This window comes from Roseomonas sp. KE2513 (genome assembly GCF_016107305.1).
In the GTDB taxonomy this organism is placed as follows: Bacteria; Pseudomonadota; Alphaproteobacteria; order Acetobacterales; family Acetobacteraceae; genus Roseomonas.
In genome coordinates, this window is record NZ_RCVR01000035.1 from 1 (window position 1) to 48,503 (window position 48,503).

44 protein-coding genes and 1 pseudogene are annotated in these 48,503 nt (G+C 70.0%); 22 read left to right on the forward strand and 23 right to left on the reverse strand.

Features of this window, described 5'->3' with window-relative positions:
• Together pcaB and D9599_RS23885 are read left to right on the forward strand one after the other, a co-directional pair.
• Positions 1–1,347 (forward strand): 3-carboxy-cis,cis-muconate cycloisomerase (gene pcaB, locus D9599_RS23880; RefSeq protein ID WP_232480840.1); only part of this gene is annotated, 1,347 nt, incomplete at its 5' end.
• The gene (locus D9599_RS23885) at positions 1,344–2,591 is read left to right on the forward strand and encodes an alpha-hydroxy acid oxidase (RefSeq protein WP_198383808.1); all 1,248 of its coding nucleotides are present in this window, start codon (positions 1,344–1,346) and stop codon (positions 2,589–2,591) included. The genes pcaB and D9599_RS23885, both read left to right, overlap by 4 nt.
• 22 nt (positions 2,592–2,613) lie before the next feature.
• Here D9599_RS23885 and D9599_RS23890 read toward each other — a convergent pair whose 3' ends face one another.
• Positions 2,614–3,801, reverse strand: a complete 1,188-nt coding sequence (locus tag D9599_RS23890) for a DNA recombination protein RmuC (protein WP_198383809.1) — start codon at positions 3,799–3,801, stop codon at positions 2,614–2,616.
• Positions 3,802–3,875: 74 nt separating this feature from the next.
• Here D9599_RS23890 and D9599_RS23895 point away from each other — a divergent pair, with 74 nt between their 5' ends.
• From D9599_RS23895 to D9599_RS23910, 4 genes are read left to right on the forward strand one after another with little or no spacing between them, the layout of a single operon-like run.
• Positions 3,876–6,437: a ligase-associated DNA damage response DEXH box helicase gene (locus D9599_RS23895; protein WP_198383810.1), complete on the forward strand. Its 2,562-nt coding sequence runs from the start codon at positions 3,876–3,878 to the stop codon at positions 6,435–6,437.
• Positions 6,434–7,129, forward strand: coding sequence for a ligase-associated DNA damage response endonuclease PdeM (gene pdeM, locus D9599_RS23900; RefSeq protein ID WP_198383811.1), 696 nt, complete (start codon positions 6,434–6,436; stop codon positions 7,127–7,129). The genes D9599_RS23895 and pdeM overlap by 4 nt, the downstream gene beginning before the upstream one ends.
• The gene (locus D9599_RS23905) at positions 7,126–7,929 is read left to right on the forward strand and encodes an FAD-binding domain-containing protein (RefSeq protein ID WP_198383812.1); all 804 of its coding nucleotides are present in this window, start codon (positions 7,126–7,128) and stop codon (positions 7,927–7,929) included. Before pdeM ends, D9599_RS23905 begins: the two co-directional genes overlap by 4 nt.
• Positions 7,926–8,639, forward strand: coding sequence for a metallophosphoesterase (locus D9599_RS23910; RefSeq protein WP_198383813.1), 714 nt, complete (start codon positions 7,926–7,928; stop codon positions 8,637–8,639). The genes D9599_RS23905 and D9599_RS23910 overlap by 4 nt, the downstream gene beginning before the upstream one ends.
• Positions 8,640–8,648: 9 nt before the next feature.
• Here the strand turns inward: D9599_RS23910 and D9599_RS23915 are convergent, their stop codons facing one another.
• Positions 8,649–9,665, reverse strand: coding sequence for an ABC transporter substrate-binding protein (locus tag D9599_RS23915; protein WP_198383814.1), 1,017 nt, complete (start codon positions 9,663–9,665; stop codon positions 8,649–8,651).
• 191 nt (positions 9,666–9,856) lie between these two features.
• Here D9599_RS23915 and D9599_RS23920 point away from each other — a divergent pair, with 191 nt between their 5' ends.
• The 4 genes from D9599_RS23920 (at position 9,857) to D9599_RS23935 (ending at position 15,109) form a co-directional block, all read left to right on the forward strand.
• Positions 9,857–10,693 carry a transglutaminase family protein gene (locus D9599_RS23920; RefSeq protein ID WP_198383815.1) on the forward strand — a complete coding sequence of 279 codons (837 nt, stop codon included), beginning with the start codon at positions 9,857–9,859 and terminating at the stop codon, positions 10,691–10,693.
• Positions 10,690–13,119 (forward strand): circularly permuted type 2 ATP-grasp protein, encoded by a 2,430-nt coding sequence (locus tag D9599_RS23925; protein ID WP_198383816.1) that lies wholly within the window; start codon positions 10,690–10,692, stop codon positions 13,117–13,119. The genes D9599_RS23920 and D9599_RS23925 overlap by 4 nt, the downstream gene beginning before the upstream one ends.
• Entirely contained in the window at positions 13,116–13,988 is an 873-nt protein-coding gene (locus D9599_RS23930) for a transglutaminase family protein (protein ID WP_198383817.1), read from the forward strand. Before D9599_RS23925 ends, D9599_RS23930 begins: the two co-directional genes overlap by 4 nt.
• 95 nt (positions 13,989–14,083) lie before the next feature.
• On the forward strand, positions 14,084–15,109 hold the full coding sequence (locus tag D9599_RS23935) for an ABC transporter substrate-binding protein (protein ID WP_198383818.1): 1,026 nt from the start codon (positions 14,084–14,086) through the stop codon (positions 15,107–15,109).
• 37 nt (positions 15,110–15,146) lie between these two features.
• Here the strand turns inward: D9599_RS23935 and D9599_RS23940 are convergent, their stop codons facing one another.
• From D9599_RS23940 to D9599_RS23975, 8 genes are all read right to left on the reverse strand, one after another.
• Complete coding sequence (locus D9599_RS23940) at positions 15,147–15,890, reverse strand: endonuclease/exonuclease/phosphatase family protein (protein ID WP_198383819.1); 744 nt, start codon at positions 15,888–15,890, stop codon at positions 15,147–15,149.
• Positions 15,887–16,447, reverse strand: a complete 561-nt coding sequence (locus D9599_RS23945) for a hypothetical protein (protein WP_198383820.1) — start codon at positions 16,445–16,447, stop codon at positions 15,887–15,889. Before D9599_RS23945 ends, D9599_RS23940 begins: the two co-directional genes overlap by 4 nt.
• Positions 16,448–16,608: 161 nt before the next feature.
• The gene (gene paoC, locus D9599_RS23950) at positions 16,609–18,828 is read right to left on the reverse strand and encodes an aldehyde oxidoreductase molybdenum-binding subunit PaoC (RefSeq protein WP_198383821.1); all 2,220 of its coding nucleotides are present in this window, start codon (positions 18,826–18,828) and stop codon (positions 16,609–16,611) included.
• Between the two features lie 4 nt (positions 18,829–18,832).
• Positions 18,833–19,783 (reverse strand): xanthine dehydrogenase family protein subunit M, encoded by a 951-nt coding sequence (locus D9599_RS23955; RefSeq protein ID WP_198383822.1) that lies wholly within the window; start codon positions 19,781–19,783, stop codon positions 18,833–18,835.
• Entirely contained in the window at positions 19,780–20,430 is a 651-nt protein-coding gene (gene paoA, locus D9599_RS23960) for an aldehyde dehydrogenase iron-sulfur subunit PaoA (protein WP_198383823.1), read from the reverse strand. Before paoA ends, D9599_RS23955 begins: the two co-directional genes overlap by 4 nt.
• 379 nt (positions 20,431–20,809) lie before the next feature.
• On the reverse strand, positions 20,810–21,583 hold the full coding sequence (locus D9599_RS23965) for an MBL fold metallo-hydrolase (RefSeq protein ID WP_198383824.1): 774 nt from the start codon (positions 21,581–21,583) through the stop codon (positions 20,810–20,812).
• A gap of 31 nt (positions 21,584–21,614) precedes the next feature.
• On the reverse strand, positions 21,615–22,640 hold the full coding sequence (locus tag D9599_RS23970; RefSeq protein WP_198383825.1) for an Ldh family oxidoreductase: 1,026 nt from the start codon (positions 22,638–22,640) through the stop codon (positions 21,615–21,617).
• A 29-nt stretch (positions 22,641–22,669) separates the two neighbouring features.
• The gene (locus D9599_RS23975) at positions 22,670–23,650 is read right to left on the reverse strand and encodes a tripartite tricarboxylate transporter substrate binding protein (protein WP_198383826.1); all 981 of its coding nucleotides are present in this window, start codon (positions 23,648–23,650) and stop codon (positions 22,670–22,672) included.
• A 105-nt stretch (positions 23,651–23,755) separates the two neighbouring features.
• On the opposite strand from D9599_RS23975, the gene D9599_RS23980 reads away from it, so the two are divergent.
• Positions 23,756–24,664: a GntR family transcriptional regulator gene (locus tag D9599_RS23980; protein WP_232480841.1), complete on the forward strand. Its 909-nt coding sequence runs from the start codon at positions 23,756–23,758 to the stop codon at positions 24,662–24,664.
• A gap of 16 nt (positions 24,665–24,680) precedes the next feature.
• Here D9599_RS23980 and D9599_RS23985 read toward each other — a convergent pair whose 3' ends face one another.
• The 9 genes from D9599_RS23985 to D9599_RS24025 are packed head-to-tail and all read right to left on the reverse strand — an operon-like array spanning position 24,681 to position 33,493.
• Entirely contained in the window at positions 24,681–26,225 is a 1,545-nt protein-coding gene (locus D9599_RS23985; RefSeq protein ID WP_198383828.1) for a class I adenylate-forming enzyme family protein, read from the reverse strand.
• Positions 26,226–26,239: 14 nt separating this feature from the next.
• A complete protein-coding gene (locus D9599_RS23990; RefSeq protein ID WP_198383829.1) occupies positions 26,240–27,298 on the reverse strand; it encodes an enolase C-terminal domain-like protein in 1,059 nt (352 codons plus the stop codon).
• A gap of 1 nt (position 27,299) precedes the next feature.
• The gene (locus tag D9599_RS23995; protein WP_198383830.1) at positions 27,300–28,277 is read right to left on the reverse strand and encodes a tripartite tricarboxylate transporter substrate binding protein; all 978 of its coding nucleotides are present in this window, start codon (positions 28,275–28,277) and stop codon (positions 27,300–27,302) included.
• Entirely contained in the window at positions 28,267–29,424 is a 1,158-nt protein-coding gene (locus D9599_RS24000; RefSeq protein WP_198383831.1) for an acyl-CoA dehydrogenase family protein, read from the reverse strand. Before D9599_RS24000 ends, D9599_RS23995 begins: the two co-directional genes overlap by 11 nt.
• A gap of 18 nt (positions 29,425–29,442) precedes the next feature.
• Positions 29,443–30,417 carry a tripartite tricarboxylate transporter substrate binding protein gene (locus D9599_RS24005; RefSeq protein WP_198383832.1) on the reverse strand — a complete coding sequence of 325 codons (975 nt, stop codon included), beginning with the start codon at positions 30,415–30,417 and terminating at the stop codon, positions 29,443–29,445.
• Complete coding sequence (locus D9599_RS24010) at positions 30,410–31,201, reverse strand: citryl-CoA lyase (RefSeq protein WP_198383833.1); 792 nt, start codon at positions 31,199–31,201, stop codon at positions 30,410–30,412. Before D9599_RS24010 ends, D9599_RS24005 begins: the two co-directional genes overlap by 8 nt.
• Positions 31,198–32,022, reverse strand: a complete 825-nt coding sequence (locus D9599_RS24015; RefSeq protein ID WP_198383834.1) for a p-hydroxycinnamoyl CoA hydratase/lyase — start codon at positions 32,020–32,022, stop codon at positions 31,198–31,200. Before D9599_RS24015 ends, D9599_RS24010 begins: the two co-directional genes overlap by 4 nt.
• Positions 32,023–32,033: 11 nt before the next feature.
• Positions 32,034–32,492: a MaoC family dehydratase gene (locus D9599_RS24020; protein WP_198383835.1), complete on the reverse strand. Its 459-nt coding sequence runs from the start codon at positions 32,490–32,492 to the stop codon at positions 32,034–32,036.
• 5 nt (positions 32,493–32,497) lie between these two features.
• A complete protein-coding gene (locus tag D9599_RS24025; RefSeq protein ID WP_198383836.1) occupies positions 32,498–33,493 on the reverse strand; it encodes a tripartite tricarboxylate transporter substrate binding protein in 996 nt (331 codons plus the stop codon).
• 44 nt (positions 33,494–33,537) lie between these two features.
• Between D9599_RS24025 and D9599_RS24030 the strand changes: the two genes are divergently transcribed.
• Together D9599_RS24030 and D9599_RS24035 are read left to right on the forward strand one after the other, a co-directional pair.
• On the forward strand, positions 33,538–34,527 hold the full coding sequence (locus D9599_RS24030; protein WP_198383837.1) for a LysR family transcriptional regulator: 990 nt from the start codon (positions 33,538–33,540) through the stop codon (positions 34,525–34,527).
• Positions 34,528–34,615: 88 nt separating this feature from the next.
• A complete protein-coding gene (locus D9599_RS24035; RefSeq protein WP_198383838.1) occupies positions 34,616–35,818 on the forward strand; it encodes a CaiB/BaiF CoA-transferase family protein in 1,203 nt (400 codons plus the stop codon).
• Between the two features lie 6 nt (positions 35,819–35,824).
• Here D9599_RS24035 and D9599_RS24040 read toward each other — a convergent pair whose 3' ends face one another.
• A complete protein-coding gene (locus D9599_RS24040) occupies positions 35,825–36,973 on the reverse strand; it encodes an acyl-CoA dehydrogenase family protein (protein ID WP_198383839.1) in 1,149 nt (382 codons plus the stop codon).
• Positions 36,974–37,246: 273 nt separating this feature from the next.
• On the opposite strand from D9599_RS24040, the gene D9599_RS24045 reads away from it, so the two are divergent.
• A complete protein-coding gene (locus D9599_RS24045; RefSeq protein WP_198383840.1) occupies positions 37,247–38,467 on the forward strand; it encodes a glycosyltransferase family 4 protein in 1,221 nt (406 codons plus the stop codon).
• 82 nt (positions 38,468–38,549) lie between these two features.
• Here D9599_RS24045 and D9599_RS24050 read toward each other — a convergent pair whose 3' ends face one another.
• Positions 38,550–39,449 carry a DUF305 domain-containing protein gene (locus tag D9599_RS24050; protein ID WP_198383841.1) on the reverse strand — a complete coding sequence of 300 codons (900 nt, stop codon included), beginning with the start codon at positions 39,447–39,449 and terminating at the stop codon, positions 38,550–38,552.
• 127 nt (positions 39,450–39,576) lie between these two features.
• Positions 39,577–40,062 (reverse strand): MarR family winged helix-turn-helix transcriptional regulator, encoded by a 486-nt coding sequence (locus D9599_RS24055; RefSeq protein ID WP_198383842.1) that lies wholly within the window; start codon positions 40,060–40,062, stop codon positions 39,577–39,579.
• A gap of 134 nt (positions 40,063–40,196) precedes the next feature.
• Here D9599_RS24055 and D9599_RS24060 point away from each other — a divergent pair, with 134 nt between their 5' ends.
• The 6 genes from D9599_RS24060 to D9599_RS24085 all read left to right on the forward strand — a co-directional run bounded on the left by D9599_RS24060 (position 40,197) and on the right by D9599_RS24085 (position 46,568).
• Positions 40,197–41,732, forward strand: coding sequence for a bifunctional 3-(3-hydroxy-phenyl)propionate/3-hydroxycinnamic acid hydroxylase (locus D9599_RS24060; RefSeq protein ID WP_198383843.1), 1,536 nt, complete (start codon positions 40,197–40,199; stop codon positions 41,730–41,732).
• A 57-nt stretch (positions 41,733–41,789) separates the two neighbouring features.
• Positions 41,790–42,803: an amidohydrolase family protein gene (locus D9599_RS24065; protein ID WP_198383844.1), complete on the forward strand. Its 1,014-nt coding sequence runs from the start codon at positions 41,790–41,792 to the stop codon at positions 42,801–42,803.
• Positions 42,804–42,847: 44 nt separating this feature from the next.
• Complete coding sequence (locus tag D9599_RS24070; protein WP_198383845.1) at positions 42,848–43,846, forward strand: tripartite tricarboxylate transporter substrate binding protein; 999 nt, start codon at positions 42,848–42,850, stop codon at positions 43,844–43,846.
• A 327-nt stretch (positions 43,847–44,173) separates the two neighbouring features.
• Positions 44,174–44,314, forward strand: coding sequence for a hypothetical protein (locus D9599_RS24075; RefSeq protein ID WP_198383846.1), 141 nt, complete (start codon positions 44,174–44,176; stop codon positions 44,312–44,314).
• A 416-nt stretch (positions 44,315–44,730) separates the two neighbouring features.
• Positions 44,731–45,360: a GntR family transcriptional regulator gene (locus tag D9599_RS24080; RefSeq protein WP_198383847.1), complete on the forward strand. Its 630-nt coding sequence runs from the start codon at positions 44,731–44,733 to the stop codon at positions 45,358–45,360.
• A 50-nt stretch (positions 45,361–45,410) separates the two neighbouring features.
• Positions 45,411–46,568 carry an NADH:flavin oxidoreductase/NADH oxidase gene (locus D9599_RS24085; protein WP_198383848.1) on the forward strand — a complete coding sequence of 386 codons (1,158 nt, stop codon included), beginning with the start codon at positions 45,411–45,413 and terminating at the stop codon, positions 46,566–46,568.
• A gap of 5 nt (positions 46,569–46,573) precedes the next feature.
• Here the strand turns inward: D9599_RS24085 and D9599_RS24090 are convergent.
• Positions 46,574–47,172, reverse strand: a pseudogene (locus D9599_RS24090) (IS5 family transposase); the annotation flags it as partial.
• 11 nt (positions 47,173–47,183) lie between these two features.
• Here D9599_RS24090 and D9599_RS31560 point away from each other — a divergent pair.
• Both D9599_RS31560 and D9599_RS32490 read left to right on the forward strand, forming a co-directional pair.
• A complete protein-coding gene (locus tag D9599_RS31560) occupies positions 47,184–47,765 on the forward strand; it encodes a hypothetical protein (protein WP_232480842.1) in 582 nt (193 codons plus the stop codon).
• Positions 47,729–48,034 carry a hypothetical protein gene (locus D9599_RS32490; RefSeq protein WP_375373067.1) on the forward strand — a complete coding sequence of 102 codons (306 nt, stop codon included), beginning with the start codon at positions 47,729–47,731 and terminating at the stop codon, positions 48,032–48,034. The genes D9599_RS31560 and D9599_RS32490 overlap by 37 nt, the downstream gene beginning before the upstream one ends.
• Positions 48,035–48,503: the final 469 nt, after the last annotated feature.

The following is a 48,503-nucleotide window of genomic DNA, read 5'->3' on the forward strand; positions in this document are numbered from 1 at the left end:
GTGGCGGTCAATCCGGCGGACAGCACGGTCTGGGGCACGCTCTACGGCACCGATGCCATGCGCGGCGCCGTGGGGGAGATGGCGCTTCTCCAACGGATGCTGGACGTGGAGGCGGCGCTGGCCCGCGCCGAGGCCGGGCTGGGGATCGTGCCGGCGGAGGCGGCGCGGGCGATCACCGCCGCGGCCACCGCCGACAGGCTGGACCTTGCGAAGCTCGCCGCCGCCACACGCAACACCGGCTATCCAGTAGTCGGGCTCGTAAAGCAACTCGGCGCGCTGGCCGGGGAGGAGGCGGCGCGCTGGACCCACTGGGGCGCCACCACGCAGGACATCCTCGACACCGCGCTCGTGCTCGCGCTGCGGGAGGCGTTTGCCCTTATCCGCACCGATCTTGACGCCACCGTTGCGGCGCTCGCGGCCCGAGCGCGCGAGCACCGCAACACGGTGATGGCCGGGCGCACCCACCTGCAGCACGCTCTGCCCGTGACCTTCGGCTATAAATGCGCCGTCTGGCTATCGCCGCTGATCAACGCCCGGGAGACGCTCGATGCGCTGCTGCCCCGCCTGCTGCGCGTGCAGTTCGGCGGCGCGGTGGGCACCCTCGCCTCCCTTGGGGAGAAGGGGCCGGCCGTGGCGGAGGCGCTGGCGCGGGAGCTCGACCTTGCGGTGCCGGAGATCCCCTGGCACGTCGCGCGCGATACGCTGGCCGAGGCGATCTCCTGGTGCGGCATCCTCTGCGGATCGCTCTCGAAGATGGCGACGGACGTGATGCTGCTCATGCAGACCGAAGTGGCCGAGGTCTTCGAACCGCACGAGGCCGGGCGCGGAGGTTCCTCCACCATGCCGCAGAAGCGCAACCCGATCGCCTGCGAATACGTGCTTGCCCAGGGGCGCGGCGTGCACGCGCTGGTGCCGCAGGTGATGTCTGCCATGGCGCTCGACCACGAGCGCGGCACCGGCCCGTGGCAGGCGGAGCCTCTGGCCATCCCGCAGGCACTGCTGCTTACCCATGGAGCGCTGGACCAGGCGCGGCAGATCGCCCAGGGCATGACGGTGGACGCGGCGCGGATGCGGCGGAACCTTGAGGCGACGGGCGGTGCGATCATGGCGGAGGCGGTGATGATGGGACTAGCGCCGATGCTCGGCCGTGGCGCTGCGCACGACGCCGTGCACCATGCATGCGACGTGGCGCTCGCCGAGCGCGTGCCGCTGGCCGAGGCACTGGGGCGGGACGCGGCCGTTTCCTCGCGACTGGACGCGGCAGCGATCGAGCGCATTACGGATCCCTCCACCTATCTCGGCAGCGCGGGCCTGTTCGTGGACCGCGTGCTGGCGCGCCTCGCATGAGCCCGCCCGACGGCAACGGGGCCGCGCCCGTTCCGCCGCCCGCGAAATCGGTTTACCGCACCGTCTCGAAGGATCTCCCGCGCGTCCTGCGCCCGATCCTGGCGCTGGACGACTTCGAGCCGGCGGCGCGGCGAAAGCTTCCGCGCCCGCTCTTCGGGTACATCGCGGGCGCCGCGGAGACGAATGCCTCCCTGAAGGATAACCGCGGCGTCTTTGCGGACTGGGCCTTCCGCCCGCGCTACCTCATCGACGTCTCCCGCCGGAGCATGGCGACGGAGCTTTTCGGCACCACATATAAGGCACCCTTCGGCATCGCGCCCATGGGCATCAGCGCGATGATGGCTTATCGCGGCGACCTCGTCCTCGCCCACGCGGCGCGCGACGCTGGCATTCCGATGATCATGAGTGGATCGTCCCTTATCCCGCTCGAGGAGATCGCGCGGGAAGCGCCGGGGAGCTGGTTCCAAGCCTATCTGCCCGGCGAGGAGGCGCGCATCCTCGGGCTTGTGGATCGCGTGGCCGCCGCCGGCTTTGGCACGCTGCTGCTGACGGTGGACACCACCACCATGGGCAACCGCGAGAACAACGTGCGCAGCGGGTTCTCGACGCCGCTCAAGCCGACGCTTCGCCTTGCCTGGGACGGCGCCATCCGTCCGCGCTGGCTGCTGGATACCATGCTGCCGACATTGCGGCGCCACGGCATGCCGCATTTCGAGAACTCCTACGCGACACGTGGCGCCCCCATCATCGCGCGCAACGTTGAACGCGACTTCGGCGCGCGGGACCACCTCAACTGGTCGCATCTCGCGCTCATCAGGCGCCGCTGGAAAGGCAAGCTGGTGGTGAAGGGCGTGCTGCACGGGGAGGACGCGCGGCGCGCGGCGGAGGAGGGCGCGGACGGCGTCATCGTCTCCAACCACGGCGGGAGGCAGCTCGATGGCGCTATCTCCGCCTTCCGCGCCCTGCCGGAGGTGCGCGCCGCGGCGGGCGCGATGACGGTGATGATGGATGGCGGCATCCGCCGCGGCTCGGACGTGCTGAAGGCGCTCGCCATGGGCGCGGACTTCGTCTTCGTCGGCCGGCCCTTCCTCTACGCCGCAGCGGTCGGCGGAGAGGCAGGGGTGCGCCACGGCATCTCCATCCTCTCCTCAGAAATCGACCGGAACCTGGCGCTTCTCGGCTGCCAATCTCCGACAGAGGTCGGGATGCAGCACCTGATGCGGGTGGGCGGCGCCCCGGCCTGATTGGTCGGGCGCCGCCCACGCGTCAGTCCGGGGCCGGCGAGAGCGCGGCGACGGGCGCCCCAATCGCCGGCAGGTCGCTCAGCTCCAGCGCCTCGATCGCGACACCGCGGCGGGTGATCTTGCCTGTGGTGATCTCGATCTGCTGCACATCCGTCTGCATGTCGAGGAAGTGCTTGCGCAGCCGCGTCACGCGCTCCTCCAGGCGGGACACGTCCTTCATCAGCTCGGCCACCTGGTTCTTGATCTGGCCGGCCTCCGCCCGCATCCGCACGTCCTGCATGAGGGCGCGCATGGTGCCGAGCACGGCCCAGAGCGTGCTGGGGGAGACGATGTAGACGCCCCGCCGCGCCGCCGCGTCCACCACGGGCGCGTGGGCGGCGTGCAGGTCGGCGTAGATGGCTTCGGAGGGGACGAAGATGAGCGCGCCCTCCGCCGTCTCGCCGGGGCAGATATACTTGCCGGCCACGTCATCCACGTGGCGCGTCACGTCGGCGGCGAAGCGCTTCGTGGCGGCGATGCGCGCGGCGTCGTCCGCGGCATCGCGGGCGGCGAGCCAGGCTTCGAGTGGGAACTTGCTGTCCACCGCGATGGGGCCGGGCGGATAGGGCAAGCGGATGAGCACGTCGCAGCGCGTGCGGTTGGCGAGGGTGTGCTGCCAGGAGAAGCCGTCCGGCGGCAGGCGGTCCTCCACCAGTTGCCGGAGTTGCACCTCCCCGAAGGCGCCGCGAGACTGCTTGTTGCCCAGGATCTGCGTCAGGCTTCCCACCTGCACCCCCAGCGCCTCCATATTTGCGCGGGCCGCGTCGATCACGGCCAGTCGCTCATGAATCTTCCCCGCGGTCTCCTCGGCGCGCAGGGCATTGTCGCTCAGCACCTTGCCCAGTCGCTCGTTCTGCCCGGCCAGGCGGTCCGCCAGCGCGCGTTCCTGCGCGGCCAAGCGCTCGTTCTGACGGGCGAGCGCGCTCGTCAGCGTCTCGGTCAGGCTGGCGGTCGTGGCGGAGAGGCGGTCGGCCAGGGCGCGCTCGGTCGCGGCCATGCGCTCGGCAACGGCCATGCCCTGACGGTCCTGCGCGGCGCCCAGGGCGTCGAGCTTGCCGGCCAGCGCCCCCAGCGCCTCGTCCCCGCCGGTCCGGCGCAGCAGGAGGACTGCCACCCCGAGCAGCGCCAGCCCGGCGAGGATGAGGGGAAGAAGCGTCGCCAGGTCAGCCATGCGGGTCTTTCAGCACTCGTCACGCGGGGCGGGGCCTCGCCGTTATCCGGATCCATGCCATATACGGGGGGCCCATGGGAACATTGCCGGAACCCTTCGCGGGCTGGTTCGCCGCGCGCGGCTGGACACCGCGCCCTCATCAGTTAGCCCTCTGGCGCGCCGCGCGCGCGGGTGAGAGCGCGCTGCTGATCGCGCCGACGGGCGGCGGCAAAACGCTCGCGGGCTTCCTGCCCACGCTGCTTGACCTGCACGGGAACCCGCGGGAAGGGCTGCACACCCTCTATGTCTCCCCCCTCAAAGCGCTGGCCGTGGACATCGCCCGCAACCTGATGGATCCGGTCGAGGAGATGGGCCTCGGCATCCGCATCGAAACCCGGACGGGCGACACGCCGCAGAACCGCCGCGCCAGACAGCGCCAGACCCCGCCGCAGATCCTGCTGACGACGCCGGAGAGCCTGGCCGTCCTTCTCTCCTCCCCCGAGGCGTCGGAACTGTTCGGCGGGCTTCGCGCGGTGGTGGTGGACGAGGCCCATGCCATGGCCGGCACGAAGCGGGGAGACCAGCTCTCGCTTCTCATGGCGCGGCTCGATCTGCTGGCGCCGGGGCTGCGGCGCGTGGGGCTTTCGGCCACCGTCGCGCATCCGGATGCCCTCCGCGCGTGGCTTTCCCCCACCGCGCGAGCGGAGGACGTACGCCTCGTGGTCGGCCGCGGCGGCGCGGAGCCGGTGATGGACCTCATGCTGCCGGCGGGGCACCTGCCCTGGGGCGGGCATATGGGCATCGCCTCCGCGCCACGAGTGCTGGAGCGGATCGAGGGCGCCGGCGTCACCATCGTCTTCGTCAACACCCGCGCCCAGGCGGAGCTGATCTTCGCCGCCCTCTGGCGCCTGAACGAGGGCAACCTGCCGATCGGTCTGCACCACGGATCGCTTCAGATCGAGCAGCGGCGGAAGGTGGAGGCCGCCATGTCCGCGGGGAAGCTGCGGGCGGTGGTCGCCACCGCCTCGCTCGACCTCGGTATCGACTGGGGCGCGGTGGACCAGGTGATCCAGGTCGGCGCACCCAAGGGCGTGGCGCGGCTGCTCCAGCGGATCGGGCGGGCGAACCACCGGATGGACGAGCCCTCTCGCGCCGTGCTGGTACCGGCCAACCGCTTCGAGGTGATCGAGTGCGTCGCCGCCACCGAGGCCGTGCGGGCCCACGAGCTGGACGGCGAGCCGCCGCGGCCGGGCGGGCTCGACGTCCTGGCGCAGCACGTCCTCGCCATGGCCTGCCAGGCGCCGTTCCACCCGGACGACCTATACGCCGAGGTCACGCGCGCCGGGGCCTACGCGACCCTCACTCGCCGGGATTTCGACGACGTGCTCCGCTTCGTGGAGGACGGCGGCTACGCGCTGCGGGCCTATGAGCGGTTCCGGCGCCTGTTCCGGGATGCCGAGGGCCTGGTGCACGTGCGCGACATCCGCGTGGCCCGCCAGGCACGAATGAACCTTGGCACGATCGTCGACACGCCGATGCTGAAGGTGCGTATCCGCGGCGGCCCGGTTCTGGGGGAGGTGGAGGAGTGGTTCGCCTCCACCCTCGAGCCCGGGCACTGCTTCATTTTCGCGGGCCAGACGCTGCGCTACGAGGGGATCGACGCCCTCACCATGGTCGTCACCCGCGGCGGAGAGGGTGAGCCGCGCGTGCCCGCCTATGCCGGCGCGCGGCTGCCGCTCTCGACCAACCTTTCGCTCCGGGTGCGTTCCATCCTCGCCGATCCCCGACGCTGGCGTGCCATGCCCGAGCCGGTGCGGGACTGGCTGCGGCTTCAGCAGCGGCGTTCCGAGCTGCCCCAGCGGGACGGGATGCTGATCGAGGTTTTTCCGCGCGGCGGGCGTTGGTTCATGGTCGCCTACTGCTTCGAGGGGCGTCTCGCGCACCAGACCCTGGGGATGCTGGTGACGAAGCGGATGGAGCGCCTGGGCTACGGTCCCATGGGCTATCTCGGCACCGACTACGTGCTCGCCACCTGGAGTGCCTTCGAGCCCGCCGATCCCGAGCGCCTCTTCGAGGAGGACATCCTCGGCGAGGAGCTGGAGGAGTGGATAGCGGAGAGCTCCATGCTCCGCCGCACCTTCCGGAACATCGCGACCATTGCGGGCCTGATCGAGAAGAACCACCCCGGCGCCGAGAAGTCCGGGCGGCAGATGAGCATGAACTCCGACCTGATCTACGACGTGCTGCGGCGGCACGAGCCCGACCATATTCTCCTCCGCGCGACCCGCGCCGAGGCCGCGACGGGGCTTACCGATGTCGGGCGCATCGCGACCCTGCTGGCGCGCATCAGAGGCGCCATCCGGATCCGGCGCCTTGACCGCGTCTCGCCGCTCGCGGTCCCCGCCCTTATCGAGGAGGGGCGCGAATGGGTGGCGGGCGGCGCCGAGGACGCGCTGCTGGCCGAGGCCGCCGCCCTGGTGGACGACGCGACCGGGGGCGCCGACCATTTCGCCGATGTGCTCTCGGAGGTGACGGAAGGGCTGCGCGTGCGTTCCGGGGTGGTGGACCGACCCAGACGACAGGACAGAAAGCGCCGTCCCCCGCCGCGCCGCTTCGTGCGATCAGCCAAACTGCCGGACGGGAGGCCCGCGACGTGACCGCCGCCCCCCTTCACCTCGCGGGGGAGCGGCTGATGCTCGACCCCGCCGGCGTCGTCTCCTGGCCGGCGCGGCGCACGCTGGTGGTCTCGGACCTGCACCTCGAAAAGGGCAGCCATTTCGCCGCACGCGGCTTCTTCGTGCCGCCCTACGACACGCGGGAGACGCTCTCGAAGCTCGCGCTCGCCGTGCGTCGCTACGGGCCGGCGCGTCTGGTCCTGCTGGGCGACAGCTTTCACGACGCGCTGGGCTGCCAGCGCATGGCGCCGGCAGACTGCGCCACCCTCGTCCGCATCCTCGGTGCGGTGGAGGAGGTCGTTTGGGTGCTCGGCAACCATGACCCGGTGGCGCCGGAGGGGCTGCCGGGTATTGCGGTGGAGGCGATGACGGATGGTCCGCTCACCTTCCGCCACGAGGCCGATCCGCGCGCCATGGGCGAGCTGAGCGGGCACTTCCATCCTAAGGCCACGCTCGCGACCCGCGCCGGGCCCGTGAGCCGCCCATGCTTCGCGACGGATGGGCGCCGCGTCATCCTCCCGGCCTTCGGCGCCTATACCGGCGGGCTGGACATGCGCGACCCCGCCCTGGGCGGGCTGTTCCCGCGGGGCGGGCGGGTTTTCATGCTCGGCACGGACCGGCTGCACAGCGTGCCCCTACCCCCGATGCGGCGGCGGGCAGAGAGCGCGGCATGATGGCGCCCTCGATCGTCCGGTCTCGCCAGGACGTACGGTTGGCCGGCAACACCGCCCCGCTCGCGGCGGCGGAGGGGCCGGTGCTGCCGGTCTTCGTGCTCGACGACGCGGCGGTGGGGGACCTCGGCTATAGCTCGGAGGCTCGAGGGGCTGGCGGTGAGGCGGCCCTTCCCCTCCTACGCGAGATCCCATGGCGGGAGTTCTCGCATCACCTCCTCTGGCATCGGCCGGAGCTGACGCGGAGCGCGCTGCGGGAGCGCTTCGCCGCTTTCCCCTTTGTGCCGGACCAGGAATTGCTTGTCGCTTGGCATCGCGGGGGAACCGGCTATCCGGTCGCGGACGCCCGCATGCGGCAACTCTGGCGGAATGGGTGGATGCACAACCGGGTGCGGATGATCGCCTCCTCGCTCTTGGTGAAGCGCCTTCCCCAGCCCTGGCGGGACGGCTTCGCCTGGTTCATGGACGCGGATCCCTTGAACAACGGCGCCTCCTGGCAGTGGGTCGCGGGCAGCGGGACGGATTCCTCGCCCTATTTCCACGTCTTTGACCCGGTGGCGCAGGGGGAGAAGTTCGACCCGGAGGGCACCTATGTGCGCCGCTGGCTGCCGGAGCTGGCCCGAATGCCCTCGCGTTTCATCTACCGCCCCCGGGAGGCGCCAGAGGCAGTTCGCCGCGCCACCGGACCGGAGGAAAGCGCCTATCCCTACCCGGTGGTGGAGCTCGCGGCCGGGAGCGCCCGCTCGCTTGCCGCACTGCGCGCCACGTCCCGCGGCGTCCTGTACGAGGAGGAAGCGGGTTGAGGGAGTTGCGCGACCGCTTCGAGGGCATTCGCGTCGTCGGCGACGTGCATGGGGAGGCCGCGGCTTTCCACGCGGCCGCGGACGGCGCTCAGGCGGAGCGGCTGTTCCTCATCCAGCTAGGCGACCTCACCGATGGTGGGCCGGATGCGCCGGGCGTGCTGCGCCGGGCCTTCGCGCTGCGGGCGGAGGGACGTGGCCTCTTCGTGCTCGGCAACCATGACCACAAGCTGCGGCGCGCGCTTGAAGGGGCGACGATCCGGATTGAGGCGAACGGGCTCGGCCGCACGCTCGAGCAGATCGATGCCGCGGACGATGCGGAGGCGCTGCGCCGGCGGGCGGTGCTCGAGATCGGCCGGGCGCCTGCCTGGCTGCGGATCGACCAGCGGCTCTTCGTGCACGGTGGCTTCCACCCGCGCATGCTGCACGCGGTCTCTCCGCCGGATGCGGGCGCGCGGAAGCCGGAGGGCCTGGTGCCCCGCGCCATCTTCGGCCAGGTGACGAGCCGCATGCGCGAGGACGGCTATCCCGAACGCCTGCACGATTGGGTGGACCGCATCCCCCAGGGCTTCACCATCTATTGCGGCCACGAGGTGCGCAGCGCCAACGGACGGCCCCTGATGCAGGTGGGCGCCGGCGGCGGGGCGGCCGTGTTCATGGACACGGGCGCCGGGAAGGGCGGCCATCTCTCCTGGGTTGACCTGCCCTGGTAACCCGGGCGGTCAGCCGAGGCCGATGCGGCGGTTCACGAAGTCCAGCGAATAGGCCTGCCGGATGTCGAGCCCGGCGGGATAGACGCCGTAGTCGCGCATTGATTCGTAGAAGCGCGCCCAACGCTCGTGCGTCATGGCCCCGATGCCGAGCATCGCGGCCTCGTGGTCGGTCACGATCTTCCGCTCCTGCATAACGCGAAGGCCATAGGCCATCTTGTCCGCGGGCATCTCGGCGTTCTGGGCCTGGATGAGGGCGTTCGCGGCGCCGATGTCCTCGCCTTTCATGTACTCGCTCCATCCCTCTATCGTCGCGTCGATGAAGCGCTGCACGAGGTCCCGCTTCTCTGTGGCCATCTTGCGCGAGATGTCGATCGTCGTGTTGTAGGCCTCGTAGCCTGCATCCGCGAGGAGATGCACGCGCGGCCGCGCGCCGGCCTGCATGGCCGCGAAGGGTTCCGACGAGACGAAGCCCTGCTGGATAGCGCCCTTGTCAGCCATGAAGGGTTGCAGATTGAAGGTGTAGGAGCGGATCTGCGAATCGCTAAAGCCGAAGCGGGCGCGCAGGAAGGGCCAGTGCGTGACGCGCCCGGCCGCGCTCATCATGATCGGCCTGCCACGCATGTCCTCGAAGCCGTTGATGCCGGCTTCCTCATGCGTCATCAGGATCACCGGATCCTTCTGGAAGATCGAGGCAATGCAGAGGAAGGGGATCCGTTCCCGCACGTAGTTCACGGCCTGGAAGGGGTTGGACATGATCATGTCCGCCCGCCCGCCGACGAGAAGTTGCGCGGGCGACTGCTGCGGGCCGCCCTGGCGCAGGTCGCAGTCGATGCCGTAGCGGCGATAGATGCCGTTCGCGACCGCCTGGTAGTAGCCGCCGTGCTCGGCCTGGGCGCGCCAGTCCGTCTGGAAGAGCACCTTGTCCAGCACCTGGGCCGAAACGCGCGCACCCGGCACCGGAACGAGCGAGAGGGCAGTGCCGCCGGCCAGCAGGGCACGGCGTTGAATGACATATTTCGTGCCCATGGGCCGCTTCTCCGTGCCTGGATTGCCGGTTCCGTCGGCGGGCCCAGTGCCCGCCGCGATGCGCGCCAGCCTTGATGCCATGGGGGGCCGGCCCGGCGCCAGGGCCGCGGAGAAGCCATGCGGGCTATCCCCCGCCGCGCCGGTGGCTATGCTGCGCGCCCCCGCAACCGAGAGGTCATCTTCCGCCCCGCATGGCCAGCGCCGTCACCCTTACCCACGTCACCGCCTATCGGTATGACCGGCCGGTGTTGCTGGGGCCGCAGACGATCCGGCTCTCGCCCGCCCCCCACGCGGCCGCCGTGATCCGGCGCCATGCGCTGACGGTGGAGCCCGCGAGCCACCGGCTGTTCCACCGGCGCGACCCGCAGGGCAACCCGGAGGTGCGGGCGGTCTTCGACGGGCGCGTGGAGCACTTCACCATCACGGCGGTGCTGGAGGCGGAGCTGGTGCCGGTGAACCCCTTCGCCTTCCTCTTGGAGGACGGCGCCGACCGCTGGCCCTTCACCTATGAGCCGCTGCTGGCCGCCGAGCTGGCGCCGAATCTGCGGTGCGGGGCGGCGGGCGCCGGGCTGATCGGCCTCCTGCCCGAGGCGCGGGAGGAAGGGGACGAGACCCTGCCGACCCTGCTCTCGCTGGCTCGCCGGGTGGCCGGGGAGATCCGCTACATCCGCCGGGACGAACCGGGCATCTGGGAAGCCGAGGAAGTCGTCTCCCGCGGCGAGGGCTCCTGCCGCGACACCGGCTGGCTGCTCGTGCAGGCCTTCCGGGCCATGGGCATCGCCGCCCGCTTCTGCTCCGGCTATCTCCTCGACACGAACGAAGGGACGGCGGAGCTGCACGCCTGGGCGGAGGCATTCCTACCCGGCGCGGGCTGGGTAGGCTTTGACCCGACCTCCGGACTGCTCGCGGCGGAATTCCACCTGCCGCTCTCCGCCGCCTCCGACCCGCGGCTGGCAGCGCCGGTCAGCGGCACGCACGAGGCCTGCGGCGTGGACTTCTCCGCCTCCCTTACCCTGGCTCCCGCGTGAGCGGCGCTGCCGATCCGGTCGACGAGATGGTCGACGGCAGGGGGCATGTACGGCCGCGCTGGCGCGGGCTGCTCGGCGCTCTCTCCAGCCTGCCGGAGGGCGGGCTCGCCGCCCGCGCGCGGCTGCTCGACCGCGCCTTCGAGGAGGAGGGCTCGGCCGGGCTCCTTCCCTCCCCCGCCTCGCCCGGGCGAAGCGCCGCCGGGCGGCTGGACCCGGTGCCGCTGCTGCTGGACGGCGCCGAGTTCGCGGAGCTGGCGGCGGGCCTAGCGCAGCGCGCCCGGCTGCTGGAGGCGGTGCTGGCCGATCTCTACGGCCCGCAATCCCTAATCGCGGCCGGCACGATCCCGCCGGACCTTGTTTTTCCAAACCCTGCCTTCCTGCGGCCCTGCTGCAACAGCGTGCCCGGGCCCTTCCTGCACCTCTATGCCGCCGACCTGATCCGCGGGGTGGACGGGCGCTGGCGCGTCGCGGGGGACAGCGTGGTCTCGATGGAGGGGCTGGCGCAGGCCTATGCCAACCGCTCCCACATGGCGCGGACCCTGCCGGAATGTGCGCGCGCCGTGCAGATGCGCCCGCTGCGCCCCTTCATAGACGCCTGGCGGGATGTCCTTCAGCGCGCGGCGGGCGCTGAGCCCGCGGGGGCGGCGACCGTGGCCCTGCTGACGCCTGGTGTCGGCCACCCGCACTGGGCGGAGCACGTGACGCTGGCCCGCGACCTCTCCTGCGCGCTCGCTGAGGCCGGCGATCTGACGGCGCGGGGCGGGGCGCTTTTCCTCAAGACGTTGCGCGGGCTGCAGCCGGTGCGCGTGCTTCTCTCCCGCGTGGCGGGGGCGTTGCTGGACCCGCTGGAGCTGGGTGGCCGGACAGCGCTCGGCGTCTCCGGGCTGCTGGACGCAGTGCGGGCGGGCAACCTCTCGGTGCACAACCATCCGGGCGCCGGGCTGGCCGAGGCCCCTGCCCTGCCGGCCTTCCTGCCCACGCTCTGCCGCGACCTCCTCGGCGAGGAACTGGCGCTGCCCTCCGTTGAAACGCTTTGGCTCGGCGATCCCGCCTCTCTTGCACGGTACGAGGCCGCGCCCGCGGGATATGCCCTGCGCCGCGCCGGGGAGGCAGGCGTTGGCGCCGCGGAAGCCGAGGGCGACCCGAGGGGCTGGGCGGCGGTGGCGCGGGTTGCCGCCTCGCTCGCGCCCACATTGGTCGGGGAGAGGCTGGAACCGCGGCCGATCGCTCTGCGGCTCTTCCTGCTGCACGACGGTGCGGGCTGGCGCTGCCTGCCGGGCGGCCTTGCGCGGGTGGCGGATGCGGAGGGGCGTTCCAGCGAGGTCTCGAAGGATGTCTGGGTGCTGTCGGAGGATGGCGCGGAGATCCGCGGGCCCGGGGCATTGCAGGTATCGGCGCTTTCCATCCGCCGCGCGGCGGGTGACCTGCCCTCGCGCGTGGCAGACAACCTCTTCTGGCTTGGCCGCTACGTGGAACGGCTGGACGACTCCGCGCGGCTGATGCGGGCAACCATGACCCGGCTGGGCCGCGCGCCGATGCTGCCCCGCGACCTTGCGGAGGTCGCGGCCCTGTCGCGCTGCCTGCTGGATGCGAAGCTCATTACCGAGGAGGAGCTGCCGACCTCGGGCGACGACGCCGCGCTGCGCCGCGCTCTGCTGCAATCGGGGCGCGGCGGCGGGCGGCTTCACCGGCTGACGGGCGAGGTCGCTCGACTGGTCGAGGGTACGCGGGATCGGCTGACCGGGGACATGCACGCCGCCTTTACCCTGCCGCTGCGCGACTGCCGCGCCGCGCTGATGGAGGCCGCGACTCCCGCGGCGCTGGGGGCGGCACTCGGTGGGCTTGTGCGCTACGCCTCGGGCGTGGCCGGTGTGGCGGCGGAGAACATGGTGCGCGGCGGCGCCCACACCTTCCTCGACCTCGGTCGTCGCCTGGAACGGGGGGCGAGCGTCGCGGCGCTTCTCGGGCACCTGCTGGCTGAGCCGCCGGCGCGGGTGGAGAGCGCGCTCGCCCTCTCGCTCGAGCTTTGCGATTCCGTCATCACCTATCGCACGCGCTACCTCCACCTTCTGCAGCCAGCACCGGCGCTGGACCTCGTGATGGCGGATCCGGCGAACCCACGCGGCCTCGTCTTCCAGCTTGCCGCCGCGGAGGCGCTGCTGGCGGGGGTCGAGGGCGGCGGCGATCCCACGCTCTCGGGCTGGGCGGGGCGGCTGCGGCGGGAAGGCGAGGCGATGGCGGCGGAGGTGGCGGAGGCTTCGGACGCCGCACTGGCCGCGACCCGCCTCTCGCCGCGGCTGCTGGCACTGGAGGACTCGGTCGGAGCCCTCTCGGACGCGATCGGGCGGCGCTACTTCACCCTCATCGCGGCGCCGCGGCTGCTGGGCGTGGATACGGCGGAATTACCCGTGCGGGGCGCAGCGTGATCTACCGGGTCCGCCATGTCACGGCCTATGCCTATGAGCTGCCCGTGGAGATGGCGACGCATCTGCTGCACCTGACGCCGCGTCCCCTGCCGCGTCAGCGAGTGATAAACACGTCGCTGTCCTGCGATCTCGAGCCGGCCCGGCGGAGCGAGGGGCTGGACCACTTCGGCAACCCGACCGCCTGGCTCTACCTCGATCGGCCGCACGCAAGGCTGACGGTGACCGCCGATTCCACGTTGGAGGTGGCGGCGCCCGCGCCACTGTCGGCCGTGACCCCGCCCTGGGAGGCGATCCGAGGCCTTGCCCTCGCGCGCGCGGAGGTGGCGGAGTTCCTTTTCCCAAGCCCGACCCTGCCGCCCGTGGAGGCGGCGCAAGCTTTCCTTGCCCCCTATTTCACGCCAAGGCGCCCGGTCGGGGAGGCGGCGGTGGAGCTGATCGCGCATTTCCGCGACCACATGGCCTTCCGCGCGGGCGTCACCACCGTCTCCACGCCGGTGGAGGAGGTGCTGCGGCGCCGGGCCGGGGTCTGCCAGGATTTTGCGCATCTGCTCGTGACCGGCCTCAGGATGCTCGGCATCCCCGCGCGCTACGTCTCCGGCTATATCCGCACGCGCCCGCCGCCGGGCGGGGTTCGCCGGGTCGGGGTGGACCAGTCCCATGCCTGGGTGGCCGCCTGGATGGGCCCCGAGGCGGGATGGGTGGAGATGGACCCCACCAACAGCCTCTTCGTCGCGGAGGAGCACGTGGTTCTCGGCTGGGGCCGCGACTTCGGGGACGTCTCCCCCCTGCTCGGCGTCATCCTGGGCGGCGGTAGGCACTCCGTCAGCGTTGGCGTGGACATGGACGAGGCATCGGTGTCGGCGGGCTGAGCCGCATCGGCATCGATCCTGCATGGACGCTCGCCTCGCGCCGGGCGATACCGGCGCCAGGTCACATAACTGAGACTTACCGGAGAACGCCGCCCATGCTCTCTCGTCGCACCCTCCTCGCCGCCGGCGCCGCCGGGCTGGCGATGCCGGCCATCCGCCCCGCCGGCGCGCAGACCGCGACGCCTGTTCGCTTTGCCCTCGACTGGGCGCTGCAGGGCAACCACGGCATGTTCTCCCTGCCCGACGACCGCGGCGTGTTCCGTCGCGAGGGCATCAACCTCCGCATGGACCGCGGCTTCGGCTCGGGCGACACGACGGTGAAGGTGGCGTCCGGCGCCTATGATGTCGGCTATACCGATGTTTCGACGATGGTGAAGTTCAACGCCGAGAACCCGGACAAGCGCCTCGTCTGCTTCTACCAGGTGCTGGATCGCACGGCGGCGGCGCTGATCACCCTCAAGAAGTCCGGCATCGCCTCGCCGAAGGGCGTGGCCGGCAAGCGCCTCGGTGCGCCCGAGGGCGAGGGAAGCCGTATGCTCTTCCCGGCCTTCTCGCGCGTGGCGGGCATCGACGCCTCGGGCATCCGGTGGACGAGCATGGCCGCCAACCTGCGCGACACGATGCTCGCCCAGGGCCAGGTGGATGCGGTGACGGGCTTCCTCTTCACCACCTATTTCAACCTTGTGGGCCTCGGCACGGCGGAGAGCGACATCGTGGCCTGGCCCTATGCCGAGAACGGCCTCGATATCTATGGCAGCGCCCTCGTCGCTCGCGCCGACTGGCTGGACAAGAACCCGCAGGTCGCCGCCGGCTTCGTCCGCGCCTCGGTCGAGGGGCTGAAGATGCTCATCGCCGAGCCTGATGCCGGCATGGCTTCCCTCAAGAAGCGTGAGCCGCTCTTCGACGAGGCGCTGGAGAAGCGCCGCTGGGGCATGACCTACGAGCGCTCCATCCTGACGCCGAACGTGAAGGCGGGCGGGACGGGCGTGCTCGACAACGCGCGCGCGGAGACGCTGATTCGCGTGAACGCCGAGGCCTATGGGGTGTCCAACCCGCCGAAGGTCGGGGACATGTTCACCGATCGCTTCCTGCCGCCCGCGGCCGACCGCAAGATCGGCTGACAAAGCGCCGGCCGCGGCCCCAACCGGGCCGCGGCCTCTACGCAACTGCCGGAAGCGACACCCTGGCTTTGAGTGGCAGGTGATCCGAGGCGCGGCGCGCGAGCGGCGTGTCATGCGCCTCCGCTGGCCCGATCAGCCCTGCGGGATGCGCCATGATCCGGTCGAGGCTGAGGAATGGCCGGAAGGACGGGAAGGTCGGCACCTGCGGCGGCGTGCCGAAGACCGGTTGCAGCACGCCGAGGGCCGAGGCGCCGAGGCGCCACTCGTTGAAGTCGCCGAGCAGGACCGTCGGTAGGCGCGCGCCGTGGCCGGCTTCCATCGCCGCCAGCAGGGCCTGCGCCTGCCGCTTGCGGCGCGCGGCGCCCAGGCTGAGATGTGTCGCGATCACGCGGAAGGGCCCCCAGCCGAGGTCGAGTTCGGCCATGATCGCGCCCCGCGGCTCCATGCCGCCGATCCGCAGGCCCATCGGCGGCCGCAGCACCGCCGCGTCACGGCGGATGAGGACGAGGTTGCTGCGCCAGCCCTGCTCGCGCGGGCGGTCGTGCAGCCGGAGAGGGCGCAAACCCGCCTCCTGCGCCAGATGATCCTCATCCAGCATCGGGGCGTCGCGGCGGAGGTAGTGCTGCGCCTCCTGCAGCGCGATAAGGTCTGGGCGGATCTCCGCGATGACGCGGGCGATGCCCTCCGGGCGGAAGAGCCCCGCGGGCGGGCGCCCGCGATGGACGTTATAGGTAGCAACCAGCATCGGCCGGCCGGGCGGCGGGGGTGGCGCGTGCCTCATTCCGCCCGCCGCGCCAGGACCATCGCCGCAACGGTGGCGCCAAGCGTGGTCAGCACGATGTCCGTCCAGGTGTCGGTGAAATCGCCGATGAGGCCGGTGATCGCCTCGAAGACCTCCCAGGTGCAGCCGAGCAGAAGGCCGAAGACGGTGCCGGCGAGGACGATCCGCCCGCTCCGCCGGGGGCGGCCGTCCGCCAGCAGCAGCGCGACGAAGACGGCCCCGGCCATGGCCCCGCTGAAGAGGTGGACAACCTCGTCATAGGGGTTCTCGCCGTAGAACCAGTTCAGCCCGTAGCCGGGGCTGCTGAGGAGCGTCGCGAGGATCGGCGTGCAGTCGAGGGCGCGCGGCAGGGCGCGCAGGCGGGCCGGCAGCACCTCCATCCTCTCCCGCGGGGGTAGGATGAGGCCCAGGCAGCCCACGAGCGAGACGAGCACGCCCATGGAGGCGTTGCGCTTGTCGAGCGACCAAAACCAGGCGGACATCGCGGCGAGGAGAAGGAGGCAGAACCAGGCAAGGCGGGATTGCCGGCGGATGTCGTCGCGCGTCAGCAGAGCCAAGCCCGTTTCTCCCCACGGCGCCGGCCGCTTGAATCGCTGAACGCGGGCATGGGGGCAGGGTTGATCCGCGCGGGCACCTTCCGGCCGGCGGGGGTACTCGACGGGGGATTTCCTGCCCGTCGAGCGGAACAGGGGAAGGACAAGGCCCCTCCCCCGGCCGTTCACGCCGGTTGCGGCAGCTTGTCCAGCAGCTTGTCGAGCGTCAGCGGGTAGTCGCGCAGGCGAATGCCGGTCGCGTTGTGCATGGCGTTGGCGATGGCGGCGCCAACCCCGCAGAGCCCGAGCTCGCCTACGCCCTTGGCCTTCATGGGCGAGGAGATCGGGTCCACCTCGTCGAGGAAGATCACCTCCTGGTGCGGGATGTCGGCGTGCACCGGCACCTCGTAGCCCGCAAGGTCGTGGTTGACGAAGAAGCCGAGACGCTTGTCGAGAGAGAGCTCCTCCGTCAGCGCGGCGCCCACGCCCATGGTCATCGCGCCGATCACCTGGCTGCGCGCGGATTTGGGATTGAGGATGCGCCCGGCGGCGCAGACGGCGAGCATGCGGCGCACCCGTGTCTCGCCGGTCATCGCATCCACGCCGACCTCGACGAAGTGGCCAGCGAAAGTGGACTGCTGGTAGCGCTTGGCGAGGTCGCCGTACTCGATCACGTCCTCCGCCGCCAGGCCCTCCTCGCCCGCCGCCTGGCCGAGCGGGACCTCGCGGTTGCCGGCGCGGACCATGCCGTCGGCGAAGACCGTATCGGCCGAGTTGAAGCCGAGCTTGCGCGCAACCTCCTCGCGCAGCTTCGTGCAGGCCGCGTAGACGCCGGCGGTCGAGTTGTTGGCGCCCCATTGCCCGCCCGACCCGGCCGAGGCCGGGAAGTCGGAGTCGCCGAGGCGGACGACCACCTTCCCGATCGGCACGCCCATCATCTCCGCCGCCGTCTGGGCGATGATCGTGTAGCTGCCCGTGCCGATGTCGGTCATGTCGGTCTCGACGGTGACCACGCCTTCCTTGTCCAGGCGCACGCGCGCGCCCGACTTCGTCAGGAGGTTGTTGCGGAAGCCAGCCGCGACGCCCATGCCGACGAGCCACTGGCCCTCGCGCCGCTGCCCGGGTGTCGCGCTGCGGCGGCTCCACCCGAAGCGCTCCGCGCCCTGCCGCAGGCATTGGACGAGCTGGCGCTGCGAGAAGGGGCGCTCGGGGTGCTCCGGATCGACCTGCGTGTCGTTCAGGATGCGGAACTCGATGGGATCGATGCCGAGCTTCTCGGCCATCTCGTCCATCGCGATCTCGAGTGCCATGAGGCCCGGCGCCTCGCCGGGCGCGCGCATCGCATTGCTCTCGGGCAGGTCGAGCTCCGCGAGGCGCATGGCGGTCAGGCGGTTGGCGCCGGCGTAGAGCAGCTTCGTCTGGGAGACCGCCGTCTCCGGCTTTCCGTCCGGCAGGTTGTGGGAGGCGCTCTCATGCGCGATGGCCGTGATCTTCCCGTCCCGCCCCGCACCGATGCGGATGCGTTGGATCGTCGCCGAGCGGTGCGTGGTGTTGTTCGCGATCAGCGGGCGCGTCAGCCCCACCTTCACCGGCCGCCGCGCCGCCCTGGCGCCGAGTGCCGCGAGGATCGCGTCCGCGCGAACGAAGAGCTTCCCGCCGAAGCCGCCGCCCACATAAGGGGAGTCGAGCCGGACCTTCTCGATGGGGATCCCGAGGGTCATGGCGACGTCCCGCCGGCCCCAGGCGATCATCTGGTTGGAGGTCCAGATGGTGACCTTGTCACCCTCCCAGGAGGCGACGGAGCTGTGCGGCTCCATCGCGGCATGGCTCTCGGCCGGGGTGGTGTAGGTTTCGTCGAGCCGGACGGGAGCGGCGGCGAAGGCGCCTTCGAAGTCGCCGAAGCGGTCCTCCGGCGGCGCGCCACTTCCCTCGTCACTGTCGCCGCCCACCAGCGGGGCGGTCTTCGCGACCGCGGCGAGGTCGAAGCGGCCGGGCTCGCGCGCGTAGTCCACGCGGATCAGCCCCGCGGCCCCGCGCGCCTGCTCGAAGGTCTCGGCCACGACGAGCGCGATGGCCTGATGGTAGTGCTGGATCTCGGCGCCGCCGAAGAGATAGGCGATGTTCATCCGGCCCTTGGCCATCCTCGGCATGTCGAGGGTGGAAACGACGGCAATGACGCCCGGCGCCGCCTTCGCGGCGGCGGTATCCATGGCGGTGACCCGGCCCTTCGCAATCCCGGCACCGACGACGAAGCCATAGGCCTGGTTGGGCGCAACGTCGTGCCGTTCATAGGCGTAAGGAGCGGTGCCTGTGGTTTTGAGCGGGCCATCGATGCGGTCCAGCGGGCGGCCGACGACCTTCAGCTGGTCGATCGGATTCGCTGTGGCGGGGGTGTCGAACTTCATCGTCTCAGCCCTTCGCCTCGGTGAGCACGGAGGTCAGAATTCGCTCCGCGAGGGTTAGCTTGAATGCATTGTCCGGCATTGGCTTCGCCCCGTTCAGGATTGCCGCCATGGCCGGCTTCGCGCCGCGCGGAAGTTCTGCCTCGGCCGCCTCGACGCGCCAGGGCTTGTGCGCCACGCCGCCCATCACCACCCGTCCCGTGCCGTCCGGCTGCACGACGGCCGCCACGGAGACGAGTGCGAAGGCGTAGGAGGCGCGATCGCGCACCTTGCGGTAGAACTGCCGGCCGCCAGCCGGCGGGGGCAGCGTCACCGCCGTGATGATCTCGCCGCGCTCCAGCGTCGTGTCCAGCTGGGGCGCGTCACCCGGTAGGCGGTGGAACTCGGCGATCGGGATCGCGCGCGTCGTGCCGTCGGGCCTGACCGTCTCCACCACCGCCTCCAGCGCGCGCATCGCGACGGCCATGTCGGAGGGATGGGTCGCGATGCAGGCCTCGCTGGCGCCGATGACCGCCAGGTGCCGTGTGACACCGCCGATCGCCGAGCAGCCGCTGCCGGGCTGGCGTTTGTTGCAGGGCTGGGCGGTGTCGTAGAAATACGGGCAGCGCGTGCGCTGAAGAAGGTTGCCCGCCGTGGTCGCCTTGTTGCGTAGCTGCCCGGTGGCGCCGGCCAGCAGCGCGCGCGACAGCACCGCGTAATCGCGGCGCACGCGCTCATCGGCAGCGAGGTCGGTGTTGCGTACTAGAGCGCCAATGCGCAGCCCGCCCTCCGGTGTTGGCTCGATCTTGTCGAGCGACAGGCCATTCACGTCGATCAAGTGGGCGGGGGTCTCAATCCCCAGCTTCATCAGGTCGAGCAGGTTGGTCCCGCCCGCGATGAACCTCGCGCCCTCCCGGTGTGCCGCAATGGCGGCGGCCTCGGCGGGGGTGCTGGCCCGCTCGTAGGTAAAGGGCCTCATGCTTGCCTCCCCGCAACCTCGGTGATCGCGTCGAGGATGTTCGAGTAGGCACCGCAGCGGCAGATGTTGCCGCTCATGCGCTCGCGGATTTCCTCGGGGGTGACCTGGGGCGTCGCCGTCAGGTCAGCCGTCGCGTAGCTGGGGATGCCCTGCCTGATCTCGTCCAGCACGGCGGTGGCCGAGCAAATCTGGCCGGGCGTGCAATAGCCGCACTGGTAGCCGTCATGCTTCACGAAGGCCGCCTGCATGGGGTGCAGCTTGTCCGGTTGGCCGAGGCCCTCGATGGTCGTGACCTCGTCGCCGTCGTGCATCACGGCCAGGGTCAGGCAGGAGAGCACGCGGCGGCCGTCCACCATCACCGTGCAGGCACCGCACTGGCCGTGGTCGCAGCCCTTCTTGCTGCCCGTCAGGCGCAGGTGCTCGCGGAGGGCGTCGAGCAACGTCGTCCGCGTGTCGAGCTCGAGGCTCCGCTGCTGGCCGTTCACCGTCAGCGAGGTCCGGGCGAGCACCGGCACAGCGGCGGTCCCCTCCCCCTCGGCCTGCACCGGCACCTGCGCGGCGGCCGGTATCGCGGGCGCCATGGCCGTCACCGCCGCACTGGCCAAGAGCCCGCGCCGGGAAAGTTCCAGATCGTCGATTTTCTGCATGGCTTGCCCTGACCCCTCTCCCCGCCTGATCGACACAGCAGGGTGCCGATCCCCAGCGAGGGTCTTCTGACTGATAGAACGTCCGCATCGGCAAAGCGCTGCCATCGCTTCGGGCCGCATCCTGTAGACGCGGCCCTGCCCCTATCCTTGCCGGCTGCATGCGACGGAGGAGGTCGCGAATTCCTCAAATCCGCTAACGCACGGCGCGCCGGCATCGCTGATCACGAACGGGGGACAACCGGTCGTCCCAGGCTGCGTCGGCCATCAAAGGGGTCGGCTTGGTCGGCACTCGCAGGATGCCCGAAAGGCGAAGGGCTGCCCTGTCGAGCAGCCCTCCGGCGGTTGAGCCGTCTTTATGGAACGCGAGCGGAAGGGCCGATCAGGCCAGAGAGGATGCGGTTCCCTTCTCCGTCAGGTCGTAGCGAGTGACGTCCTCCAGCGCGTTACCAAACCAGGCATCGATGGCGCAGGCACGCTCGGCCAGGGGAACCATGTTTCCCGCGGTGTCCAGCCGCAATGGAAGGTCGTGCCCGGGCAGGAGGACCGTCCCCGGCACCGCCCGCCAGGTGGCGTTCAGCCGGGAGATCGAAGCCGCGTGCGCCGCGGCGTCGAGGGTCATGTCGGCGCGGCCGGTGACCAGTTCGGAACGGTTCTTCGCGACGTCGGCGGAAAAGATTGTGCGCGTCTCGCCCTCCAGCACGAAGACGAGGTGATGCATCGTATGGCCGGGGGCGGTGAAGCAGGTGATGCCCGGCAGTTGCGTCGCGCCATCGGTGAGGCGCCGCAGCCGGGGATGGCGCGCCAGCTCACGAATGGTGAACTCGGGGTAGAGCGGATCGCCGTCCGGCAGGGCGAGCGCCATCTCGAGCTCCGCCGCGCCGGCGTGGATCGTGGCGCGCGGGAACATCGGCCAGTTAAGGCAGTGGTCGTAGTGAAGATGCGTGAGGAGGAGGTCGGTGACCTCCTCGGGCGACACGCCGGCCGCCTGAAGCTGGGTCAGCAGGCGCCGCCTGGCCCCGAAGCCGCCGGTATCGAGCACGGCGATCCGTCCCTCCGGCCCGCGCGCGAGGCCGATGGTGCTCCAGCCAAGGCCGCCGTGGTATCTCGACTTTCCAGGGTAGCCCTGCTGCAGGCTCTCGACCGTCCAGGACATATGCTCTTCCCCTCCCCTCTGCGCGACGGCTTCAGCCGGCCAGTGCGCGGACGGCATCGAGATCGGCGGTCCCTACTGTAACCCCTTGGCGCTTCGCCCGCGCGTGCAGCGCCATCTCGCGGTCGCCCGGCGCCATCACGGGCTGGGCGGGATCGGCGGGCGGGGTGCTGCGGAGGATCTCGCCGAAATCGGCCATCCGTTCGCGCATCCAGTCGACGGCGTGCAGTCGCTTCGTGTCGATGAGGATGAAGACGTGGCCGAGGTTCTGCGCGGCCTCCGGGTTCTTGTCCCAGGCCTGCACATGCGTGAGGAAGGCGGCGCCGGAGAGGAGGCCGGCGAAGAGGTCCACCATGACGGCGAGCCCGTAGCCCTTGTGGCCGCCGACCGGCAGAAGAAATCCCTCCAGCCCCTTCTTCGGGTCCGTGGTCGGCTTGCCCTCGGCATCCGCGGCCCAGCCCTCGGGCATGGGCTGGCCCTGTTCCAGCAGCTTGCGGATCTTGGCACGCGCCGCGACGGAGAGTGCCATGTCGAGGATGATCGGGTCACCGCCCGGGTTGGGCATGCCAAGGCCGACGGGGTTGTTGCCGACCCGCGTATCCTTGCCCCCCCAGGGGGCGATGGTGGTGGTGGCGTTGCTCGCGATGATGCTCGCGAAACCCTCCTCTGCCGCGAGATAGGCGTACGGCAGGATGGGGCCGAAATGATTGCTGCCGCGGGCGAAGGCGGCGCCGATCCCGACCTCGCGCGCGGATTCTGTCGCCGCCTGCAGCGCGCGCATGCCGATCAGCGGGCCGATGCCGTTGCGGCCGTCCACCATGGAGAGCCCCGGCGCCATGCGCGCGACCTGCACCTCCGCCGCCGGGTCGATGCCGCCCACCCGTACGCGGCCGAGATACTGCGCGACCCGGCTGATGCCGTGGGTGCGGACGCCGAACATGTCGGCGAGGACGAGAACCCTGGCGGTGAGCGCGGCGTCGGCCTCGCGCATGCCGCCGGCAGCGAGGGCGCGTGTGGCGAGGCCGAGGAGCGCGTCCTCGGCGATGGTCGTCTCGGTCATGCTGGTCTTTCGCTCAGGGGTGGCGGCGCTCAGCCTTCGGCCGTGATGCCGGCATCGCGGATAATGGCGGCGAACTTGCCCGCCTCCTCCTGCACGAAGGCGCGGAAGGCGGTGGTGGAGAGGCGGCGGGGGATGATCCCCTGGTCGTTCAGCTTCGCCGCCAGGCTCGGCTCCGCCAGCGCGGACTCGGCGGCGCTCGCCAGGCGCTCCAGCAGCGGGGCCGGCGTGGTGCCCGGGGCGAAGATGCCGAACCAGTTCACAAGCTCGTAGTTCTCGAGGCCCGGTGCCTCGCGCAGGGGCGCCACCTCCGGCAGTTGCGGCATGCGCTCCTTCGAGGTGACGGCGATGGCGCGCAGCTTGCCCTCCTGGATGAGGGGGAGCGCGGCGCCAAGGCTGCTGAAGCTCATCGTCACCCGATCGGAAGCCACGTCGGTCACCGCGGGAACTGAGCCGCGATAGGGCACGTGCAAGACGTCCGTGCCGGCCATCCGGTTCATCAGCTCCCCCGCGAGATGCTGCGGGTTTCCGATGCCCGAGGAGGAGAAGGAGAGCTTGCCCTTGTTCGCCCGCGCATAGGCGATCAGCTCCGCCGGGGTGCGGACCGGCAGGCTGGAGGGGACCACGACGAGGCAGGGGACGGTGCCGCAGAGGGTGACTGGGGCGAGTTCACGCTCCGCGTCGTAAGACATCCGCTCCTTGTAGAGGGCCGGGTTCGCCGCGATCTCCCCCGCCGCGGCGAAGAGAAGCGTGTAGCCGTCGCCCGGCGCCTTCGCGACCGCCTGCGCAGCGATCATGGCGCTGGCACCTGGCCGGTTCTCAACGACGAGGGGCTGACCAAGGGCGGCGCGCATCGGCTCACCGATCAGGCGCGCCACGATGTCCACGCCGCCGCCAGGCGGATAGCCGACGATCGAGCGGATCGGGCGGTTGGGGAAGCCTCCCTGGGCGCGGGCGCTTCGGGCGGCCAGCGCGAGCCCGGCGGTGGCGGCCAGATGGCGGCGGGTGATCATGGCGTCGCTTCCTCGCTCGAGCGTCTTTCAATAATCTTGCATGTTGTCAGCCTGAAATGCAAGAAGCTGGGGAGGTGCATGATGCCGCGCCTGGAGACCCCTTCCTTGTCAGAGAGCCCCACCAGCACCGTTTCGGGGATCGTGCATGCCCTGGCCGACGAGGTGAGCACCGGCGCGCTGCCGGCCGGCGCCCATCTTCCGGCGCAGCATCTTGCGGACCGCTTCGGCGTGTCCCGCTTTCCCGTGGGCCAGGCGCTGCGGGTGCTCGCCGACCACGGCATCGTCGTGGCGGCGCCGGGCCGCGGCTTCTTCGTGGCGGCAGAGGGGAGATCGCCCGCGGCCGCGCTGAGCGGGCGGCGCAAGCCCGATGGCCTCTCGGCTGTCTACTTCGCCATGGCGGAGGACCGGCTCGCCGGCCGCCTGCCCGATAATGTCTCCGAGGCGGCCCTGCGCGAGCGTTACGGCCTCAGCCGCGGCCAGCTCGGGCAGCTGCTGGACCGCATTGCGGCGGAGGGGTGGGCGGAGAGGCGGTCCGGCTATGGCTGGCGTTTCTCGGCGGTGCTGACCACGCCGGACGCGCTGGAGGCTAGCTATCGGTTAAGGCTCGCAATCGAGCCAGCGAGCCTGCTCGAGCCCGGCTACCGGCTCCACCCGGCCCTCGCCGCCCGCTGCCGCGCCGTGGAGGAAGGGATGCTGGCCGGCGAGATCGAGCGGGCCTCGTCCGACGCCCTCTACGAGCGCGGCGTGCGCTACCACGAGGCGATCGTTGGCGCCTCCGGCAATCCCTTCATGCTGGAGGCGCTTCAACGGGTGAACCGCGTCAGGCGGCTGCTGGTTTATCGCACCCTGGTGGATCGCCAGCGCTTCTACCGCCAAGCACGAGAGCACATCGCGATCCTCGACCTGCTGGAGGCCGGCCGGCGCGACGAGGCCGCGGAGGCAATGCGGGCGCATCTGTGCGCGGTCATGGCGAGCATGGCGGCGGCTCGGCCGCTGCTGGAGGCCGGGCGCTAGGCGGCGTTCCGTGGCCTCAGGCGAGCTGTCGCCCGGCCGCCGGCCAGTGCTCGCGCCGGAGCGCCTTCTTGTCCACCTTCCCGTGCGGCAGCCGCGGCAGGTCGGGCACGAAGGCAACGCGGCCGGGCTTCTTGTAGGAGGCGATGCGCCCGCGAACGTGCTCGATCAGCGCCGCGGCTTCGAGTTCCGCGCCGGGCTGGAGGACCACATAGGCCATCACCGCCTCGCCCCAGCGCTCGTCCGGCACGCCGATGACAGCGCATTCCGTGACCAGTGGGTGGGAGAGACAGGCCTCCTCCACCTCCCGGCTGTGCACGTTCTCGCCGCCGGAGACGATGACGTCCTTCTTGCGGTCCAGCAGGTGCAGAAAGCCGTCCGTGTCGATCCGCCCGACATCGCCGGTGCGCAGCCAGCCGCCGGGGGCGAAGGCCGCCTCGGTCTGCGCGGGGTTGCGCCAGTAGCCGGACATGACGCCGGCCGAGCGGACCAGCACCTCCCCTTCCGGCGCGTCCTGCCCGGCGTCATCCACGATCCGCAGGCTTGTGCCGTGATAGGGCTGGCCGGCGGAGGCGAGGCGCCCCGCCTCTGCAGAGCCCTCGGGCGCGTCGAGGTTCTGCTGGAAGGGCAGCAGGATCGTGGAGGCGACGTGCTCCGTCATGCCGTAGAGCTGGTGGAAGACGGGGCCGAAGGCGGCCACCGCGCGCCGCAGGTCGGGCACGGGAACGGGCGCCGAGCCGTAGTGGATGCGCCTGAGGGTCGAGAGGTCGTGCCGCGTGCGCGCGGGGTGCTCGACGAGGGTCTTCACCATCACGGGCGCGAGGTGCGCGGCGGTGACGGCCTCGGCCTCGATCGCGCGGAACACGCTCTCCGGCTCGAAGCGGGGCAGCAGCACGCAGGAGCCGCCCATGTATTGCACCGAGAGCCATTCGATCTTCGCGCCCACGTGGAAGAGCGGCATGGTGATCAGCACGCGGTCGGTCGGCCGCAGCCCGGCCCCGCAGGCGATGTCGCCAGCCGCGTGCAGCATCGCGCCCTGCGAGAGCACCGCGCCCTTGGGCGTACCGGTCGTGCCGGAGGTGTAGATGATGTAGGCGGCGTCCTCCGGCTCCGGCGCGGGGCCGGGCGCGCTTTCGGCGCCGGCGAGCAGCGCCTCGTAATCAAGGGCCCCCGGCACAGCTGCACCGAGCGAGACGAGGAGTGGCGCCCGCGAGGGCAGGGCCGCGACGGCCTCGGAGTAGCGGTCCTCAAAGAGCAGCGCCGCGGGGTCGGCATCCGCCATGATGGCCGCCAGTTCGGGGGCCGCGAGGCGCCAGTTGAGCGGCACGAGGATGCAGCCCCCCATTTCCGCCGCGCCGTAGGCCTCGAGCATCTCGGCCCGGTTCTGCGACAGGACGGCGACGCGGTCGCCCGGGCGGATGCCGCGCGCGGCGAGTGCCGAGCGGAGGCGGGTGATGCGTGCTGCGTGGTCCGCATGGGTCCAGCTGCGGCCGGCATTGGTCAGAGCCGGGCGGCGCCCCGAGAGGGCGGCGTTGCGGGCGAGGAGGTCGGCGAGCGTGCGCATCGGATGATCCCGGCTCAGGGGTGCAAGCGGGCGATGGTCGCCCAGTCGGCGCGGGCGGCGGCGCGCCCGGATGGCAGCGCAACGCGGCCGCCGCGGAGGGCGGGCGGCTCCTTCGTCAGCGGCCGGTCGAAGAGGAGGAAGGTGGAGGTCTCGGCGGGCGGCCAGCCAGGCGGCATCCGTGCCGCGAGCCGCCAAGTGGCGCCGGCGCCGAGATCGCTCTCGCCGAACAAGCCGATGGCGACCTCCGCACCGGCCGCCGTCGCGCGGGCCGCGATGGCTTCGGTGACGGAGGGGCCGACACGGCCGGGCTTGATGCCGAGGGCGCGCGCCCCGCGCTCGAGAAACGTGGCGCCGTCCGCTTCCGACCAGATGGCCGCGTCCACCATGATAGGTGCGGCGCAAGCCGACTGGATCCTCCGGAAGGCCTCGTCGGGGCGGAGGGTGGTGGGGTCCTCCACATGGGTGAGGCCGGCCGCCGCCAGGGACGCGACATGCGCGCGCAGGGCGGGACCGTCGGCGTAGAGGCCATTCATGTCGAGGGTGAGCGCGACGCCCGGACCCACGGCAGCACGGACGGCGCGGACCGTTTCCAAGTCCCGCTCGAAGGTGCGGCCACCCTTCAGCTTCAGTGCCGAGAAGCCGTGCGCCGCGACCATCGCCTCAGCCTCCCGCGCCATCGCGGCCGGGTCCTTGAGGGTGATCGTCCACGAGAGGGGCAGCTCGCCCGAAGGCCCCTCCTCTTCCAGCAGGTCGCGGACGGCAGCGTCGGCCATTGCCTTAGCGGTCGCGTTCTCCGGCACGCGCGCCAGCGCTTTGAGCACGGCGCCGGGGGCTGAGAGGTCGCGATTCAGCAGGCGCGGCAGCACCACGCCTTCGAGCACCGTGGCGAGGGAGGCGAGGGTCGCACCCGACCAGGTCGGCTTGGCCGTTCCCTCGGAGGCCCCTTCCCGCCCGTCCTCCGCCCGCAAACGGAGGATCAGGAGATCGGCGGAGACCTCCGCAACATCGGACCACTCGACCGGCGCCCGATAGGGCAGTCGGACGGGGTGCAGTGACCAGCCGGCGAGGCGCATCCTAGTCGACCCTCGCCCCGAAGGCCTCGACCACCCGGGCCCAGCGAGCGGAGTCCTCGCGCAGGAAATCCGCGAAGGCAGCGGGCGGGAGGTGGCGTGCCTCCGCCCCGGCCCGCGCGAGCGCGTCCCGGACACGCGCATCAGCCAGCGCCTCGGCCATGGCAGCGGAGAGACGGGCGGCGATCGGCTCGGGCAGCGCGGCGGGGCCGAAGAGGCCGAACCAGGCGACGGCCTCGTAGCCGGGGAAGCCGCTCTCCGCCACTGTCGGCAGCTCGGGCGCGAGCGGCGAGCGCGCGGCGCCCGTCACGGCCAGCGCGCGCAGCCGCCCCGCCTCGGCGTGCGGCATAACGGAGGGCGCGGTGAAGGCCATTACAGCCACGCGACCGGCCAGCAGGTCGTTGAGCGCCGCAGGGCCACCAGGATAGGGCACGTGCAGCATGTCTATGCCGGCCACCGTCTTCAGCAGTTCCATCGCGAGGTGCCCGCTGCTGCCGTTGCCCCCCGAGGCGTAGGCGATGCTCGAAGGCCGGGCCTTCGCCGCCGCGATCAGGCCGCCGAGGCTGTTCACGCCGAGCGAGGGATGCACGACGATGACGTTCGGCGCCTCCGCCGCCAGCGCCACGGGCGCGGTGTCGCGCAGCGGGTCGTGCGGCATGCGGCGGTAGAGATGCGGGTTGATGGTGTGGGTGGGGCTCGCGCCGAGGAGCAGCGTGTGGCCGTCCGCCTGCGCGCGAACGACGAGGTCCGTGCCGAGCGTGCCGTTCGCGCCGGGACGGTTGTCCACCACGAAGGGCCGGCCGAAGGCGCGCGACAGCTCGGGCGCTAGCAGCCGCGCCACGAGGTCCGCCGTGCCGGCGGCGGGAAAGGGCACGACGAGCGTGACCGCGCGCTCCGGCCATCCCTGCGCCCGGGCCTTCGCGGCAAGAAGGATGGCGGGCAGCGCGAGCGCCGCGCGACGGGTGAGGCGATCACGCGGCATAGCGACCCTCCAGGACCTCGCGCGCGATGGTGTTGCGGTGGATCTCCGTCGTGCCGTAGCCGACGGACATGCCGCGCACGTCACGGAAGTAGCGCTCGAAGGGGAACTCCTCCGAGAGGCCGTAGCCGCCGGCGAGCTGCATGGCGGCGTTGGTCACGCGCACCGACATCTCGTTGACGAAGGTCTTGGCGACGGAGGCGTCCATCGGCGTGGCCTCGTTCGCGTCGATGCGCCGCGCAGCCCGCCAGAGGAGGGCACGGCCGGCCTCGATGTCGATGGCCATGTCCGCGAGACGCCATTGCAGCCCCTGGAACTCCGAGAGCGACTTGCCGAACTGCTTGCGCTCGCGGAGGTAGGCCGTCGCGCCATCGAGGGCGGCGCCGGCGACGCCAAGGCAGACGGTGGGATTGCCCGCGATCCGGTCTGCATCCAGCACCTTGAACAGGTGGCGCATGCCGCCCGCGGGCACGATGAGGTTCTCCGCGGGGATGCGGCAGGCGTCGAAGTTCAGGCCGGCCATGCCCGTCGCGCGCAGGCCGATCATGTCGAGGTGGTTGCCGATGGTGAAGCCGGGCGTGCCGCGCTCCACCAGCACAGCGCCGACGCCGCGCATCCCCGGCTCGTCCGAGAGCCGCACGAGGACGAGGAACAGGTCTGAGACCTGCGCGCCGGAGCACCAGGTCTTCGCGCCGTCGATGACGTAGCGGTCGCCGTCCTTGCGCGCCCGCGTGCGCACGGCCGCGACGTCCGAGCCCGCCTCGGGTTCGCTCATGCTCCAGGCGGCCAGGGTTTCAGCCCTGGCGAAGCGCGGCAGCCAGCGGCGCTTCTGCTCCTCCGTGCCGAGATGAAGGATGCTGCGCGGCGTCGCGCCATCCGTCCCGCTCAGGAGGATAGCGGTATTGGCGCAGTTGCGGGCCACCTGTTCCATGACGATCACGGTGTCGAAGAGGCCGAGCCCGGCGCCGCCGTATTCCTCGGGGATGAAGGCGCCGCAGAAGCCGTGCTCCGCGAGGATGCGCAGGTTGCCGACGGGCGGAGCGTATTCGCGGTCGGCGCGCGCGGCCAGGGGGCGGAAATGCTCCTCGGCGAGGCTGCGCGCCGTCTCCTGGATCAGCCGCTGGTCTTCGGTCAGTTCCGGCTCTCGCATAACGCCACCCCTCCCCGTCTATTCGGGCTTGGCGCCGGTCGCGGCGACGACGCGGGCCCACATGGTTGTCTCCGCCGCGATCCGGCGGGCGAAGGCGTCGGGCGTCGCGGGCGCGGGCTCGACGCCGAGGGCGGCGAAGCGGGAGAGGAGGTCCTCGCTTGCCAGCGCCTTGAGGATTTCCTCGCCGAGGCGGGCAGCGATAGGGTCCGGTGTGCCTGCGGGTACGACCAGGCCGTACCAGGTGGTCATGTCGAAGCCCGGCACTTCCGAGGCGACGGGCGGCCATTGCGGGAAGGCGGCGACGCCCTCTGCCGGGCTGACCGCCAGTGCACGGAGGCGCCGCGCCTGGATCTGCGGCACGGCCGCGGTCAGGCCCACGAAGCCGAGCTGCACCTCGCCGGTCGCGCTCGCCTGCATGGCCGGCGCCACGCCGCGATATGGCACGGCGACGGCCCGCGTGCCCGAGAGGTTCTTGAACCACTCCATTGCCAGGCCGTGCACGCTGCCTGGTCCGAGCGAGGCATAGGACATGGCATCGGGCCGCGCCTTGAGCAGCGCGATGAGCGTGCGCAGGTCCGTCGCGGGCACAGAGGGGTGCACGACCAGCGCGAAGGGCACGGTGCAGAGGGAGCTCAGCGGCCGCAGGTCGCGCGCATTGTCGTAAGGCACGCTCGGGTAGAGGGCTGGGTTGATGGTGATGGTAGTGGTCACGAGGCCGAACGTGTGGCCGTCGGGCGCGGCGCGCGCCACGACCTCGGTGCCCACCATCTCGGAAGCGCCAGGGCGGTTCTCCACGGCGACGGGCTGACCCAGCGTGTCACCGAGGGCACGCGCGATGAGGCGGCCAACGATATCGGTGCCGCCGCCGGGCGTGTAGGGGATGATGAGGCGGATGGGGCGGCTCGGCGCCCAGGCGGTGCCGGTCTGCGCCCTGGCGGCCGTGGGCGCCAGGAGAAGCGCGCCGAGTGAGCGACGCCCGATGGTGCTAGCCATGCTCGTCCTCCCCCTTCGCGGCATTCCTCGCCGTCTCCTCCTCCACGCGCAGCCAGACCTCGCGGGCGATGGGCTGGCGCAGTTCCTCCGCGATGTGCCCGACGAGGCCGACCGCGCGGCCGATGACCGCGAGGCCGCGGCAGAGACGCCAGTCGAGCCCCATGTCGGACGCGATGGCGCCGAGCGCGCCGGTCGCGTTCACCGGCAGCGACTTGCCGGAGGATGCCTCGGCCGCGCGCGAAACCTCCTGCATGAGAGCGACGTGGCGGCCGGCAATGTGGTGCTCCTCCGCGAGGGCGAAGAGGACGGGCGCGCGCGGGTCCACCGGCTTGTGCAGCGGGTGACCGATTCCCGGAACCACCGCCTTGCGGGCGAAGCGCTCCGCCACGATGCCGCGCGCCATTTCCGCGAGGTCCGCCTCGGCCGGCGCGTCACGCAGTGCCTCCTGGAGCAGCTTCGCCGCGCCCTCCGCCGTACCGGCAAAGGTAGTGCCCATGCCGCAGAGGCCTGCCGCCACGGCCGCCTGGAGGGATTCCGGTGCGCCGAGATAGGTCAGGCGCGTCGCGATCGCCATAGGCGTCATCCCGTGCTCCACGAGCACGACGAGCAGCGCGTCGAAAACCTTCGACTCCCCGGGCGTCGGCTCGCGGCCGGTGATCTCCAGCCAAGCCATGTCCGAAAGCGAGACCTTGCCGAGCAGGTCGCGGCAGAGGTCGCGCCCCTGCACCCAGATGCGGTCGGGCGTGCTCCGGCCCATGCCGGAGACGAGATCGGTGGCTCTCATGCGCCCTTCCCGCCGAGGCCGGGCTTGTAAGCCTTGTCGAGGAAGCCCTGCGCCCCCTTCTCCCGCCAGCTTCCCCCCTGACGCTGCGTCAGCTCATGATACTTCGCGCTGACGTAGTCCTGCGCCGCGTCATGCGACATCTCCTGCGTCAGCCAGAAGGATTCCTTTGTCGCCCGCAGCGCGTGCGGGTCCTTGGACGCGATTTCGCGCGCGAGGGCGAAGGTTTCGTCGCGGAGCGACGCGCGCGGCACGGCGAGGTTCACGAGGCCCATCCGTTCCGCCGCGCGCCCGTCAAAGGGGCGGCCGGTCATGGCGTGCAGCAACCCGTCCCGCGGCCGGGCGAGGCGCGTGAGGGAGCGGGTGACGGGGCCTGCGGGGAACATGCCGAAGTTGATCTCGGAGACGCCGAAGGTCGCGTCCTCCGCCGCGATCGCGAGGTCGCAGGATTCCACGAGCGAGACGCCGCCGCCAAAGGTCCAGCCGTTCACCATGGCGATCACCGGCTTGGGGAAGCGCCGCAGCGTGCGCGCGCGCCACTCATAGGTCAGGCGGTCGATCCGGTCGTACTCGTCCGGCCGGTCCTTGAGCCCGACGAGGAATTCCTTAATGTCCATGCCGCCGCAGAAGGCCTCGCCCGCGCCGGTCAGCACCACCACGCGCGCCTCGGCGTCGTAGCGCAGCACCTCCAGCGCCTCCGCCGCCTCCTCGTTCATGCGCGGGTTCATCGCGTTGCGCTTGGCCGGGCGGTTGAGGGTGAGGACGGCGATGCCTCCCTCCTCCCGGCTCAGCGCGATCGTTTCCCAGTTCCGGATCTCTGGCATGGGGGTTTTCCTCAGGGAAAGGCGAGGAGGATGCTGCGGGCGACGAGGACGGGCTTGGCCGCGCCCTCCGCCTCCACGCTGAGGTCGATCTCGATGCGCGTGGCGCCGCCGCGGGCCGGTTCCACAGCGGCGAGCACGCCGCGCAGGCGCACGCGGTCGCCGGCCCGCACGGGGCCCGTGAAGCGCAGTCGCTCGATGCCGTAGTTCAACCAGCGCGAGGCGCGGCGCACGTCGAAGGTCTCCCCGAGCATGGAGGTGGTCATGGAGAGGGTGAGGAAGCCCTGGGCGATCACGCCGCCGAACTCCGTCTCCCGCGCGGCGCGCTTGGCGTCGGTGTGGATCCAGTGATCGTCCCCGCAGAGCCGTGCGAAGGCGATCACCTTCTCCTCCTCCACCGAGCGCCAGGGCGAGGGGCCGATGGGGGTGCCGACATGGGCGGCGAGGTCCTCGGGCGTCTCGACGGCGAGCACGGCGCCTAATCCAGCCGCAGGTCCATGGCGCGCAGCCGTTCGGCGGCGCGCCCGCCTTCCTCCCGCAGGACGGCAGCGAAGGCTGCGCGGCCGCCAGGCACGGCGACGAGACCCTGGGCGTCGAGGAAGCGCTCCTTCCACTCCGGTGCGGCCATGGCCTCGCTGAAGGCGGCAGAGAGGCGTTCCAGCGCCGGCTCCGGCGTGCCGGCGGTCGCGGCCACCCCGAACCAGGAGCGGGCGACGAGGCCCGGAAAGCCGGCCTCGGCGATGGAGGGCACTTCCGGCAGCGTCGGCTGGCGCGCGCTATCCAGCACGGCAAGAGCCCGCAGGGTGCCGGCCCTGACATGCGGGAGCGCCTGGGCTTGCGAGGCGAAGAGGATCTGGATCTGGTCGGCGAGCAGCGCGGGCACCGTCTCCGCCACGCCACGGAAGGGCACATGCACGATCTCAATGCCTGTGGCCGCGCGGAAGGCCTCCGCCTCGATATGCGGCGGGGAGCCGGGGCCGAAGGAGCCGTAGTTCAACACCCCCGGCTTAGACTTCGCGAGCGCGACGAGCTCCGCGACCGAGCGGGCCGGGAACGAGGCCGGGACGAGAAGGCACTCGACGGTGGCGGCAAGCAGCGTGACCGGCGTCAGATCACGCTGCGGATCGTAGGGCAGCTTTGAGAAGAGGTGCTGATTGAGGGTATAGGCCGCGTCGGAGGCCAGAAGCAGCGTATGGCCGTCCGGCGCGGCCCGCGCGACCGCCTGCGCGGCGACGACCTGACTTCCCCCTGGTCGCGGATCGACGACGAGCGGCTGGCCAAGCGCGGCGGAGATGGCGGGGGCCAGCGCGCGCGCCAGGTTGTCCGCCAGCCCGCCGGCCGGGAAGGAGAGGACGAGGCGCAGAGGCCGGTTCGGAAAGCCCGAGGCTCCTTGCGCGCGCGCCGGCTTGGCAGCGAGGGCGCTGCCCAAGGCAGCAGGCATCATGGCGCAGAACGCCCGGCGGCCGACGGACATCGCGGCTTCCTCCCTGGCCACGCATCTGTCGGCGGGCCCTTTCGATGTCGAAGCCTAGCGCGCCCGATGCCGCGACTTGCACCCACGGCCTCGCCATGTTCACCATGAACGCCGTGAATATCCGGGACCTGGATCTCAACCTCCTGCTGGTCTTTGAGGCGGTGGCCCAGACGCGCAGCATGACGGCGGCCGGGCGGCGCCTCGGCCAGGCGCAGCCGACGGTGAGCCACGCCCTCGCCCGCCTGCGCCGCCTCTGCGGCGATCCGCTTTTCGTCCGAACCCGCGTGGGGGTGGAGCCCACGCCCTATGCCGAGCGGCTCATCGGGCCCATCACGCACGCCCTCGATACCGTTCGGGCCGGCTTCGCGCGGGAACTGCCCTTCGAGCCGGCGACGAGCGAGCGCGTCTTCACCGTGCTTCTCTCCGATGTCGGGCAGGCAGCCTTTCTGCCTCAACTCACCCTGCGGCTCGCGAACGAGGCGCCGAACGCCGCCCTCGTTGCCGCCGAGATACCCCGCGCCGCCTACCGCGAGGCGCTGGAGGCCGGGCGGGCCGATCTCGCCGTCGGTGGGCTCGGTTTCCTCCGAACTGGCTTCTACCGCCGCGGGCTCTTCGTGGACCGCTACGTCTGCTGCGTCTGCGCCAGGAGCCGCGCGGCACGGGAGGGCCTCACCCTCGACGACTACCTCGCCGGGCGGCATGTCGGGGTTATCTCCCCCGGCCTGCCGGATGACGGCGTGGAGCACGCGCTGCTCTCGACCGGGCGCGGCCGGCGCTTCGCCGTGAAGGTCCCGCACTTCCTCGTGGCGCCCACGCTGGTCCGGGGCACGGACCTCATCGCGACCGTGCCCTCGCGCGCGCTCCGCGGCCTGGAGGCGAGCGGCGACATCGCGGTGCTGGAACCGCCGGTTCCCACCGCGCCGATCGATGTCGGCCTCTACTGGCATGAAAGGCTGCACGGCGATGACGGCAACCGGTGGCTGCGGGGCTTGGTAACGAGCCTTTTCGCCGACGCACCGGAACGTCGCGGCTAGTCACGCCGCCTTCCCTGGCCCCGGACATTCACGTGGTGCATCGGCCTTATGGCCCCGGCAGACATTCCCTGGCACGGCCGCCCGGCCGATGATCCCTGAAAAGGAAGGGGAGAATGCCGTGCGGCTGCTGGAGGATGTGCGTGTCCTGGACCTCGGCAGCTTCATCACGGCGCCGCTTGCCGCCATGCTGCTCGCCGAGTTCGGCGCGGACGTAATCAAGGTGGAGCGGCCGGGCGGCGATCCCTTCCGCGCCTTCGGCAAGGGCACCTACAGCCCGCAGTTCCAGGCCCATAACCGGCACAAGCGCTCCGTGGTGCTCGACACGGGCACGCCCGAGGGCTTGGCGGCCTTCGACCGGCTGGTGGAGGGGGCGGACGTGCTGGTCATCAATACCAGGCCTGGGGCGGCGGAGCGCGCGGGGATAGGTTGGGAGCGGCTGCAGGGCATTAATCCGCGGCTCATCTGGTGTGGCATCACCGGCTTTGGGCCGGACGGGCCGGCGGCGCTGCGGCCGGCCTTCGACAATGTGGGCCAGGCGGTATCCGGCTGGATGTCGCGCCACCGCTCGGGCGACGACCCCCGGGTGGCGGGCCCTGCCGTTTCCGATGCGGCGACCGGCCTCTACGCGGCGCTGGGCATCCTCGCGGCGCTGCACGAGCGCGGGCGCACAGGGCGGGGACACCGCATCGACCTGTCGATGCTGGAGGCAACGATCGCGCTCGGGACAGAACCACTGGGACAGTACCTCGCGACCGGTCAGGCGGTACCGATCTATCAGCGGGCAGCCATGTCGCAGGCCTATACGCTCACCTGCGCGGACGGCCATCGGATCGGGCTCCATCTCTCCTCGCCCGACAAGTTCTGGCGCGCGCTCTGCGCCGCCATCGACAGACCGGGCTGGGTAGAGGAGTACCCGCAGCGGATCGATCGGGTAGCGGCCTATGAGGAGATCGCCGCCCGGCTGAACGAGGTGTTCCGCGCCCGGCCACGAGCGGAGTGGGTGGCCGCCCTCGAGCGGCACGACATTCCCTTCGCGGCGGAGAACCGGCTGGAAGACCTGGAAGCCGACCCGCAGGTGGTCCATCTTGGCCTGTTCGGCGAGGTGGTGCACCCGACGCGCGGGCCCATGCGAATGCCCCGTCGCCCGGTCAGCGTCGATGGCTCGCGCGAGATGGAGGCGCGGCCGCCGCCGGAGTTGGGCGAGCACACGGCGGAGGTGCTGCGCCGCGCCGGGCTCGGGGAGGACGTGATCGCCGCCGTGCTCGCCGGACACCGCGCGCCGCCGCACTGAGGCACCTCAGCCGACCTTCAGGCCCATCAGCCCGGCCAGGAGGTTGCGCTGCATCTCGGAAGTGCCGGCGCCGACCGTCGTGCTGCGCGCATCCCGGAAATGGCGCTGCATGTCGAATTCCATGCTGTAGCCATAGGCGCCCATGACCTGCATGCCGACATTCGTGGCACGTACATAGGCCTCGGAGCCGAACAGCTTCGCCATAGTGATCTCGGCCAGCGCATCGCCGCGCCCGAGCGCCCAGGCCGCCCGATAGGTGAGGAGGCGCGCGGCCTCCAGCTCCACGCGCGTGTCCGCGAGCTGGTGGGCGATCGCCTGGTTCGTGCCGATCGGGCGGCCGAACTGCCGCCGCTCCTGAGCATAGCCAACGGCCATGTCGAGCACCGCCTTGCTGCTGCCGCAGTAGCCGGCGGCGGAGCAGAGCCGCTCGAGCTGCAGGCCGGAGAGCAGGTAGGACCAACCCTTGTGGGGTTCGCCGACGAGGTCCGCGGGTGGAACGCGCACGTCGTCGAAGGTGATCTCGTAGGTGCCGGTACAGCGCCGGCCAAGCATGTCGAGCTTGCGCAGCGTGACGCCCGGTGCATCGTTTGGCACGAGGAAGAGCGAAACGGCGTCGCGTGTTCCCACACCCGCTGCGCTCCGGGCATAGACGTTCAGCAGGGTGTCCGGGGCGCCTGCCCCCGTGGACCAGAGCTTGCAGCCGTCCAGCCGCCACGCCTCGCCATCCCAGTGGGCAGTAGTGCGCATGGCCGCAGCGTCGGACCCCGCGTCCGGCTCGGACACGCAGATGGCCATCCGCTGCTCGCCGGAGATGATGCGTGGGACGATCCGCCCGCGCTGATCGGGCGTGCCGTTGTGAAGGATGTTCAGGCCGCAGAACACGCTGGCGGCATAGGCGGTAAAAAAGTCGAAGCCGCTCTCGGACATGGCCTCCGCCAGGACGGCGAGATCCAGTGGCGTGCCGTCCAGACCGCCAACCTCCTCAGGAAACGGCAGGGCGAGGAGACCGGCTTCCACCCAGGCGCCGTATAGTTCCAGAGGGTAGCGGGCTTCGCGGTCGAGTTCACGGATGTAGTCGCGTGTCGCGTAACGGGCCATGAGCTTGCGCACGCTGTCGGCGAGCTGGCGCTGGGCCTCGCCAAGTTCGAAGTTCACCGGCACCTCCTTCTGCCCCGGTGTGGCGCGGGACAGGCCCAGCAACGCCGATTGGCACAGGGAAGATTTACGCACGATGTCGCCGACCGCGAGAGCTGATGACGGCGGACGAGCCATGCGGCAAAAGTTTTCACACCTCGGTTATTCTTGAGCACGAACTTGTATATAGATGCGCAGTTGACGTAAAAAAAAATTCCACCTACAATATAATCTAGCATCTTGAACTGCGCGCGGCTGTATTTCGCGGGCGCCACCATGCAAAGAGCAGTAGCCATGAACAATCCCCTCCCCGTCTTGTTTACCCACTACGGCGAGGATTGGATCCGTGGCAGCGAGGCATTGCTGCTTGATCTACTTGCGGCACTCGACAAGAGCCTTATTCAACCCGTTGTCTGGTGCAATGCGCCGGCGATGGAGAAGGCATCGCGGGAAGCGGGCTATCCGACCTACAGGAGCGATTTTCAATACTATCTCGACTACGACTCCCCCCGCCTGAGCCCGCGTGACTACGCCGCCTCGGTCCGGATGGGGCGTTCGCTTTGTAGGGAGCACGGGATACGCGTGCTGCACGCGAACAGCGCGGCGCCGGTACAGTTCCTCGTACCAGTCGGCTTCAGCGAGCGTGTTCCCGTGCTGGCGCACCTGCATATCGATTACCTACGCCGCAGCCGTTACGCGCTGCTCCTGCATGCCGCGACACTTATCGTCGGCGTGTCGCGCCAGGTGAATGACGGCCCCATCGCCGATGGTATGGCGCCGGAGCGCACCAAGGTTATCTACAACGGCATCGATTTCAGCCGCTTTCCGCCTGCGGCCGGTAATCTTCGCGCAAAACTCGGCATTTCCGATGACGCGCCGGTTATCACCACGGCAGGTTCGCTTATCGAGAGAAAGGGGCACGATGTCCTTTTGCGTGCCTTCCAGGCCCTGCCAGAGGTGCCGGTAAAGCCCCATCTTCTCATTCCCAGCGACGGGCCAGTGCGGGAATCGCTGAAGGCCCTCGCCGTGTCGCTGGGCGTGGCGGATCGGGTCCACTTCCTCGGCTACATCGATAATATCCCGGCGCTGTATCAAACGGCCGACATCTTCGCCCTCGCCTCACGCGGGGACGCCTTCGGGCTCGTTCTAGCGGAAGCCGGGCATTTCCGCCTGCCAGCTGTTTCCACCCGCGTGGGCGGCATCCCGGAGGTTGTGCTCGACGGCAAGACGGGGCTGCTGGTCCCTCCGGACGACGTGCCTGCCCTTTCCGCCGCTCTCGCGCGCTTGCTGGGAGATGAGGCGCTCCGCCGCCGCCTCGGTGATGCCGCGGCCGAGCGGGTGGACCGCGACTTCACGGTGGAGCGGATGGCGCGCCAGTTCGAGGAAACCTACGCCTCGCTTGCCGCGATCCCGCGCACGTCGCTCGGCTGGGGGGGCGTTTTCCAGGGACTGCGCCCCTATACCCGGTTGGTGAGCCAGTTCGGCAAGGCGTCGCCGCCCCGGTATCAGGTCTGACTGGCCGGGTTGCCTGCGCCCCCCCCTGATTGACCGGGAGCAGGGCAAATTCCTGCTCCTGGTCGGCCGCCCTCCTTTCTAGTCAGTTGCCGTGATGGTTGTGCTGACTACGAGCGCGAGCGCGCTGACCCGGTTGAGGCGCTTGCGACGGACGCTGGGAAGCAGCGCCGCCTTTCGTCTCCATCGGCACGGCGAGGGCGGCGTGGCTCCCCATGGCTGGCTGTTCTGCCTGGCCTGGCATGGCATGGCTTGCATGGCCCATCCCTTCCATGCCGTGGACCATGGAGGCGGGGACCAGAACCGCTTCGGCATTGCCCGGATAGGCAGCGATGACACGCTGCATGAGCGCGATCTCCTGGCGCTGGTCCGTGATGATGTCCACGTTCAGCAGCCGCAGGAAGGTGTTTCGCGCGTTCGGATCAGCCTGATAGGCCATCGCCATGTCGAGCGCTCCCTGGTGATGGATGCTCATCGCCTTCGCGAACTGGACGTCGCGCTCGTTCACCAAGCCGGTCACGGGGAGCGGTCCGGGAATGGGGAAGCGGGTGAAGCGGTAGCTTATCGCGAGCCCGTCAGAGGCGGCCGGCTGCACCGCTATTGTCGCGAGGCCGAGGTCCCAGATCGTAGGCGGTTGTGCCAGCCTGCGGCGGACCTCGTCGAGAAGGGCGATCTCAAAGCGCTGGTTATGGATGATCGCCTGCGCCAGGGTCCTCAGCACAGGGCTGCTTCCGCTCGGATCTCGCAGGTATTCCTCCGACATGGTCAGCGCGCCGGCGTGGTGGGGGCGCATGCCGTCCAGGTAGTCCCGGTCCGCCTTCAGGGCGGCGCCAAGGAAACGGGAGGGAACAACAGTGTAGCTGCTCACGATCACGGGCTCGATGCCCTCGTCCGCTCCCTCCCCGACCATCGACCACGCCGGGGCGGTGGTTGCAAGGACGGCGGCGGCAAGGACCGCGAGGCGGGAACAGGGCGTCTTGCGCATGCGGGCTGTCCTGTGGCTGTGGATGACCAGCCTGGAACCTGGGGGTTCCCATTGTGGTAAGGTCAAGGGCGCGGCCGTGGTTTGATCCCGAGTAGGCCGCCACTCCCAGGGAGGCCTGCCGCGGCCACTAACGCGCGGTCTTACCGCTCTTCATCGGCGGCGCCAGTGGGGCGGAGGCGCTCAGGCTGGCCAGATTGCCGTACACCCTGTGCAACGCGCCACGAAGCTGCGCTGTCTCCTCCGGGGCGAGGCCTTGCAGGGCCGTCTCCTCATGCATGACAGCAATGGGGATCAGCCGCTCGACGAGCCGCCGCCCGGCAGGCGTGAGGCTGATCTCGACCATGCGGCCGTTCCCCTCCACCCGACGGCGGGAAACAAGACCCTTGCGCGACATCGTCCCGACAAGGCGCGACAGGGTGGACAGCTCGACGGTCGTGAGGGCGGCGAGCTCGCCGAGGGCAAGGTCGCTGCGCTCCCAGAGGGCTGCCATGACGCGGTACATCGGCAGCGTCAGCCCGTGTGGCACGAGGTGACGCGAGAAGAGCTCCCCCATCAGCACGCCGACCCGGTTCAGCAGGTAGGGGAAGGCATCGGTGAAGCGGTAGTCGTCCATGAGTTCATCTCCGCCGCCCGATCCACCGGGAAAAACTTGCAGTTGCAACACTTTCATTTGCAAATATCCTGGAAGCCGGCCATGCTGGTTTCAACAAGGTTGGCCTAAAGTCCAGCCGGCCCCGGGAGGACGCCATGGGTGAGTACGACGTCGCCGTGATCGGCTATGGACCGACCGGTATGACCCTCGCCGCGTTGCTCGGCCAGCGCGGCCACCGTGTCGTGGTGCTGGAGCGCTACACCGGTCTCTATAATCTGCCGCGTGCCGCCTGCTTCGACGACGAGATCATGCGCACCTTCCAGAAGCTCGGCCTGGCCGGTGAGATCGGGCGCGGCGCCGTGGTGCAGCGCGACTACGAGTGGATTAACGCGGCCGGCGAGACGCTGGTGGAGCTGACCTATGCGGATCCGGCGCCCTGCGGCTGGGCGCAGCTCTACATGATGTTCCAACCCTATGTGGAGGACGTGCTGGACCGGCACGACAAGGCACTGCCTAGCGTGGCCGTCCACCAGGGTGCCAGCGTGACCGAGCTGGTGCAGGATGAAGCGGGCGTGACGCTGCGCGGCACCCGTGAGGGCGGCGCGGGCTTCTCGGTGCGCGCGCGCTTCGTGGTCGGCGCGGATGGTGGGAACGGCTTCACCCGCGGCATGGTCGCCGAGGCGGCGGACGACTACGGCTTCCAGGAGAACTGGCTCGTCTGCGACTTCCGGATGCGGCGCGTCGTGCCCGGGCTGCCGATGTTCCGGCAGGTCTGCGACCCTGCCCAGCCCACCTCCATCGTGCGGATCGGCCCGGATCACCACCGCTTCTCCTTCATGCTCAACCCTGGCGAGACGCGGGAGGAAGCGACGAGGCCCGAGCGGGTTTGGGGGCGGGTGGCCCGCTACATCACGCCCGAGGACGCTGAGCTGATCCGGGCGGTGAACTACGTTTTCCGGTCGCGTATCGCCGATCGCTGGCGGCGCGGACGAGTGCTTCTGGCGGGCGACGCCGCGCATGAGATGCCGCCCTTCCTCGCCCAGGGTATGTGTTCCGGCATCCGCGACAGCCACAATCTTGCCTGGAAGCTCGACCTGATTCTCACCGGCCGCGCGGATGCGGCCCTGCTCGACACCTATCAGGAGGAGCGAGAGCCGCACGTGCGCTTCATTACCGAGCGGGCGATCGAGCTGGGGCGTGTGCAGACCATGCGCGACCCCGCGAAGGCCCGTGAGCGGGACGAGCGGCTGCTCGCCCAGCGACGGGCGAAGCGGGAGCCGGAGAAGCTGCGCTTCCCGCCGCTCTCGGGCGCGCTGATCGCGGGTAATGGCGGCCTCTTTCCCCAGGGGACGGTGAGCGACGGCGCACGGTCCGGCCTTTTCGACGATGTCGTCGGGAACGGCTGGTGCATCGTCGCCGCCGACCCGCACCCGATCGACGCCCTGACGGCGGATCAAAGGGCAGCGTGGGAGGCAATAGGCGGGCATCTGGCCGTCATCGGCGCACCGGAAGGTCTTGAAGATTGCGCCGGTGTCTACGCCGAATGGTTCGCTGCAAATGACTGTAGCGTCGCGGTCGTGCGGCCGGACTGGTACGTCTATGGCACCGCCAGGGACGAAGAGGGGCTGGCGGCCCTTCTGCAACGGATCGGCTGCGCCCTGCAGGGCCGCGGCGCCCTTATTCCTTCGTGACGCCCGCGCGCGGCTTCGGTGCCGCCCGGCGCAATCAGCAAGAACAGGAGAGAAGCAGTGCAAGGCAAGGTCGCGCTGGAGGAGCATTTTGCGATCCCGGACACGCTGATGGACAGCGCCGGGTTCCTGGCCGCCGAGGTCTGGGAGGAGTTGAAGACGCGGCTGCTGGACATGCAGGAGCGGCGCTTGCGGGAAATGGACGCGCATGGCATCGAGGTGATGCTGCCTTCGCTCAACGCTCCGGCGGTGCAAGGCATCCCCGATGTGGCGCACGCGGCCGAGATCGCGATGCGGGCGAACGATTTCCTGGCTGGCGAAGTCGCCAAGCGCCCGGATCGCTTCCGCGGCCTCGCCGCGCTGCCGATGCAGGACCCCGAGCTTGCGGCACGCGAGCTCGCCCGTTGCGTGAAGGATCTCGGCTTCGTCGGCGGGCTGGTGAACGGCTTCTCGCAGATCGGGTCGGAGGACAACGCGACCTATTACGACTTGCCGCAGTACCGCCCCTTCTGGGCGGAGGTGGAGCGCCTCGGCGTGCCCTTCTACCTCCATCCCCGCAACCCCCTTCCGAAGGACGCTGCCATCTATGACGGCCATCCCTGGCTGCTCGGCCCGACCTGGGCCTTCGGACAGGAGACGGCGGTGCACGCGCTGCGGCTGATGGCCTCCGGCCTGTTCGACGCGCATCCTGGCCTGCGCATCATCCTCGGCCACATGGGCGAGGGCTTGCCTTATTCGATGTGGCGGGTAGACAACCGCAATGGCTGGGTGAAGGCCCCGAAGGCCTATCCGGCGAAGCGGCCGCTGGGCGAGTACTTCCGCGAGAACTTCTACATCACCACCTCCGGCAACTTCCGCACGCAGACGCTGATCGACGCCATGCTTGAGATCGGCTCCGACCACATCCTCTTCTCCGCAGACTGGCCGTTCGAGAACATCGACCACGCGGCGGACTGGTTCGACGCCTGCACCATCTCGGAGAACGACAGGCGGAAGATCGGGCGTACGAATGCCTGGAATCTCTTCCAGCTCGATGGGGTGATGGGCAAGGATGTGGCCCGCGCCGCCGAGTAGATTTGACGCAACAAGGGCCTGAAGGTCCGCGGGAGGAAAGCAAGATGACATCCTTGACCACCCCAATTGGGGCGGTGCTGCCGCGCCGCGCCGTGCTTGCAGCAGGACTAGCGCTTGGGATGCCCGGCATCCTGCGGGCGCAGGGGGTCGCGGGCGCGCGGCCGATCACCATCATCGTCCCCTACACGCCGGGCGCACCGCCCGACATCATCGCGCGCGCCGTGGGCGACGGGATGTCGCGCCGCCTAGGCCGGCCCGTCGTGGTTGAGAACCGGCCCGGAGCTTCCGGCAATATCGGCACGGAGGCGGTCGCGCGGGCGGCGCCGGATGGCAACACGCTCCTCGTGCAGGCGACAACGCTCGCGATGAATGTCAGCCTCTTCCGCCGCCTTCCCTACGACCCTGTCGGCAGCTTCGCGCCGATCGCGACGCTGATGGAGACGGAGGGAACGCTCGCCCTCAATGCGACGACCGGCGGCACGGGTCTGGCGGAGCTTCTCTCGCGCGCCAAGGCGCGCCCGGGCGCGCTCAACTATGCCTCGCCCGGCGTGGGCACGCCGCATCACCTGGCGATGGAGCTGTTCAAGCGGCGAGCGGGCGTGGACCTCACGCATGTGCCCTATCGCGGCCTCGCGGGCGCGATCACCGACATCCTGGCGGGCCATGTGGCAACCATGTTCATCCACACGCCGCAGGCGGTCGAGCTGGCGCGGGACGAGCGGGTGCGGGTCGTCGCCGTTACCTCCGAGACGCGCCTGCCCTATCTGCCGAGTATCCCGACGCTGGCCGAGCAGGGCGTTGCGGGCGTGGTGATGCGCGACTGGTACGGGCTCTTTGCCCCAGCCGGGACGCCGCCGGAAACGCTGGCGCAGTTGAACGAGGCCGCGAACGCGGTGCTGAAGAATCCGGACGCCCTTCGCTCGCTCGTCTCGCAGGGCTACGAGATCGTCGGCGGCTCGCCGGACGGGCTTCGCGAGCGGGTGGCCGTCGCCATTCCGCGCTGGGCGGCGGTGGTTAAGGATGCTGGGATCACAGCCGAGTAGGCTCGCCTGCTCCCTTCCCAATAGAGTCGGGCGGAAGCTAGACGGCGGGTTCGGGCCGAGCCCGTATTATGTTCAGCCACGCCTTGGATGCCTGCCGTTCGCCGATTGCAGGTGACTCCCCACCTGGGCGTTACGTTTAGGCAGGTGAGGCCGTCTGAGCGATGACGCAGCCCACTGCCGGCGAGCCTGGTGGCTGGCCGACGTGGGAGGCGCTAACCGGGCGCGGGTCCGCTACACAGTAGAGCACGTGCCGGCCCAGCATTAAGCGCGGGTGTTGCGAGTGCGGAAACGCCTGTGACTTCGTGGTGTCAGCGGCGTTGAACCGGCATGATCGACGAACACTGCCTCAATGTCCGCCTCGGCGATTATCTCGGCCGGTACAGTGGTGCGCCACCAAATGGCACCGAGCACGAAGAGAGGGCGGACAGCGCCGACACTTCCCTCGACGAGGACACCGAGCGTCGCTGACGAAGCGGCCGCATACTCACGAGTGTGTGAAGCCTGGACCCAGCGTCGGCGGCGGTCCGCTTGGGCCGTCACGCATCCAGGACCAAGCAGGCCAACTCATAACGCTAGGCCCTTAGCACCCTCTATCCCTTGGCGCGAGGATAAGCCGCCTCTGCTTCCGGCGCAGAAAGGCATCACCTCTTACTGGATCAGCTCCGCGCCAATCATTTGCCCGCGCCGCGCGCGAGTAAAGCGTGTGTTCGTTCCGATGTGACTGCCACGTCTCCTGTCGATAGCTCCCTCCTCAAAACCCAGAAAATATTGCTTGGCAGCATTGGTATACCGTTATTATACCAAGCTGAAGCAATTCGGACAGGGACGCGAAGGGCGTGGAGGGAGTCGAAGGCATAGGCTCAGTGCCACTGCCGGCAGGCAGCATGGCAGATGGCGCCTACGCGCGTCTTCACGAGATGCTGCTGACTCACCGCTTGCCACTCGACGCGCCTGTTTCCGAACGCAGCCTCGCCGCAGAACTCGGGATTTCGCGCACGCCGCTGCGCGAAGCGTTCCGGCGACTGGAGGGCGAAGGTCTTCTCGAACGACTTCCTGGCGGCGTGCTTCGTGTGCGGCGGATCACGGTTGAGGAGTTCCTGGAAATCCAGCAGCTCCGCCGCCTACTGGAAGGAGAGGCGGCAGCGCAGGCCGCGGGTCGCGTTGGTCTGGGACTTCTGCACGGGCTGCGCGCCCGTATCGCGTCCTTGCTCGCCTCGTCCCACCCCACGTCGTCGCAGCAACGAGACCGGCTCGCGATTGACCTTGAATTGCACCGGGCCATTGCCGCGGCGGCCGCCAACGCCACCCTCGCCCGCCTGCTGGAGGATCTGCGCCGACGCATGTTGCTCTTCGCGACGCCGCCTCCGGCAGAGCGGCTGGAGGATGTCTGCGCGCAGTATGGGGCCATCATCGACGCCCTCGTCGAAGCGGATCCAGAAGCTGCGCGATCAGCGATGACGCGGCACGTGGACGCGCTGCGCACCGGCATCCTCCGCCGCTTGGCCGCGCTGTGACGGCCGCGCGGCTCCCCTGACGAATGGCGACTTCCATGGACGCAACGATCATGAACGAACTGAGCCCCTCCCCGCTCCTCTTCACGCCCATGACGATACGCGGACTGACAATTCGAAACCGCATTGCCGTCTCGCCAATGTCGCAGTACTCGGCGGTGGATGCCGCTCCGACGGACTGGCACCTGGTCCATCTCGGCAAGTTCGCCATGGGAGGCGCCGGCATCGTCTTCTGCGAGGAGACCTCGGTTTCCCAGCGCAGCCGCAAGACCTATGACTGCCCGGGCATCTATACGGGCGAGCAAGCGAGGGCGTGGCGCCGCATCACGGACTTCATCCGCGGCCAGGGTGCCGCGCCGGCCATGCAGCTCGGCCATGCTGGGCGCAAGGTAGCAACGCGCGCACCCTGGGATGGCTTTGCACCCCTCAGCGAGGAGGATGCCAGGGCCGGCCGCGCGCCCTGGTCGGGCCTTGCGCCTAGCCCGATCCCCTTCCGCGAGGGTGCGCTGATGCCGAAGGAGATGGATGCCGATGACATCCGCGAGGTAATCCGCCTGCACGTGGAGGCAACGAAGCGCACCCTCGATGCGGGCTTCGAGATCTGCGAGGTCCACGGCGCGCACGGTTACATCATCCAGCAGTTCCTCTCCCCGGCGACGAACCGGCGCAACGACGGTTATGGCGGTGACCGGCAGAGCCGGATGCGCTTCGGGCACGAACTGATTGAGGCGGTGCGGGCGGCGTGGCCACAGGAACTACCGCTCTTCTTCCGTGTCTCCTGCGTCGATGGCGGAGGTTGGGGAATGGACGACACGGTGGTGCTGGCCGCCGAGCTGAAGGCCCGCGGCGTGGACGTGCTCGACTGCTCCTCCGGCGGCATCGAGGGACCGCTGACGCTTCATCTCGTGCCGCGCGTACCAGGCTACCACGTGCCCTTCGCCGAGCGCATCAAGCGGGAGACGGGCATCCCCACCATGGCGGTCGGGCTGATTACCGACGCGCAGCAGGCAGAAGGCTATTTGCAAGCGGCGCAGTGCGACATCGTTGCCCTGGCCCGGGAGATGATGTGGAACCCGAACTGGCCGGTCCACGCGGCGGCCGCCCTTGGGATGGCGAAGCCGCACGAGTTGCTGCCGCGTCCATACGCTTGGTGGCTCCAGCGCCGCGAGGATGTGCGCGCCCTCAGCATGAACGCCCCGACCGGGACTTAGAACACCTAACAGCACCGCCTGATCTGGCCGAGGCAGACCAGGGCGCGGGCGAGTGTTGTGAACGCTGGGTGGATGTCGGTGCGGCGCTCGTATCGGATCGTCAGGCAGCGGTAGCGGGCGAGCCAGGCGAAGGTCCGTTCCACAACCCACCTGTGACGACCGAGGTGGGTGCTGCTCTCGATCCCACGCCGGGCGATGCGCGGGGTGATGGCGCGGGCGCGGCACTCCCGGCGGCAGCGGCGATGGTCATAGGCCTTATCAGCGTGGAGCTTGCCCGGCCTTTGTCGTGGGCGGCCGCGATGGCCAGTCCTGGTCGGCGACACGGCGTCCAGGGTAGGAGCCAGCATGCGGCTGTCGTGGCGGCTAGCCCCACCGAGCGTTAGGCCGAGCGGCGTGCCGCGGACATCGGTGACGAGGTGGCGCTTCGTGCCCGGTCTGCCGCGATCCGTCGGGCTGGGCCCGACCGCCTCGCCCCCCTTTTGGCCGCGATGCTGGCACTGTCGAGGGCTGCTCGGCGCCAGTCGATGGCACCTGCGGCTTCAAGCCGCTCCAGCAGCACGCGGTGCAAGACCCCCGCCACCTGCCAGTCCCGCAGCCGTCGCCAGCATCTTCACGGTGCAGGAGATCATGCAGATCGGCGGCCGAGCCGGGCGCTTCGGCGGGGTGCATGCGGAGGGAATCGTTGCGGTGCTGGCAGCGAGTAGCGACCCGAAGGAAATTGCCCTTGCGCTTAAGGCAGATCCGGAAGCGCCGATGGACCTGCGCCCTCCAGTCGCGCCCGACGCGGAGATTGTGGCCGGAGTCGCGGAGGAGATTGGGACTGAGAGCCTGTTCGGCACCTTGCGGCGGTTCGAGCGCGCTGTGCTGCGGCCGGATGACCCAAATTACCGGTTGGGAGACCTCTCGACGCAGTTGGCTATTGCGGCCGAGATAGACGGAGTATGGGAACTGTCGCTGATGGACTGCGGAGCTATGCCCTGTGTCCCGTGGATGAACGTGACGAGGCCGTTTCGCGGCTGGCTGACCGGGCGGTCGAGCATGCGCTGGGAATGGCCATGCCACCGCCTCGCGCCGGAAGGCTGCCTGCACCGGACCGTGCGGGGCGGAACGCGCTGCAGCTCGCCGAGCGGGTGCATCGGCCGCTTGTGGCATGGCGTTGGATGGCGCTGCGCTATCCAGGCACCTACCGCGACCTAGCGGGGGCGCTGGAGGAGAGCCGATGCCTGAACGAGTGGATCGAGACGGTTTTGGCATCGACTCCCTCCGGGCGAGTGCGTGCTGTCGCGGGTGGTGCTGACAGTGTGGCGGGCAAGGGAAAGCGGCGCGAATGGACAAGCCGGTTGCGGAGCACTCCGGGGGCTGAGGGTGCTGGCAAAATCCTCCTTGACCTTATGTTGGCGGGCGACTATCTCACCGCTCCGCCGCACGGTGAACATTTTTTGAGGGCACGGGTGACCGGGCTCTGAGATAATGTTAAAAAGGGCACCTTTTGGGGTGCGCGCCATGAGGTGAATGTTCTTCAAGAAATCCGGGCGACCGGGGTTGAAGTTAAGGCCAAAAGGAACTATTTCATTTGTCTGCTGCGATGCAGACATATTCTTGAGAATGTTCCGAAGGAAATCTTGAGGCTGGTGCTTTCGAGCACGAACTCGGCTTTCTTGTGGCGGATCGGTATTCTTTCTGGAGAGGTTGGTCACGGCTTCGGCCATGACTGCTTGTCTTGGAGGCTACGATGCCGATTTTCGGTCGATCCTGATCTTTCAATTGTTAACTCCTGCAGAGATGCGGGGCATTTCCTGTCGGCTGATGCTGGCAGGATCGGCTGTTTGAAAACTGCATCTGTCTTTTGGAAGCAAGCAAGTGCTTGTGGCCTTGTCTGTCGGCGCTATCCTTTAGAGGATGGGCTGGTTTGGTAATGGTCGACGAGTATTTTGC

Bases quoted from the DNA above. Each gene is read 5' to 3' on its own strand.
- D9599_RS23885 (WP_198383808.1), top strand. From the start codon at position 1,344: ATGAGCCCGCCCGACGGCAACGGGGCCGCGCCCGTTCCGCCGCCCGCG.
- D9599_RS23890 (WP_198383809.1), bottom strand. From the start codon at position 3,801: ATGGCTGACCTGGCGACGCTTCTTCCCCTCATCCTCGCCGGGCTGGCG.
- D9599_RS23895 (WP_198383810.1), top strand. From the start codon at position 3,876: ATGGGAACATTGCCGGAACCCTTCGCGGGCTGGTTCGCCGCGCGCGGC.
- D9599_RS23905 (WP_198383812.1), top strand. From the start codon at position 7,126: ATGATGGCGCCCTCGATCGTCCGGTCTCGCCAGGACGTACGGTTGGCC.
- D9599_RS23915 (WP_198383814.1), bottom strand. From the start codon at position 9,665: ATGGGCACGAAATATGTCATTCAACGCCGTGCCCTGCTGGCCGGCGGC.
- D9599_RS23920 (WP_198383815.1), top strand. From the start codon at position 9,857: ATGGCCAGCGCCGTCACCCTTACCCACGTCACCGCCTATCGGTATGAC.
- D9599_RS23935 (WP_198383818.1), top strand. From the start codon at position 14,084: ATGCTCTCTCGTCGCACCCTCCTCGCCGCCGGCGCCGCCGGGCTGGCG.
- D9599_RS23940 (WP_198383819.1), bottom strand. From the start codon at position 15,890: ATGAGGCACGCGCCACCCCCGCCGCCCGGCCGGCCGATGCTGGTTGCT.
- paoC (WP_198383821.1), bottom strand. From the start codon at position 18,828: ATGAAGTTCGACACCCCCGCCACAGCGAATCCGATCGACCAGCTGAAG.
- D9599_RS23955 (WP_198383822.1), bottom strand. From the start codon at position 19,783: ATGAGGCCCTTTACCTACGAGCGGGCCAGCACCCCCGCCGAGGCCGCC.
- paoA (WP_198383823.1), bottom strand. From the start codon at position 20,430: ATGCAGAAAATCGACGATCTGGAACTTTCCCGGCGCGGGCTCTTGGCC.
- D9599_RS23965 (WP_198383824.1), bottom strand. From the start codon at position 21,583: ATGTCCTGGACGGTCGAGAGCCTGCAGCAGGGCTACCCTGGAAAGTCG.
- D9599_RS23970 (WP_198383825.1), bottom strand. From the start codon at position 22,640: ATGACCGAGACGACCATCGCCGAGGACGCGCTCCTCGGCCTCGCCACA.
- D9599_RS23975 (WP_198383826.1), bottom strand. From the start codon at position 23,650: ATGATCACCCGCCGCCATCTGGCCGCCACCGCCGGGCTCGCGCTGGCC.
- D9599_RS23985 (WP_198383828.1), bottom strand. From the start codon at position 26,225: ATGCGCACGCTCGCCGACCTCCTCGCCCGCAACGCCGCCCTCTCGGGG.
- D9599_RS23990 (WP_198383829.1), bottom strand. From the start codon at position 27,298: ATGCGCCTCGCCGGCTGGTCACTGCACCCCGTCCGACTGCCCTATCGG.
- D9599_RS23995 (WP_198383830.1), bottom strand. From the start codon at position 28,277: ATGCCGCGTGATCGCCTCACCCGTCGCGCGGCGCTCGCGCTGCCCGCC.
- D9599_RS24000 (WP_198383831.1), bottom strand. From the start codon at position 29,424: ATGCGAGAGCCGGAACTGACCGAAGACCAGCGGCTGATCCAGGAGACG.
- D9599_RS24005 (WP_198383832.1), bottom strand. From the start codon at position 30,417: ATGGCTAGCACCATCGGGCGTCGCTCACTCGGCGCGCTTCTCCTGGCG.
- D9599_RS24010 (WP_198383833.1), bottom strand. From the start codon at position 31,201: ATGAGAGCCACCGATCTCGTCTCCGGCATGGGCCGGAGCACGCCCGAC.
- D9599_RS24015 (WP_198383834.1), bottom strand. From the start codon at position 32,022: ATGCCAGAGATCCGGAACTGGGAAACGATCGCGCTGAGCCGGGAGGAG.
- D9599_RS24025 (WP_198383836.1), bottom strand. From the start codon at position 33,493: ATGTCCGTCGGCCGCCGGGCGTTCTGCGCCATGATGCCTGCTGCCTTG.
- D9599_RS24030 (WP_198383837.1), top strand. From the start codon at position 33,538: ATGTCGAAGCCTAGCGCGCCCGATGCCGCGACTTGCACCCACGGCCTC.
- D9599_RS24035 (WP_198383838.1), top strand. From the start codon at position 34,616: ATGATCCCTGAAAAGGAAGGGGAGAATGCCGTGCGGCTGCTGGAGGAT.
- D9599_RS24045 (WP_198383840.1), top strand. From the start codon at position 37,247: ATGAACAATCCCCTCCCCGTCTTGTTTACCCACTACGGCGAGGATTGG.
- D9599_RS24050 (WP_198383841.1), bottom strand. From the start codon at position 39,449: ATGCGCAAGACGCCCTGTTCCCGCCTCGCGGTCCTTGCCGCCGCCGTC.
- D9599_RS24055 (WP_198383842.1), bottom strand. From the start codon at position 40,062: ATGGACGACTACCGCTTCACCGATGCCTTCCCCTACCTGCTGAACCGG.
- D9599_RS24060 (WP_198383843.1), top strand. From the start codon at position 40,197: ATGGGTGAGTACGACGTCGCCGTGATCGGCTATGGACCGACCGGTATG.
- D9599_RS24070 (WP_198383845.1), top strand. From the start codon at position 42,848: ATGACATCCTTGACCACCCCAATTGGGGCGGTGCTGCCGCGCCGCGCC.
- D9599_RS24075 (WP_198383846.1), top strand. From the start codon at position 44,174: ATGATCGACGAACACTGCCTCAATGTCCGCCTCGGCGATTATCTCGGC.
- D9599_RS24080 (WP_198383847.1), top strand. From the start codon at position 44,731: ATGGCAGATGGCGCCTACGCGCGTCTTCACGAGATGCTGCTGACTCAC.
- D9599_RS24085 (WP_198383848.1), top strand. From the start codon at position 45,411: ATGAACGAACTGAGCCCCTCCCCGCTCCTCTTCACGCCCATGACGATA.
- D9599_RS32490 (WP_375373067.1), top strand. From the start codon at position 47,729: ATGGCGCTGCGCTATCCAGGCACCTACCGCGACCTAGCGGGGGCGCTG.